Raw genomic sequence first — 56230 nt, 5'->3', positions numbered from 1 at the left:
ACGACGCGGAGTGGAAGCGCCAACTGCGCTCGATCGACGCCGACTCGTCCGAGCCGGACACCAACGTCGCGACGCCGGTCTTCGACGGTGCCCGCGAGGAGGAGATCGCCGGTCTGCTCTCGTCGACCCTGCCCAACCGGGACGGCAAGCAGCTGATCGGGGCGAGCGGAAAGGCACAGCTGTTCGACGGCCGCTCCGGCGAACCGCTGCCGTCCCCGATCGCGGTCGGCTACATCTACATCCTGAAGCTGAACCACCTGGTCGACGACAAGATCCACGCTCGGTCGACCGGCCCGTACTCGATGATCACGCAGCAGCCGCTGGGTGGTAAGGCGCAGTTCGGTGGCCAGCGGTTCGGCGAGATGGAGTGCTGGGCGATGCAGGCGTACGGCGCCGCCTACGCCCTGCAGGAGTTGCTGACGATCAAGTCCGATGACGTGCTGGGCCGAGTCAAGGTCTACGAGGCGATCGTCAAGGGCGAGAACATTCCCGAGCCGGGCATCCCGGAGTCGTTCAAGGTGCTGCTCAAGGAGCTGCAGTCGCTGTGCCTCAATGTTGAGGTGCTCTCCAGCGACGGCGTGGCCCTGGAGATGCGCGAAACCGACGACGAGGTCTTCCGCGCGGCGGAGGAACTTGGCATCGACCTGTCCCGGCGTGAGCCGAGCTCGGTCGAAGAGGTGTGAGGCGAAAGGTCTGGGGCAGGGCTCGCCCTGCCCCAGACCTTCCCCGGGAGAGCTAGCAACGAATAAGACACGACACGAGGGATACATAACGTGCTCGACGTCAACTTCTTCGACGAGTTGCGCATTGGCCTGGCTACCGCGGACGACATCCGCCAGTGGTCGCACGGCGAGGTTAAGAAGCCCGAGACGATCAACTACCGCACCCTGAAGCCGGAAAAGGACGGGCTCTTCTGCGAGAAGATCTTCGGTCCGCAGCGGGACTGGGAGTGCTACTGCGGTAAGTACAAGCGGGTCCGGTTCAAGGGCATCATCTGTGAGCGCTGTGGGGTCGAGGTCACTCGGTCCAAGGTGCGGCGTGAGCGGATGGGCCACATCGAGCTGGCCGCCTCCGTGACGCACATCTGGTACTTCAAGGGCGTCCCCAGCCGGCTGGGCTACCTGCTCGACCTGGCTCCCAAGGACCTCGAGAAGATCATCTACTTCGCATCGTACGTGGTCACCAGCGTGGACGCCGAGGCGCGTCACCGCGACCTGTCCACGATCGAGAACGAGATCCTGGCCGAGAAGCGTCAGGCGGAGAACAGTCGCGACTCGGAGATCGAGAAGCGGGCCGCCAAGCTGGAGGCCGACCTGGCCGAACTCGAGTCCGAGGGTGCCAAGGCCGACGTGCGCCGCAAGGTCAAAGAGGGCGGCGAGCGCGAGATGCGCCAGATCCGCGACCGTGCGCAGCGTGAGATCGACCGGCTCGACGAGGTGCTCGACACCTTCCGCAAGCTGGACTCGAAGCAGCTGGTCACCGACGAGCTGCTCTACCGCGAGCTGCGGGACCGCTTCGGTGAGTACTTCACCGGTGGCATGGGTGCCGAGGCGATCAAGGCGCTGGTCCAGAACATGGACCTCGACGCCGAGGCGGAGAACCTCCGCGAGATCATCCGTTCCGGCAAGGGCCAGCGGAAGATCCGGGCGCTCAAGCGGCTCAAGGTCGTTGCGGCGTTCCTGAACACCCGTAACTCCCCGCTCGGCATGGTGCTGGACTGCGTCCCGGTCATCCCGCCGGACCTGCGCCCCATGGTGCAGCTCGACGGTGGCCGGTTCGCGACCTCGGACCTGAACGACCTCTACCGCCGGGTGATCAACCGGAACAACCGCCTCAAGCGCCTGATCGACCTCGGCGCGCCCGAGATCATCGTGAACAACGAGAAGCGGATGCTGCAGGAGGCCGTCGACGCGCTGTTCGACAACGGCCGCCGTGGCCGGCCGGTCACCGGCCCGGGTAACCGCCCGCTGAAGTCGCTCTCCGACATGCTCAAGGGCAAGCAGGGTCGGTTCCGTCAGAACCTGCTCGGCAAGCGCGTCGACTACTCGGGCCGTTCGGTCATCGTGGTCGGCCCGCAGCTCAAGCTGCACCAGTGTGGTCTGCCCAAGCAGATGGCGCTGGAGCTGTTCAAGCCGTTCGTGATGAAGCGCCTGGTGGATCTCAACCACGCGCAGAACATCAAGTCCGCGAAGCGGATGGTCGAGCGGCAGCGGCCGGTCGTCTGGGACGTGCTGGAAGAGGTCATCGGCGAGCACCCGGTCCTGCTCAACCGGGCGCCGACGCTGCACCGTCTCGGCATCCAGGCCTTCGAGCCGCAGCTGGTCGAGGGCAAGGCGATCCAGATCCACCCGCTGGTCTGCACCGCGTTCAACGCGGACTTCGACGGTGACCAGATGGCGGTGCACGTACCGCTCTCCGCCGAGGCCCAGGCCGAGGCGCGGATCCTGATGCTGTCGTCGAACAACATCCTCAAGCCGGCCGACGGTAAGCCGGTCACCATGCCGACGCAGGACATGGTGATCGGGCTCTACTACCTCACCCACCTCACCCCTGGTGAGATCGGTGAGGGCCGGGCGTTCAGCTCGGACGCCGAGGCGCGGATGGCCTTCGACAACGGTGAGCTGCACCTGCAGACCCCGATCAAGATCCGCCTGCACGGCGTGATCGGCGTCGACAACGGAGCCGGCCAGCCGAAGTGGACCGAGCCGGAGGGCTGGGTTGCGGGCGAGCCGCTCACCGTCGAGACCACGCTGGGTCGGGTGCTGTTCAACGAGACCCTGCCGCAGGGCTACCGCTTCGTGAACTACGAGATCCGCAAGGGTCAGCTCTCCGCGATCGTCAACGACCTCGCCGAGCGGTTCCCGAAGGTGGCGCTGGCCGCGACCCTCGACGGCCTCAAGGAGGCCGGGTTCCACTGGGCCACCTGGTCCGGCGTGACGATCGGTATGCAGGACGTCATCGCGCCGCCGCGCAAGCCGGAGATCCTGGAGCGGTACGAGAAGGAAGCCGACCGGATCGACAAGCAGTACCAGCGGGGTCTGATGACCGCCGAGGAACGTCGCGGCGAGCTCATCGAGATCTGGACCAAGGCGACCAACGAGGTCGCCAAGGAGATGGAGACCGCGCTACCGCAGGAGAACCCGCTCTGGGTCATGATCAACTCGGGTGCCCGCGGTAACCTGCTCCAGCTCCGCCAGATCGCCGCGATCCGTGGCCTGGTGGCGAACCCCAAGGGTGAGATCATCCCGCGGCCGATCAAGGCCAGCTACCGGGAGGGCCTCTCCGTACTGGAGTACTTCATCTCCACCCACGGTGCCCGTAAGGGTCTGGCCGACACCGCGCTGCGTACCGCCGACTCGGGTTACCTGACCCGTCGTCTGGTGGACGTCTCGCAGGACGTGATCATCCGCGAGGAGGACTGCGGCACGGACCGGGCCATCCCGATGCAGGTCGGCCAGTTCATCGAGGGCGGCAAGCTGGTGGTGCACACGCACGCCGAGACCGGTGTGCATGCTCGTACCCTGGCGGACGACATCAAGGGCACCGACGGCAACGTGGTCGCCGAGCGGGGAATGGACCTCAACTCGATCCTGGTCGACAAGATTGTCGAGGCCGGTGTCGAGACGGTCCGGGTGCGCAGCGTGCTCACCTGCGAGTCCAAGCTCGGTGTCTGTGCCGCCTGTTACGGCCGTTCGCTGCCGACCGGTAAGTCGGTCGACATCGGCGAGGCGGTCGGCATCATCGCGGCCCAGTCGATCGGTGAGCCGGGTACGCAGCTGACCATGCGTACCTTCCACACCGGTGGTGTCGCGGGTGAGGACATCACCCAGGGTCTGCCCCGTGTGCAGGAGATCTTCGAGGCTCGGGTTCCGAAGGGTAAGGCGCCCATCGCCGACACCCCGGGACGCATCCGGATCGAGGACGGCGAGCGCTCGCGGAAGATCATCGTGATCCCGGACGACGGCAGTGAGGAGATCGTGTACGACAAGATCTCCAAGCGCGTCAAGCTGCGGGCTCACGACGGCGACCACGTGGCGGTCGGCGAGAAGCTCACCGAGGGCACCATCGACCCGCACGAGCTCCTGCGGATCATGGGTCCGCGGGCGGTCCAGGTCCACCTGACCAGTGAGGTCCAGGAGGTCTACCGCTCGCAGGGTGTGCTCATCCACGACAAGCACATCGAGATCATCATCCGCCAGATGCTCAAGCGGGTGACGGTCATCGACTCCGGTGCGACCGAGTTCCTGCCGGGTGTGCTGGTCGACCGGGCGCTGTTCGAGTCGGAGAACCGCCGGCTCGTCTCCGAGGGTGGCGAGCCCGCCGCCGGTCGGCCGGTGCTGATGGGTATCACCAAGGCCTCGCTGGCCACGGACTCGTGGTTGTCGGCGGCCTCCTTCCAGGAGACCACCCGGGTGCTCACCGACGCGGCGATCAACGCCCGCAGTGACTCGCTCATCGGTCTCAAGGAGAACGTCATCATCGGTAAGCTCATCCCGGCGGGTACTGGCATCAGCAAGTACCGCAACGTCCGGGTGGAGCCGACCGAGGAGGCGAAGGCCAAGGTCTACTCGATGACCGGATACCCCGAGACCGACTACGGTTTCGGTCCGGCCAGCGGGCAGGCGGTTCCGCTGGACGACTTCGACTTCGGGTCGTACCGCTAACCAGAACGGATCCGGGCGCCCCGCGTGTCGTAACGACGACGCGCGGGGCGCCCGCCGTGTTTGTAGGGTGGCGAGGTGGAGATGACGCCGTCGACCGTGCCCGGACCGGTGCTGCGGCATCCGCTCGACCCGGACCCGGTGCGCTCGACCAAGGCCCGTACGGTCTACGCCCTGGGGCTCGTGGCGGCGTTGACCGGGATCCTGCTCGGCGGCATCGTGCCGGCCACGGTTGCGCTGCTGCTGCTCCGCCAGGCCCGTCAGGAGGCGTACGCCTCCGCCGGTTATCTCACCGGCGGGGACCTGCTGCGTCGGGGCGAGCGGCTCGCCTGGGTCGGCATCGTGCTGGCGGCGGCGACGACCGTGGTGCTGCTTGTGATCGGTCTGCTGAACCTGGCGGGTACACCGGGGCAGGACTTTGCCCCCACCATCGACTAGCGGGCGGACTGCCTAGAGTATGGGGACTCGTAGGGACCGGGGCCGATCCGGTCGGTGGTGAGGCGAGCAGGGCTCTCGGAGGGGGACGTCGGTGACGGATGAGGCGCGGCCACCCCTCGGGGCGGGCGGTCAGCCCGCCGCGTACCCCATGATGTCGAGCGGTCCCGGGCCGACGGGCGTCGGCGGACCGGTGCCGTTGCCGCCCCGCGACACGTGGCGCCCGCCCCGCCGGGTCGACGCCGTCCCCGGTACGCCGTTCGGGCTCGCCTACCTGGAGGTGCCGCCGATCATCTCGGGCCTGGCGGTCGGTGCCCTGAGCGCGGGCATCGGCTCGATCATGGTCTCGCTGGTGGTGCTCTGCTTCGGCCTGATCGGCGCGAGCGGCGGTTGGGGAGCGTGGGCCGCGGGCGCGTTCGGGGTACTCGGGGCCCTTCTCGGCGCTGCCGCGATCGTGCTGGGGGTGATTGGCCGGCGGCAGACGCGACGTAACGCGCCGCCACCGGCGGTCCGGTTCGCCGGTGCGGGACTCGCGTCGGCCGGCGTCTGGTGCGGGGTCGCCGGGCTGGCGGTGACCGTGCTGGCATTCGGGCTGGCCGTGATCCTGCAGCTGGGCTGAGCGCTCCGGGACGGGTGACCGGGGGCCGGCCGGGCGTTTCCCAGGGGGGCCGGTACACTTGACGACAGCGGTGCCTGTTATAGGTGCACGGGTCTGACGGAGTGAGCAAGGCCACGGCGTGGCTTTTGCACCGAACCCCGTTTTGACCTGGGTGCTTCTGGTAGGTACCCTTCCCCTCGTGCCCGGGCTCGCCCGGGCAACTCGTGCGTGCTCCCGAGCCGGTGTTCCGGTTGACGAGCGGCACCACGACACAGTCGAAAAGATCGGCGGGCGACGTCCGCTGGTCGGGAAATCCGCTGCGGGCGAGAGCGCGTGGCGGGACCGTGGAAGGGCGACACGCCCGACCGCGGGTGCCGGAGCCATCCACGGACGGGTTCGGTTGGAATGTAGGAGAGTCACCCACCCGGGCGACTACGACCAAGGCGCGACCGCCAGGCAGGCGGTCGGAGGGAGCGGAAAACCCGGTGCCCACCATTCAGCAGTTGGTCCGAAAGGGCCGCCAGGCTAAGACGACGAAGACCAAGACGCCCGCGCTGAAGGGCAGCCCGCAGCGGCGCGGCGTGTGCACGCGTGTTTACACCACCACCCCGAAGAAGCCCAACTCGGCGCTGCGCAAGGTCGCTCGTGTGAAGCTGAGCAGCCAGATCGAGGTGACCGCGTACATCCCGGGCGTGGGGCACAACCTGCAGGAGCACTCGATCGTGCTCGTTCGCGGTGGCCGGGTGAAGGACCTCCCCGGCGTGCGCTACAAGATTGTCCGCGGCTCGCTGGACACCCAGGGCGTTCGTAACCGCAAGCAGGCGCGCAGCCGTTACGGCGCGAAGAAGGAGAAGAGCTGACATGCCGCGTAAGGGACCCGCTCCGCGCCGGCCGTTGGTCGCCGACCCGGTGTACAACTCGCCGCTGGTCACCCAGCTGGTGAACAAGATCCTGCTCCGTGGCAAGCGTCAGCTCGCCGAGCGCATCGTCTACGGCGCCCTTGAGGGCTGCCGGGAGAAGTCGGGCACCGACCCGGTAGTCACCCTCAAGCGGGCGATGGACAACGTGAAGCCGACGCTGGAGGTGCGCAGCCGCCGGGTCGGTGGCGCCACCTACCAGGTGCCGGTCGAGGTTCGCCCGGCTCGGGCGACCACCCTCGGACTGCGCTGGTTGGTCACGTACTCCAAGGCGCGTCGTGAGAAGACCATGATCGAGCGCCTGATGAACGAGCTGCTCGACGCGAGCAACGGCCTCGGTGCCGCCGTCAAGCGGCGCGAGGACACGCACAAGATGGCCGAGTCGAACAAGGCCTTCGCGCACTACCGCTGGTAACACACCTCGTGCCGCCGCCGCAGGGCGGCGGCACGACCAGGTTGTCGAGACGACGATAAGTAGGGATTGAAGTGGCCGCCGCAGACGCGCTCGCCAAGGTACGCAACATCGGCATCATGGCGCACATCGATGCTGGTAAGACCACGACCACCGAGCGGATCCTGTTCTACACCGGCATCACGTACAAGATCGGTGAGGTCCACGAGGGCGCCGCCGTCATGGACTGGATGGAGCAGGAGCAGGAGCGGGGGATCACCATCACCTCCGCCGCCACCAAGTGTGAGTGGAAGGGCCACACGATCCAGATCATCGACACGCCCGGCCACGTCGACTTCACGGTCGAGGTCGAGCGGTCGCTGCGGGTGCTGGACGGTGCGGTCGCGGTGTACGACGGGGTCGCCGGCGTGGAGCCGCAGACCGAGAACGTCTGGCGCCAGGCGGACAAGTACAACGTCCCCCGGATGTGCTTCGTCAACAAGCTCGACCGGACCGGCGCCGACTTCTTCCGCTGCGTGCAGATGATGATCGACCGGCTCAACGCCACCCCGCTGGTCCTGCAGATCCCGATCGGGCTCGAAGGCGACCACATCGGTGTTGTCGACCTGATCGGTATGCGCGCGCTGACCTGGCGTGGCGAGACCCAGAAGGGTGAGGACTACGCGGTCGAGGAGATCCCGGCCGACCTCGTCGACTCCGCCTCCGAGTGGCGCGACAAGCTGCTGGAGACCCTCGCTGACGTCGACGACTCGGTGATGGAGAAGTACCTCGAGGGTGAGGAGATCTCCGTCGAGGAGATCAAGGCCGCCATCCGGCGGGCCACCATCGCGGGCAAGGCGAACCCGGTGCTCTGCGGTTCGGCGTTCAAGAACAAGGGCGTCCAGCCGATGCTCGACGCCGTGGTCGACTTCCTGCCGTCGCCGCTGGACATCCCGGCGGTCGAGGGCACCGCGACCGACGGCGAGACCGTGCTGCTGCGTAAGCCCTCCAACAGCGAGCCGTTCTCCGGTCTGGCCTTCAAGATCCAGACTGACAAGCACCTCGGCAAGCTGACCTACGTCCGGGTCTACTCCGGCACGCTCGAATCCGGTTCCCAGGTGATCAACTCCACCAAGGACCGCAAGGAGCGGATCGGCAAGATCTACCAGATGCACGCCAACAAGCGGGAAGAGCGTCCCTCCGCTCAGGCTGGCGACATCATCGCGGTCCAGGGTCTGAAGCAGACCACCACCGGTGACACGCTCTCCGACCCGGCGAACCCGGTCATCCTGGAATCGATGACGTTCCCGGAGCCGGTCATCAACGTGGCGATCGAGCCGAAGACCAAGTCCGACCAGGAGAAGCTCGGCACCGCGATCCAGCGGCTCGCCGAGGAGGACCCGACCTTCCGGGTCAAGCTCGACGAGGAGACCGGCCAGACGGTCATCTCCGGTATGGGCGAGCTCCACCTGGACATCCTGGTCGACCGGATGCGCCGCGAGTTCAACGTCGAGGCCAACATCGGTAAGCCGCAGGTGGCGTACCGCGAGACCATCCGCCGCAAGGTGGAGAAGGTCGAGTACACGCACAAGAAGCAGACCGGTGGTTCGGGTCAGTACGCCCGGGTCATCGTCAGCCTTGAGCCGCTGCCGCTCGGCAACGATTCGCCGACGTACGAGTTCGTCAACGCGGTGACCGGTGGTCGCATCCCGCGTGAGTTCATCCCGTCGGTGGACGCCGGCGCCCAGGACGCCATGCAGTACGGCACCCTGGCCGGCTACCCGCTGGTGGGCCTGAAGCTGACGCTGGTCGACGGCCAGTACCACGAGGTCGACTCGTCCGAAATGGCATTCAAGATCGCCGGTTCGATGGCGCTCAAGGAAGCGGCCCGCAAGGCCGACCCCGCGCTGCTCGAGCCGATGATGGCCGTTGAGGTCACCACCCCTGAGGACAACATGGGTGACGTCATCGGCGACCTTAACTCCCGCCGCGGCATCATCCAGGCCATGGAGGAGCGGAGCGGCGCTCGCGTCGTCCGCGCCCTGGTGCCGTTGTCGGAGATGTTCGGCTATGTCGGCGACCTGCGGTCGAAGACCCAGGGCCGGGCTAGCTACAGCATGCAGTTCGACTCCTACGCCGAGGTTCCGCAGAGCGTCGCGAAGGAGATCATCGCGAAGGCGACGGGTGAGTAGCGCACAACGCGTCACTTGCTCGTAGCCGGGCCGGTGATACCGCTAGGGCCACAGGCGGGTAATCTCGCCGCGGCCTGCACGGGCCGGGCTGCAAGAGACCGGGCCTGAAGGTTTCACCGCCGCAAGACCCAAGTGCTTCCCGGCCGAAATGGGCCGGTAAGGCTGTCGACAGAGTCCTGAACGCCGAATGGCGTGCCGGGCGTACGAACCAAGAAGTCCACAGGAGGACACCAGTGGCGAAGGCGAAGTTCGAGCGGACTAAGCCGCACGTCAACATCGGCACCATTGGTCACATCGACCACGGTAAGACGACGCTGACGGCGGCCATCACCAAGGTCCTGCACGACAAGATGCCCGACCTCAACCCGTACACGCCGTTCGACGAGATCGACAAGGCGCCGGAGGAGAAGGCCCGCGGCATCACGATCTCGATCGCGCACGTCGAGTACCAGACCGAGGCGCGGCACTACGCGCACGTTGACTGCCCCGGTCACGCCGACTACATCAAGAACATGATCACCGGTGCCGCGCAGATGGACGGCGCGATCCTGGTGGTCGCGGCGACCGACGGCCCGATGCCGCAGACCCGCGAGCACGTGCTGCTGGCTCGCCAGGTTGGCGTGCCGTACATCGTCGTGGCGCTCAACAAGAGCGACATGGTCGATGACGAGGAGCTCCTGGAGCTCGTCGAGCTTGAGGTTCGTGAGCTGCTCTCGGGTCAGGAGTACCCGGGCGACGACCTGCCGGTCGTCCGCGTCTCGGCGCTGAAGGCGCTCGAGGGCGACCCGGAGTGGACCGACCGGCTCATGGAGCTGATGGCCGCGGTCGACACCTCGATCCCGCAGCCGGCCCGTGAGACCGACAAGCCGTTCCTGATGCCGGTTGAGGACGTGTTCACGATCACCGGTCGTGGCACCGTCGTCACCGGTCGGGTCGAGCGTGGCGTTCTCCTGCCGAACGAGGACGTCGAGGTCGTCGGCATCAAGGAGAAGGGCTTCAAGACCAAGGTCACCGCGATCGAAATGTTCCGGAAGACCCTGGACGACGCCCGCGCAGGTGAGAACGTCGGCCTGCTGCTCCGTGGTACCAAGCGCGACGAGGTTGAGCGCGGCATGGTCGTGGTGAAGCCGGGGACCACCACCCCGCACACCGAGTTCGAGGCGACCGTCTACATCCTCTCCAAGGAGGAGGGTGGACGGCACACCCCGTTCTTCCAGAACTACCGTCCGCAGTTCTACTTCCGTACCACGGACGTTACCGGCGTCGTCACGCTGCCCGAGGGCACCGAGATGGTCATGCCGGGCGACAACACGACGATGTCCGTCAAGCTGATCCAGCCCATCGCGATGGAGGACAACCTCAAGTTCGCGATCCGGGAGGGTGGCCGGACGGTCGGCGCCGGGTTCGTCACCAAGATCGTAAAGTAAAAAGGTAACCCCGATTAGCGTTGCCGTGCGGTAGTACGGCATACTAGTCAGGTTGCGTACCGACCGTTTGTCGGCGTGCGCCCGGGACTCCGGGTTAATGCTGACGATAAGTCGCGCGCAGGGTGGTTGACCGCCACACGTGGTCAACCACCCTCGCACGGCGTCTGGGTCATGTTTTTCATGACCGGCGCCTCGACCGACCCGCGAAGGTCAGATTGCCCCGGGGAATGCTGGGCGGAGTCTGATCCCGGAGCGCGACACGCCCGACCGCGGGGGTCGGCGAAGTGGGGCTCTACCAGGTGGTGAGCACCCGCAAGACAGCGGCATCGAGAGAAGGAACAGAAGCCACCATGGCGGGACAGAAGATCCGCATCCGGCTCAAGGCCTATGACCACGAGGTCGTCGACTCCTCGGCGCGGAAGATCGTGGAGACGGTGACGCGCACCGGGGCGCAGGTCGCGGGCCCGGTGCCGCTGCCCACGGAGATCAACCGTTTCTGCGTGATCCGTTCGCCGCACAAGTACAAGGACTCGCGCGAGCACTTCGAGATGCGCACGCACAAGCGTCTGATCGACATCATCGACCCGACCCCGAAGACGGTCGACTCGCTCATGCGCCTCGACCTGCCGGCTGGCGTCGACATCGAGATCAAGCTGTAGGGACCGGACTAATGGACAGGCAAGTTAAGGGCATCCTGGGCGCCAAGCTCGGCATGACCCAGGTCTGGGACAACAACCGCGTTGTCCCGGTGACCGTGGTGCAGGCCGGCCCGTGCGTCGTGAGCCAGGTCCGTACCACCGACAAGGACGGGTACTCCGCGGTCCAGTTGGCGTACGGCGTAGTTGACCCGCGCAAGGTCAAGAAGCCGCGTGCCGGGCACTTCGCGAAGTCCGGTGTGGCCCCCCGGCGCCACATCGTCGAGCTGCGCACCTCCGACGCGTCGGAGTACGAGCTCGGCCAGGAGGTCACCGTCGACGCGTTCGCCAAGGGCGCGATGATCGACGTGACCGGCCGGACCAAGGGCAAGGGCTTCGCCGGTGTCATGAAGCGCCACGGCTTCCACGGCCTGGGCGCGGGACACGGTGTCGAGCGCAAGCACCGCTCGCCCGGTTCCATCGGCGCCTGCGCGACCCCCGGTCGCGTGTTCAAGGGTGTACGGATGGCCGGTCGCATGGGTGCGCGTCGGTTCACCTCGCAGAACCTGGTCGTCCAGGCGGTCGACGCCGAGCAGAATCTGCTGCTCGTCCGTGGCGCCATCCCGGGCCCCAAGGGTGCGCTGGTGCTGGTTCGCTCCGCGGCCAAGGTGCAGGCGAAGAAGGGCGGTGTGGCGAAGTGACCTCCGTTGACGTGCGCACCGTCGAGGGTGGCACGAGCGGCTCGGTTGAGCTGCCCGACAGCATCTTCGACGTGCAGGCGAACCTTTCGCTGATGCACCAGGTCGTGGTGGCCCAGCTGGCCGCCGCGCGCCAGGGCACGCACAAGGCGAAGACCCGCGGCGAGGTCGCCGGTGGCGGCAAGAAGCCGTACAAGCAGAAGGGCACCGGTCGCGCCCGTCAGGGCTCGATCCGCGCGCCGCAGTTCGCCGGCGGTGGCGTCGTCCACGGCCCGGTGCCGCGTGACTACAGCCAGCGGACCCCGAAGAAGATGAAGGCCGCCGCACTGCGTGGCGCTCTGTCGGACCGGGCCCGCGCTGGTCAGGTGCACGTGGTGGAGTCGTTCGTCGGTGGCGAGAAGCCGTCGACCAAGGCGGCACTGGCCACGCTGAGCAAGCTGACCGAGGCCAAGCGGGTGCTGGTCGTGCTGAGCCGCACCGACGAGCTGAACTGGATCTCGCTGCGCAACGAGCCGCGGGTGCACCTGATCGAGTCCGGCCAGCTCAACACGTACGACGTGCTGGTGGCCGACGACGTGATCTTCACCCGGGATGCGCTGGACGAGTTCCTGGGCGTTCCGGGGGCACAGACCGCGGACGAGTCCGGAAGTGAGGGCGACGAGAAGTGAGCACGATCGCCGACCCGCGGGACATCATCGTCGCGCCGGTCGTCTCCGAGAAGAGCTACAGCGAGCTGAACCGTAACTGGTACACCTTCCTGGTGCACCCGGACGCGAACAAGACCGCGATCAAGATTGCTATCCAGCAGATCTTCGACGTGCGCGTCCTGACGGTCAACACGCTCAACCGCGAGGGCAAGCGCAAGCGGACCCGTAACGGGTTCGGCCAGCGCAAGGCCACGAAGCGCGCGATGGTGAAGCTGGCTGACGGCGACCGCATCGAGGCCTTCGGCGGCCCGGTCAGCTGAGGGGTGTAGACAATGGCAATCCGTAAATACAAGCCGACGACGCCTGGCCGACGTGGCTCCAGCGTCGCCGACTTCGCCGAGATCACCAGGTCGACTCCCGAGAAGTCGCTGCTGGCTCCGCTGCCGAAGAAGGGTGGGCGTAACGCCCACGGCCGGATCACCACCCGGCACCACGGCGGTGGGCACAAGCGGCAGTACCGGCTGATCGACTTCAAGCGGGTGGACAAGGACGGTGTGCCGGCCAAGGTCGCGCACATCGAATACGACCCCAACCGCACCGCGCGTATCGCGCTGCTGCACTACGCCGACGGCGAGAAGCGTTACATCATCGCGCCGAAGGACCTGAAGCAGGGCGACGCGGTGGAGTCGGGCCCGACCGCCGACATCAAGCCGGGCAACAACCTGCCGCTGCGCAACATCCCGGTGGGTACCACCATCCACGGCGTGGAGCTGCGCCCGGGCGGCGGGGCCAAGCTGGCCCGTTCGGCCGGCGTCGGCATCCAGCTGCTGGGCCGTGAGGGTGCCTACGCCACGCTGCGTATGCCTTCCGGTGAAATCCGGCGGGTGGACGTGCGGTGCCGGGCGACGGTGGGCGAGATCGGCAACGCCGACCAGTCAAACATCAACTGGGGCAAGGCCGGCCGTATGCGGTGGAAGGGCAAGCGCCCGACCGTCCGTGGTGTCGCGATGAACCCGGTGGACCACCCGCACGGTGGTGGTGAGGGTAAGACCTCCGGTGGCCGCCACCCGGTCAACCCGCAGGGTAAGCCCGAGGGCCGCACCCGTCGTAAGGGCCAGCCGAGCGACCGGCTGATCGTCCGCCGCCGCTACGCGACCCGCAAGCGCGGCTAAGGGAGTTAGGTAGACATGCCTCGCAGCTTGAAGAAGGGCCCGTTCGTCGACGACCACCTGCTCAAGAAGGTGGAGACGCAGAACGAGAAGGGCTCGAAGAACGTCATCAAGACGTGGTCCCGGCGTTCGATGATCATCCCGGACATGCTCGGGCACACGATCGCCGTGCACGACGGGCGCAAGCACGTTCCGGTGTTCGTCACCGAGGCGATGGTCGGGCACAAGCTCGGCGAGTTTGCGCTGACCCGTACGTTCAAGGGTCACGAGAAGGACGACCGGAAGAGTCGCCGGCGCTGAGCCGGGCCACGGATAAAGGATCAAGGGGTTTCAGCGATGCCAGTTAAGGGCGACGCTCCGGTGCTTCCGGGCGCGCGGGCGGTTGCGCGGCACGTGGGCATCTCGGCGACGAAGGCTCGCCGGGTGGTCAACCTCGTCCGCGGCCTGCCCGCGAAGGAGGCGCTCACGGTGCTCCAGTTCGCGCCGCAGGCTGCGAGCGAGCAGGTCTACAAGGTGCTCGCGAGTGCGATCGCCAACGCCGAGAACAACGAGCGGCTGGACCCCGACGCGCTGCTCGTGAGCGAGGCGTATGTCGACGAGGGCCCGACGATGAAGCGGTTCCGGCCGCGGGCGCAGGGCCGGGCGTACCGGATCCGCAAGCGGACGAGCCACATCACCATCGTGGTCGAGGCGGTCGCACCGGCCGCTCCGGCGCGGCGGAACGCGGCGAAGAAGGCCGCACCGGCCAAGGCCACGCCGGCCACCGAGGCCGAGGCTGCCGACACGCAGAGCAAGACGGAAGGTGCCGAGTAATGGGTCAGAAGGTTCACCCGATTGGGTTCCGGCTTGGCATCTCGACCGATTGGAAGTCCCGCTGGTTCGCGGACAAGCTCTACAAGGACTACATCGGCGAGGATGTCAAGATCCGCCGGATGATGTCCAAGGGCTTGGAGCGGGCTGGTATCTCCAAGGTCGACATCGAGCGCACCCGGGACCGGGTCCGGGTCGACATCCACACCGCACGGCCGGGCATTGTGATCGGCCGTAAGGGTGCGGAGGCCGACCGGATCCGCGGAGAGCTGGAGAAGCTCACCGGCAAGCAGGTGCAGCTGAACATCCTCGAGGTGAAGAACCCCGAGTCGGACGCGCAGCTTGTCGCACAGGGTGTGGCCGAGCAGCTGTCCAGCCGGGTCAGCTTCCGTCGGGCGATGCGCAAGGCGATGCAGTCGGCGATGAAGAACCCGATCGTTCGGGGAATCCGGGTGCAGGTCTCCGGCCGTCTCGGCGGCGCGGAGATGAGCCGTACGGAGTTCTACCGCGAGGGTCGGGTGCCGCTGCACACGCTGCGGGCCAACATCGAGTACGGCTTCTTCGAGGCGCGGACCACCTTCGGCCGGATCGGCGTGAAGGTGTGGATCTACAAGGGCGACGCCGTACCCGGTCGGGAAGCTCCGGCCGAGGCCGGCCCGGCCCGTCCGCGTCGCGACCGTGGTGACCGGCCCGAGCGGCCGCGTCGTGGGCGGTCCGGCTCGTCCGGTACCACCGCCGGCGGCACCGAGGCTGGGCGCGCAGCGGCGGCGGAGTTCGCCGGCACCCCGGCCGAGGCCACGAACGACCAGGCCGCGGCGGCTAGCGCCGCCCCGGCCACTCCGGCTCCGGCCGGATCGGACAGCTCAGCGCAGGAGGGCTGACAGATGCTGATGCCGCGCAAGCCCCCGAAGGGCTTCCGCAAGCCGCACCACCCCGACCGCCATGGCGCGTCGAAGGGCGGCAACCGGGTGGTGTTCGGCGAGTTCGGAATCCAGGCGCTGGAGCCCGCGTACGTGACCAACCGGCAGATCGAGTCGGCGCGTATCGCGATGACCCGGCACATCAAGCGTGGTGGCAAGGTCTGGATCACGGTCTTCCCGGACCAGGCCCTGACCAAGAAGCCCGCTGAAACCCGGATGGGTTCCGGTAAGGGCTCGCCCGAGTGGTGGGTCGCCAACGTTAAGCCGGGACGGGTGCTCTTCGAGATGTCCTTCCCCAACGAGCAGACCGCGCGAGAGGCAATGCGTCGCGCGATCCACAAGCTCCCGATGAAGTGCCGAATTGTGACACGCGAAGTGGGTGAAAGCTGATGGCCGCGGGCGTTAAGGCCGGCGAGCTGCGTGAGCTCTCCGAGGAGGAGCTGGTCACGAAGCTGCGCGAGGCCAAGGCGGAGCTGTTCAACCTCCGCGTGCAGGCCGCGACCGGCCAGCTGGACAACAATCGCCGGCTGCAGGTCATCCGTCGGGAGATCGCCCGGATCTACACGATCATGCGTGAGCGCGAGCTGGGTCTCTCTGCCGCGCCGACTGAGGTGACTGCATCATGAGCGAGTCGACCGCCCCGGAGGGGACCACCACCGCCCCGCGGGCCCAGCGCAAGGTGCGCGAGGGCCTCGTGGTCAGCGACAAGATGGACAAGACTGTCGTGGTCGAGGTTGAGGACCGGGTCAAGCACGCGCTGTACGGCAAGGTTCTGCGCCGTACGCGCAAGCTGAAGGTGCACGACGAGCAGAACGCGTGCGGCATCGGCGACCGCGTGCTGCTGATGGAGACCCGTCCGCTCTCCGCCACCAAGCGGTGGCGGGTCGTGGAGATCCTCGAAAAGGCCAAGTAGAGCCGGCCGGGCCGCGGAAGCGGACCGGACAGCAAGCTCAGGGTTCCGCCAGGCTCAGACGGCATGAGTTTCCAGCTGGTAGGTACAGGCCGGAGACATACAGCCGTCTGAGAACCGGCAGACATAGGAGATAGACGTGATTCAGCAGGAGTCGCGACTGCGCGTCGCCGACAACACGGGTGCCCGGGAGATCCTGTGCATCCGGGTTCTCGGTGGCTCCGGTCGGCGCTACGCGAGTATCGGCGACGTCATCGTGGCCACGGTCAAGGACGCCATTCCGGGTGCCGGTGTGAAGAAGGGCGACGTCGTCAAGGCGGTCGTCGTCCGCACCGCCAAGGAGAGGCGGCGTCCGGACGGCTCGTACATCCGCTTCGACGAGAACGCGGCCGTCATCATCAAGGACGGTGGCGACCCGCGTGGTACCCGCATCTTCGGCCCGGTGGGTCGGGAGCTGCGGGACAAGCGGTTCATGAAGATCATTTCCCTCGCGCCGGAGGTGTTGTGACCGTGAAAATCAAGAAGGGTGACACGGTCGTCGTCATCGCCGGCAAGGACAAGGGTGCCAAGGGTAAGGTCATCGCGGCCTACCCGCGGCAGGACAAGGTCCTGGTCGAGGGCGTGAACCGGGTCAAGAAGCACACCCGCATCAGCACCACTCAGCGTGGCGCCAAGACCGGTGGCATCGTCACTCAGGAGGCCGCGATCCACGTGTCGAACGTGCAGATCCTGGACTCCGACGGCAACCCGACCCGGGTCGGTTACCGGATCGACGACAGTGGCCAGAAGGTCCGCATCGCGCGTAGCACCGGTAAGGACCTGTGATGAGCACGGCTACCGAAGCCAAGACCATGCCGCGCCTCAAGGAGCGGTACCGCAACGAGATCGCGGCCGCGCTGCGCGAGCAGTTCGGCTACCAGAACCCGATGCAGGTGCCGGGTCTGGTCAAGATCGTCGTCAACATGGGTGTCGGCGAGGCTGCTCGCGACGCCAAGCTGATCGACGGTGCGGTTCGTGACCTGGCCACCATCACCGGCCAGAAGCCGCAGGTGCGGCGGGCGACCAAGTCGATCGCGCAGTTCAAGCTCCGTGAGGGGATGCCGATCGGCGCGAAGGTGACCCTCCGGGGTGACCGGATGTGGGAGTTCCTGGACCGGCTGCTCTCCATCGCGCTGCCGCGTATTCGTGACTTCCGCGGTCTCGACGGGCGCAAGCTCGACGGCCACGGCAACTACACCTTCGGTCTGACCGAGCAGTCGGTGTTCCACGAGATCGACCAGGACAAGATCGATCGGCAGCGGGGCATGGACATCACGGTGGTCACCACGGCCACGAAGGACGACGAGGGTCGGGCGCTGTTGAAGCACCTGGGCTTCCCGTTCCGTGAAGACCCGAGCAAGGAGAACTGAGATGGCGAAGAAGGCGCTGATCCTCAAAGCGGCCGCGAAGCCGAAGTTCTCGGTTCGCGCCTACACCCGCTGCCAGCGGTGTGGTCGCCCGAAGGCGGTCTACCGCAAGTTCGGGCTCTGCCGCGTGTGCATCCGGGAAATGGCCCACCGTGGTGAGCTGCCCGGCGTGTCCAAGGCTTCCTGGTAAAGGCCCAGCAGCGTCCTGACCGTTGGTCGGGGCGAGGATCGCAACGCCGTAGGCCCCGGGCCGTGTGCCCCGGGAACCGCGGTGAGAAAGGCTGACGAAAACCAATGACTATGACTGACCCGATCGCAGACATGCTCACGCGTCTGCGTAACGCCAACCAGGCGTACCACGACCGGGTGACGATGCCCTACTCGAAGATCAAGGCGAACATCGCCGAGGTCCTCAAGACCGAGGGTTACATCGCCACCTGGTCGGTCGAGGAGCCCGAAGAGGGTGTCGTCGGCAAGCGGCTGGTCGTCGAGCTGAAGTACGGCCAGAGCCGCGAGCGGAGCCTGGCGGGCATCAAGCGCGTCTCCAAGCCCGGTCTCCGGGTGTACGCCAAGTCGGACGAGCTCCCCCGGGTGCTCGGTGGGCTGGGCGTGGCGATCATTTCGACGTCCCAGGGCCTGCTCACCGACCGGCAGGCCCGCAAGCGGAGCGTTGGCGGGGAAGTCCTCGCCTTCGTCTGGTAACGGGAGACAGGTAGAAATGTCGCGTATTGGACGTAAGTTGATCCCGGTGCCCGCCGGAGTCGACGTCACGATCACCGGGCCGACCGTCAAGGTCAAGGGCCCGAAGGGCGAGCTCTCGCACACCCTCGCTGAGCCGATCAAGGCGGAGCGGGCCGAGGACGGTCAGCTGGAGGTGACCCGTCCGAACGACGAGCGTCGCGCCAAGGAGCTGCACGGTCTGAGCCGCACGCTGGTGGCCAACATGATCGTCGGGGTGACCGAGGGCTACCGTAAGACGCTGGAGATCGCCGGCACGGGTTACCGGGTCACCGCCAAGGGCAGCGACCTGGAGTTCGCGCTCGGGTTCTCCCACCCGGTCCTGGTCCCGGCTCCGGCGGGGATCACCTTCACGGTCGAGCGGCCCACGCTGTTCCACGTGGCCGGCATCGACAAGCAGTTGGTTGGTGAGGTCGCCGCCAAGATCCGGAAGATCCGGCCGCCGGAGCCCTACAAGGGCAAGGGCGTGAAGTACCAGGGCGAGGTCATCCGCCGTAAGGCTGGAAAGGCAGGTAAGAAGTGAGCGCCACGCTGCTCAAGCGCCGTCGCGGCGTTGCCGCCAAGCGCGCCGTCGGGCGGGCGCGGCGACACTTCCGGGTCCGCAAGAACGTCAGCGGCACCTCCGACCGTCCGCGGCTGGTTGTCACCCGCTCGCTCCGGCACATCACGGCCCAGGTGGTCGACGACACCAAGGGTCACACCCTGGCGTCGGCTTCCAGCCTGGACACGTCGCTCCGCGGCGGCGAGGGCGACAAGAGCGCCCTGGCCGGCAAGGTCGGCGCACTGCTGGCCGAGCGGGCGAAGGCCGCCGGCATCTCCAAGGTCGTCTTCGACCGCGGTGGCAACCGGTACGCGGGGCGGATCGCCGCGCTCGCCGACGCCGCCCGCGAAGCCGGGCTCGAGTTCTGACGGGCGTCTGATGCGCGTCGGACGAGGATCGCAAGTTAGTAACCCCGTCACGAGAGATAAGGAAGGCTGCTGATGCCAGGTCAACAGCGCCGTGGCGGCGGGTCCGGTGGCAACGAGGGTGGTCGCCGCGACAACCGCCGTGAGGGCGGCCGCGGAAACGCGCCCGTCGAGAAGACGCCGCACATCGAGCGGGTCGTCGCGATCAACCGTGTCGCCAAGGTCGTGAAGGGTGGTCGTCGCTTCAGCTTCACCGCCCTGGTGATCGTGGGCGACGGCGACGGCACCGTCGGTGTGGGCTACGGAAAGGCCAAGGAGGTGCCCGCGGCGATCGCCAAGGGCGTCGAGGAGGCCAAGAAGCACTTCTTCAAGGTGCCGCGGATCGCCGCGTCGATTCCGCACCCGGTCCAGGGTGAGGACGCCGCTGGCGTGGTGCTGCTCAAGCCGGCCAGCGCCGGTACCGGTGTGATCGCCGGTGGACCGGTGCGTGCCGTGCTGGAGTGCGCCGGTATCCACGACGTGCTCTCCAAGAGCCTCGGATCGTCGAACCCGATCAACATCGTGCACGCCACCGTCGCGGCCCTGAAGGGGCTGGAGTCGCCGGAGGCGGTTGCCAAGCGTCGTGGCCTGCCGGTGGAGGACGTCGCGCCGGCCGCCATGCTGGCGGCGCGGGCGGGGGTGACCCGCTGATGGCACGGCTCAAGGTCACCCAGCTCCGATCCGACATCGGGACCAAGCACAACCAGCGGGAGTCCCTGCGGTCGCTCGGTCTCAAGCGGATCAATGACGTGGTGGTCAAGGAGGACCGCCCCGAGATTCGGGGCATGATCTTCACCGTGAGCCACCTCGTGAAGGTCGAGGAGGTCGAGTAATGACGATCAAGGTCCATCACCTGCGCCCGGCGCCCGGTGCCAAGACCGCCAAGACCCGCGTGGGTCGTGGTGAAGGCTCCAAGGGCAAGACCGCCGGTCGGGGCACCAAGGGCTCCAAGGCCCGCAAGAACATCTCGGCGGCGTTCGAGGGTGGGCAGATGCCCATCCACATGCGCCTGCCGAAGCTGAAGGGCTTCAAGAACCCCTTCCGCGTGGAGTTCCAGGTTGTGAATCTGGACCGGCTCGCGGAGTTGTTCCCCAAGGGCGGCCAGATCGGTCCGGCCGAGCTCGTCGAGGCGGGTGCGGTCCGCAAGGGCCAGCCGGTCAAGGTGCTCGGTGCCGGAGATCTCGGCGGCGTGACGCTCCAGGTGTCGGCACACGCGTTCAGTGCGTCGGCCAAGGAGAAGATCGCGGCTGCTGGCGGCTCGACCACCGAGCTGTAGGACGAACGCGGCCTTGGCGCCCGTCAGTTGTCTGCAACTGACGGGCGCCAAGGTCTACTAAGGGGCCGTGCCCCTCGTTAACATCGGACCCGGTGTATGTTCATGGGCGCACCTGCCCGGATCGGCGCCGGGCTGTTAGAGTCCGATCCCAGCACTGGTATCGGGCTACCGCTCGACGACCACCCTAAGCCGCGCCGGACCACCGGCGGCCCGCCTCGCGCAGGAGGATGAAGTTGCTCTCCGCCTTTTTCAGTGCGTTTCGTACGCCTGACCTGCGCAAGAAGCTGCTGTTCACAGTAGCTATCATCGGCGTCTACCGACTCGGTGCGACGCTCCCCAGCCCGGGTGTCTCCTTCGGCAACGTGCAGAAGTGTCTGGACACGATCCAGACCGACGGCGTGCTGTCGCTGTTGAACCTCTTCTCCGGCGGCGCGCTACTGTCGCTGTCGGTCTTCGCGCTGGGCATCATGCCCTACATCACCGCCTCGATCATCCTTCAGCTGCTCACCGTGGTTATTCCGCGGTTGGAGCAGCTCCGCAAGGAGGGTCAGTCCGGGCAGGCGAAGATCACCCAGTACACGCGCTACCTGACGCTCGGCCTGGGCGTGCTGCAGGCGTCCGCGTTCGTCGCGCTGGCCCGCTCCGGGCAGCTCTTCAACAACCAGTGCGACAACTTCCCCATCGTCCCGGAGAACACCGGGCTGCCGATGTGGCTCACCCTGACGGTGCTGGTCATCACGATGACCGCGGGCACGGGTGTGGTCATGTGGCTCGGTGAGCTGATCACCGACCGGGGCGTCGGCAACGGCATGTCGGTCCTGATCTTCACCTCGATCGCCGCGCGGCTGCCCGGCGAGGGTTGGTCGATCAAGACCTCCAAGGGCTGGGGGATGTTCTTCCTGGTCATCCTGCTGGTCCTGGTGGTCATCTCGCTGGTGGTCTTCATCGAGCAGGCGCAGCGCCGGATTCCGGTGCAGTACGCGAAGCGGATGATCGGCCGGCGGATGTACGGCGGTACCTCGACCTACATCCCGCTCAAGGTGAACCAGGCCGGTGTCATCCCGGTCATCTTCGCCTCGTCGCTGCTCTACCTGCCCCAGTTGGCGCTGCAGTTCTTCGACCAGAACAACCCGGGCGACGTACAGGCGTGGATCCAGAACAACCTGGTGAGCCCGAGCAGCCCGACGCACATCATCGCGTACTTCCTGCTGATCATCTTCTTCACGTACTTCTACGTCTCGATCACGTTCAACCCGACCGAGGTCGCGGACAACATGAAGAAGTACGGCGGGTTCGTGCCGGGTATCCGCCCGGGCAAGCCGACCGCTGACTACCTCGACTTCATCCTCAGCCGGATCACTCTTCCCGGCGCCTTCTACCTGGGCCTGATCTCGATCCTGCCGAACTTCTTCTTCATCTGGCTGGACAACCAGCAGTACCAGAACTTCCCGTTCGGTGGTACCGCGGTGCTGATCATGGTTGGTGTGGGTCTGGAGACGGTGAAGCAGATCGAGAGCCAACTCATGCAGCGGAACTACGAAGGGTTCCTGCGCTAGATGCGACTCGTTCTGGTTGGTCCCCCTGGGGCGGGCAAGGGGACCCAGGCCGAGTTCATCGCCGCCCAGCTGGCCGTGCCCAAGATCTCGACCGGGGACATCTTCCGCGCCAACGTCACCCAGGGCACGCCGCTGGGGGTCGAGGCCAAGCGGTACATGGACGCCGGCAAGTTGGTGCCCGACGAGGTCACCATCAACATGGTCCGGGGTCGGCTCGCCGAGCCGGACGCCGCCGAGGGATTCCTGCTCGACGGCTTCCCGCGTACGACGCCGCAGGCGGCCGCGCTGGACAAGCTCCTGGCCGACCTGGGCACCGCGCTCGACCTGGTGATGGAACTGGTCGTGGACGACGACGAGGTGATCCGCCGGCTCTCCGGCCGGCGGACCTGTCGGGGCTGCGGCAAGATCTGGCACATCGAGTTCGACGCGCCGACCAAGCAGGGGATCTGCGACCGGTGCGGGTCCGAGCTGTTCCAGCGCGACGACGACAAGGCCGAGACGATCGCCGAGCGGCTGCGCGAGTACGCGGATAAGACCGCGCCGCTGGTCGACTACTACGGTGCCCAGGGCAAGCTGGTGGGAATCGACGCCACCGGACCGGTGGAGGACGTCACGGTCCGGGCTATCGATGCGCTGCGCTCGTACGGCGGATAGGCTCTGATTTCCAGCATCGGCGTGGGTGCGTGTGGGGTGGATGTGGCGCCCCACCGCACCCCCGCTCTGGGAGGTCAGGCTTGATCCCGTCCCGGGGCACACGGAGGGGCCGAGCCCCGGGCGTGACCGTGGAGCGGCCGACAGCCAGAGAGCTGAACGTGTCACGGGCAGGCGAATAGTGGCGGGTGCCGGGGTAAGCCCGGTGACCGCGAGGGAAAGGTAGACCCGGCATGCGCCGTCACCAGCTGGACATCCAGCTGAAGACCCCGGAGCAGATCGACAAGATGCGGTCGGCCGGACTGGTCGTCGCGGCGGCGTTGGCCCGCATGCGCGAGGCGGTCGCTCCCGGGATCTCCACTGCGGAACTCGACGCCATCGCCGAATCGGTGATCCGGGATGCCGGGGCGATCCCGTCGTTCAAGGGCTACCACGGATTCCCGGCCTCGATTTGTTCCTCCGTCAACGAGCAGGTTGTGCACGCCATCCCCGCCGCCGACCAGGTGCTGCGGGAGGGAGACCTGATCTCCATCGACTGCGGCGCGGTCCTGGACGGATGGCACGGAGACGCGGCCATCACGGTCGGGGTCGGTGAGGTTCAGCCCGAGCTGCTCCGGATGGCCGAGGTCGCCGAGGACGCGATGTGGGCCGGTATCGCCGCCGCGGCGCGTGGTGCGGCGAACGGACGCGGCCGGCTGACCGACATCTCGGCCGCGGTCGAGATCGCGGTTCGCAAGGGCGGGCGGTACGGCATTGTCGACGGCTACGGCGGGCACGGCATCGGGACCGAGATGCACCAGGATCCGCATGTGCTCAACCACGGGCGGCCGGGGCGTGGGCCCCGCCTGGTGCCCGGGATGGCACTGGCGATCGAGCCGATGATCACGTTGGGGTCGCCGCGCACGGCCGAGCTGGACGACGGTTGGACCGTGGTGACCCGGGACAACTCCGTCGCGGCCCATGTCGAGCACTCGATGGCGCTGCTCCCGGACGGCGTGTGGGTGCTCACCGCCGTGGACGGGGGCCGGGCACGGCTCGGTGATCTGGTCACGTCACGCCAGCCGGCCACCTCGTCTTCGAGCTGAACGTCCTCGGGCTCGCCAGCGTGGAGGTGGCAGCCTCGTACCCCTGTGGGGGCGAGTCGCGGGCGGCGTACGCCGCGGAGACGTACGAGGAGCTGGACGCCGCGTCGGCGGTGCGCCGGAACCGGCGGCACCCGAGCGGGTGGGAGTCCTCCCGGCGGGTGGCCGGATGACCTCCGACCCACTGGTCCCTGGCCGGACGTCGTCATCTCGGTGAGGCCGGCCGTTGGCTGCCTGACAACCGGACGCCGTACGTCTCGGTGTCGCCTCTGACAGGCTGCGGGCTGGGCAGGAGCGGCCGGATCGGCGACGCCGGACGGTCGGCCGGGCGCCGGGGCAGGGGGCGTCGAGTGGTCGGGGAGGCTGGCACCTCGGCGGAAAGGCCGACTAGTATCGGCTGGTTCGTCCGATCCGCCACACCGGGGCTACCTCGGTTTGGCGTCGATCCGTGGGCGGGCGTACACTGGCTGATCGGCGCACAGCGTCCACTCCGGCATGCCCACCCTGCGCTTCGGTGGGAGTCGGAGCCGCGGCTGGTCCGGTTGGCTGATCTTGATTGAGGCAGGCATCCGGGTAAGGCGTTGTGAGCCGTCCGGAGTTACCGACGTCAGGACAGCGGAGGACATGCCGAAAAAAGACGGAGCCATCGAGATTGAGGGCCGGGTCATTGAGCCGCTCCCGAACGCCATGTTCCGGGTCGAGCTTGCGAACGGCCACAAGGTGCTGGCTCACATCAGCGGCAAGATGCGGCAGCACTACATCCGCATCCTGCCCGAGGACCGGGTTGTCGTCGAGCTTTCGCCGTACGACCTGACCCGCGGGCGCATCGTCTACCGCTACAAGTGAATCCAGGTTCGGATTCAGTCATCTGACGACGGCCGGAATGTCCGTGTCCGTCCTCGAAGTCCAGCGCCGTGCGTACGTCGCTGGGCCTTATGGGAAGTAAGGCAAACCCGTGAAGGTCAAGCCGAGCGTCAAGCGGATCTGCAACAAGTGCCGGGTCATCCGCCGGCACGGCCGGGTCATGATCATCTGCAGCGACCCGCGCCACAAGCAGCGCCAGGGCTGATCCGGTCGGCCGGCCACTAGACAGGCCGGTGTCGGGCAGCCTCGTCGCCGATCCGCAAGCGCAAGAGGATCCAGTAACACAGCAATAGCTCGTCCCAGCCGCGAGCGCGCCGTCGTGTGATGCGTCGGTTCTCGTGGCTCACCCCCGGTCGGAGGCCGGGGCCCGCCGGGGCAGGCGGGATGGGCCGGGCCAGAGACCTCCGCGAGAAAACACGAGGAGTACGCCCGCGCATGGCACGTCTAGCCGGCGTCGACCTCCCCCGCGAAAAGCGGATGGAGATCGCGCTCACTTACATTTTCGGGGTCGGTCGGACCCGGGCCGTCGAAACGCTCGCTGCGACCGGGATCTCTCCGGACAAGCGCGCCAAGGACCTCACGGACGAGGAGCTGGTCCAGCTCCGCGACCACATCGACGCGAACTACAAGGTTGAGGGTGACCTGCGCCGCGAGGTCGCCGCTGATATCCGCCGCAAGGTCGAGATCGGTTGCTACGAGGGCATCCGGCACCGCCGGGGCCTGCCCGTACGTGGTCAGCGGACCCGTACCAACGCCCGGACCCGCAAGGGCCCGAAGCGGACCGTGGCAGGCAAGAAGAAGGCCGGCCGGAAGTAACAACCGCTCCGGCCACGTCCTCAGGACACGGCCGGGTATCCCACACTAGGAGCGCACAGACTTATGCCACCGAAGGCTCGCGCCGGAGCCGCTGTAAAGAAGGTTCGGCGCAAGGAACGCAAGAACGTCGCCCATGGGCAGGCGCACATCAAGAGCACCTTCAACAACACCATCGTGTCGATCACGGACCCGACTGGTGCGGTCATCTCCTGGGCCTCCGCCGGCCAGGTCGGCTTCAAGGGCTCCCGCAAGTCGACTCCGTTCGCCGCGCAGCTGGCCGCCGAGGCGGCCGCCCGCCGGGCGATGGAACACGGCATGCGCAAGGTCGACGTGTTCGTCAAGGGCCCCGGCTCCGGCCGGGAGACCGCTATCCGTTCGCTGCAGGCCGTCGGGCTGGAGGTCGGGCAGATCTCCGACGTCACCCCGCAGCCGCACAACGGGTGCCGTCCGCCGAAGCGTCGTCGGGTCTGAGAGGTAGAGAGAGATGGCTCGTTACACCGGTGCAGACTGCCGCCGTTGCCGGCGGGAGAAGATGAAGCTGTTCCTCAAGGGCAGCAAGTGCGATGGCCCGAAGTGCCCGTTCGAGTCCCGGCCGTTCCCGCCCGGACAGCACGGCCGGGGTCGGACCAAGGAGACCGAGTACCTGCTCCAGCTTCGTGAGAAGCAGAAGGCCCGTCGTGTCTACGGCGTGCTGGAGAAGCAGTTCCGCGGTTACTACGAGGAGGCCGTGGCCAAGCAGGCGAAGACCGGTGAGGTCCTCCTGCAGATCCTCGAGTCGCGGCTGGACAACGTGGTCTACCGGGCTGGCTACGCCCAGTCCCGGGACATGGCCCGCCAGTTGGTCAAGCACGGTCACTTCATCGTGAACGGCAAGAAGGTCGACATCCCGTCGTACCGCATCAAGGAACACGACATCATCGAGGTTCGGGGCAAGTCCAAGGAGATGACCCCGTTCGTCGTCGCGCAGGCCCAGTCGGGTTCGCGCACGGTGCCGGCCTGGCTGGAGGCGATCCCCAGCCAGATGAAGATCCTGGTGCACTCGCTCCCGGCCCGGCAGGTCATCGACACGCAGGTCCAGGAACAGCTGATCGTCGAGCTCTACTCCAAGTAGGGCTGAAACCGCTCGGCCCGGTCCGGGGTCGGCCGTACGGCACGCCACTGGTGTTGCCGTACGGCCGACCCGGGTCGGATCCCGGGTGGTCGCCAGTTCGCTGGCATGGCGGTAAAGACGGGCGTCAAATGGTGGGCGCCCCGAAACAAGGAGAACTGAAGTGCTCATCACCCAGCGGCCGACCCTCTCGGAGGAGTCGATCAGCGAGACCCGGTCCCGGTTCACGATCGAACCGCTTGAGCCGGGCTTCGGTTACACCCTGGGCAACTCCCTGCGCCGTACGCTGCTGTCGTCCATCCCGGGCGCGGCCGTGACGTCGATCAAGATTGACGGCGTGCTGCACGAGTTCACCACGATCCCCGGTGTCAAGGAGGACGTGGTCGAGCTGGTCATGAACGTCAAGGAGCTCTGCGTCAGCTCCGACCACGACGAGCCGGTCAGCATGTACCTGCGCAAGCAGGGTCCCGGCGATGTCACCGCCGCGGACATCCAGCCGCCGGCCGGAGTGTCGGTGCACACCGGTGACCTCAAGCTCGCCACCCTGAACGGCAAGGGCCGGCTCGACATGGAGCTGACCGTCGAGCGGGGCCGGGGTTACGTCACCGCCGCGCAGAACAAGCAGGCCGGCGCCGAGATCGGCCGGATCCCGGTCGACTCGATCTACTCGCCGGTGCTGAAGGTGACCTACCGGGTCGAGGCCACCCGGGTCGAGCAGCGGACGGACTTCGACCGCCTGATCATCGACGTCGAGACCAAGGCGTCGATCGGCCCGCGTACCGCTCTGGCGTCCGCCGGTTCCACCCTGGTCGAGCTCTTCGGCCTGGCCCGGGAGCTGGACGAGACGGCGGAGGGCATCGACATCGGCCCGTCGCCGCAGGACGCGCAGCTCGCTGCCGACCTGGCACTGCCGATCGAGGAGCTCGACCTCACCGTCCGCTCCTACAACTGCCTCAAGCGCGAGGGCATCAACTCCGTTGGTGAGCTCATCGGGCGTACCGAGGCAGACCTCCTCGACATCCGGAATTTCGGTCAGAAGTCGATCGACGAGGTCAAGATGAAGCTCGCCGGGATGGGCCTGGGGCTGAAGGACTCTGCCCCGAACTTCGACCCGGCGCACGTCGTGGACACCTTTGGCGAGGGCGACTACGACACCGACGACTACCGCGAGACCGAGCAGCTTTGATTTTCGGCTAGCTGGAGATCAGCTGCCCACTACTGAGGAGCACCAAGCATGCCCACGCCCACCAAGGGTCCCCGCCTCGGCGGCAGCCCCGCGCACGAGCGGCTGATGCTGGCCAACCTGGCCACCGCGCTGTTCCAGCACGGCAAGATCAAGACGACCGAGACCAAGGCCAAGCGGCTGCGGCCCCTGGCGGAGCAGTTGATCACCAAGGCGAAGCGCGGCGACCTGGCCAGCCGTCGTAAGGTGCTCGGCACGGTGCGGGACAAGGACGTCGTCTACACCCTGTTCGACCAGATCGCCCCCCGGTACGCGAACCGTCCCGGTGGCTACACCCGGATCGTGAAGACCGGGCCGCGTAAGGGCGACAACGCCCCCATGGCGATCATCGAGCTGGTCGAGGAACTGGTCGTCACCGCCCCGACGGCCGGCACCCCGCAGAAGTCGGCCGCCCGCAAGGCGGCTCAGCAGGACAAGGTCGAGGCGCTCGCCCCCGAGGACGAGACCACCGAGACCGGCCCGGCTGACCAGGACGCCGAGGCACCGGAGTCGGTGTCGGGCGACACGGCGGCTGCCCGCGAGGACAGCGACGAGGCCAACGAAGCCAAGTCCTGACCACAGGCAACGTCGGGCCCGGCACCCCTTCGGGGGTGCCGGGCCCGCGCATTTCCGCCGGTGGCGGGTACAGGCCCGCCCACGGCTTCCGGCCCGCCGACGGCTTCCCCCCCCAGGGCCAGCACCAGCGCCGCCGATGGCGGCTTCACAGGAGGTACGCCAGTGGTCGGTCACACCCGGGTACGGCTGGACGTCGCCTACGACGGCACCGACTTCTCCGGCTGGGCGGCCCAGCCCGGACGCCGTACCGTCGCGGGTGTCCTCACCGAGGTGCTGTCGAAGGTGCTCGGCGCGGATGCGGTGACCGGGCTGACCGTCGCCGGGCGGACCGACGCCGGTGTACACGCCACCGGTCAGGTGTGCCACGTCGACCTCGCGGACGCCGCCTGGAAGCCGCTCGCCGACTCGCTCCTGCGCCGACTCGCCGGACTCCTGCCGGGTGACGTACGGGTTCGTACGGTCACCGAGGTTCCGGCGGAGTTCGACGCCCGGTTCTCGGCGACCTTCCGCCGCTACGAGTACCGCGTGACCGATGCCCCGTACGGGGTGGAGCCGCTGCGCCGGCACGAGATCCTGGCCTGGCCCCGCTCGTTGGAACTCGCCGCCCTGGCGCACGCGGCGGCCGGACTCGTCGGCGAGCACGATTTCGCCGCGTACTGCCGGCGCAAGGAACACGCGACGACGCTGCGCGAGGTCACCCGGCTGGACTGGCGCCGGGACCCGGACGGGATCCTGGTGGCCACGGTCCAGGCGGACGCGTTCTGCCAGTCGATGGTGCGCAGCCTGGTCGGGGCGATGCTGGTGGCCGGCGACGGGCGTCGGCCGGTCGAGTGGCCGGCGAGCCTGCTGACCCGGCGGGAACGGTCGAGCGAGGTCACCGTGGCGCCGGCCCACGGGTTGACCCTGGTCGAGGTCGGTTATCCCGAAGACCCCGCCGGATACGCCGACCGCGCGGAGCGTACCCGTCGGTTGCGACTGCCGGCGGAAGCCTGACGGCGGTCCGGTGTCCGCCCGCGCCGACTCAGGAGACCGGCTTCGCTTCCACCGGTGACTCCACCGGTGTGGTCGCCCGCCGTTCCAGGACACCGCCGCGCAGGTGCAGTTCGATCATGTCGAAGAGGATCTGTCGGGCGTACGGGTCGTTGTCGCCGATCGCCGTCCGGTCGGACTTCGCGATCACGCAGAAGATCAGGAAGTGACCGCGTACGTGCCAGCCGACCTGTGCGGAGGCGAGGGCGATCGCCTCGGTGCCCGAGCCTGCGGCGAGGCCCTGGAACCGACCCTTGCCACCGTCCACGATCGGCTTGATCCGTTGGTGCGCCCACTCGGCGCCGGTCGCGTCGGCGAGGTTGAACACGCCCGCGGTGACCAGGTACGCGCCGGTCGGTGACCGCAGCGTGCCGCGTACCACCTGGTTACAGCCGAGTTCGGTGAAGAGAGCGCTGATCTCACCGGAAGCGGCGGAACCGCAGTCGTCCGTCGCCTGTGTCTTGAGCACCTGGTACGGCGGCTCTTCGGCATTGATCAGGATCTGGTCGGAGGGGAAGACCTCCGCTTCGGTCAGGGGCGCCGGGTCGACCGTACGGGTGCCGATGTCCCGCACCTGTGTCGTGGGTGCCGGTGGGACGGTCCCTCGGCTGGCCCGGCCCTGCCGCTCGTCGGCCACCATGAAGTAGGAGCTGAGCCCACAGACGGCAAGCAGGACTAGTGCGCCGAGGCCACCGATCACGAACAGCCAGGTACGCCGCTGGTCGCGCACCGCGGCTACCGGAGGGGGGCCGATTCGGCCGCCGGCGAGGACCAGGGCGGTGCCGGTCCGGGCGAGGACCAGGGCCGTGCCGGGTCGGGTTCCGTCCGGGCCGGTGGCTGCGGGCGGGGTGCGGTCCTGGCCCGTTCCCCGACCGGGGGTGCGGTCCTGCCCCGTTCCCCGACCAGGGGTGCGGTCCTGCCCCGGGCCAGCCCGGTCGGGGCGGGAGAGGGACGAGTCATGCGCGGCGCCGTGTCGCCGGTCGAACCCGGCTGCGTCGTGTCCGGCTGCGTCGTGTCCGGCTGCGTCGCGTCGGGTTGCGTCGAACCCGGCTGCGTCGCGTCCGGCGTTGATCTGGCCGGCGTTGATCTGGCCGGCTCGGATCTGCGCGACGCTGACCTGGGCCACGCCGGCTCGGGGGCGTACGACCGGACCGCCGGTCGGAGGTCGCTGGGAGACCGGGCCGCCCGTCGACGACCCTTGGGCGGCCGACCGGCCGCTCGGTGATCCCTGGGCGGTCGGTTGGCCACTTGGCGATCTCTGCTCGGCCTGGCGAGGCGCCGGAGGCGGAGGTGGTGGCAGTGCCCGCCCCGGCTGCGCGGGGGGCGGCGACTGCCCGGATCTCGGCAGTGCCGGCGCGGGGAAGCGGGAAGACGGGCGGGGCGGCGCGCTGCTGCCGGCGGCCAGCCGATCCGGTCCGGTCCTGGGCGGTGGCACCGCCCGGCCCAGTGCCGGCCGTAGCGGTGCCTGCTGTGCCGGGGGCCGAGGTGCGGGCTGGTCGGCAGGCCAGCCCGGGTGCACACGCTGGCCCGGATGGGTGCGCTCGGTCGAATCCACCTGCCGCGCCGGGGCGCCGTGCTGAGCCAGGTCCGCGCGTCGGGTCGGCTCGACCCGCTGGCTGGGCAGGGGCGGTGGACCTGCCGTACCGGGCCGGCGCGGGGTCGGCGGCAACAACCAGGCCGGGCCGGAACGCTCGCCCGGTGGCGGCACCCGCCGTTGCTCGACGCCGGGGCGGCCGACCGAGGCGGCGGAACGCTCCTCCGCCTGGCGCTGGCTCGGTGGCGAGGTGGGCCGGTTCCCGCCCTGACCCTGGGCGGGCGGCGGCACCGGCGGGATCGGGGCGCCACGTGCGGGCGACCGGGGTGCGACCGGAGCCTCAGCCCAACCGTTCCCTGCGGCCTGCGGATACCGACCCGGCGGTGCCGTGGCGGGTGGTGCCGTGGCGGGCGGGATCTCCTCCTGCTCGTCGTACCCGGCATGGGGGTGGCCGCCGGCCCATCCCTGGGACGTCAGTCGATCCCCGCCGGGTCGCACCCGGCTCGCGGTGCGGTCTCCGGGCGGGGACCACCCGCCGGAACCGGAACGCTCCCCGTTCGCCATGTCGCTCAGGGTAGTGGAAAGGGCTCATTTGGCGCCTCTACCCATGAATCACGCCAGGTGAAAGACCAGACATTCGGGCAGGAAACCCTGCGTACGGTGAACACCGACCACGGATGCGACGTGAATCCGGCGGTACGCGAGAATGCGTTGCGTGACCGGCGACCATTACTTCACCGCCCAGCCCGGTACCGCCCCCGACCGCCGTGAGATCGAGTTCTCGGCCGCTGGGCGGGACTACTCGCTGATCTCCTCCGGCGGGGTCTTCTCCGCGACCAGGCTCGACCCCGGGACGGCCGTACTGCTGCGCAAGGCCGACCTGCCCGGACCCGGCACCGCCGGCCCCCTGCTCGACCTGGGTTGCGGCTACGGCCCGATCACCTGCGTGCTGGCCGACGCGGCACCGGCGGCGACGATCTGGGCGGTCGACGTCAACTCTCGTGCCCGCGACCTCGCCGCCGAGAACGCGGCCCGGATCGGTGCGGGGGACCGGGTCCGAGTGGTCGACCCGGACGAGGTGCCCGACGACGTCACCTTCACCGAGATCTGGTCCAACCCGCCGATCCGGATCGGCAAGGCCGAACTGCACACGATGCTCGCCCGCTGGCTACCGAGGCTGGCGTCGGGCGGCGTCGGCTGGCTCGTGGTGGCCCGGCACCTCGGCGGCGACTCGTTGCACCGGTGGCTGGAGGAGGAACAGGGCTGGCAGGTGGAGCGACCGGCCAGCCAGAAGGGTTATCGGGTGCTCCGGGTCACCCGGTGACGGTCGCCACCCGCCTGCCGAAAGTCGCTATCGCCGTACTGGTCGCAGAAGGCAGGATGCCGGCGTGGGTTACATAGACGTCGCCGGAGTCGGCTACACCCTGCCGGACGGCCGGGAACTCTTCGCCGACGTGTCGTTCCGGGTCGGTGAGGGCGCCAAGGTGGCCCTCGTCGGGCCGAACGGAGCGGGGAAGACCACCCTGTTGCGCATGGTCGCAGGTGACCTGGCCAGCAAGACCGGCGGTATCGCCCGTTCCGGTGGACTCGGCGTGATGCGCCAGTTCATCGGCATGATCGGCGACGAATCGACCCTGTACGACCTCGCCCTCTCCATCTCGGCGCCCGCGTTGCGGTCGGCCGGTGCCCGACTGGCCACCGCCGAGGCGGCGCTGCACGCCGCCGAGGTGCGCGGCAAGTACAGCACCGCCGCCGGCAAGGCCCAACTGGCGTATGCGGACGCGCTCGCCGCCTGGGGCGAGGCCGGCGGGTACGACGCCGAGGTCCTCTTCGACACCGTCTCCACCATCGTGCTCGACCTGCCCTGGGAACAGAGCCGGATCCGACCGGTGCGCACCCTCTCCGGAGGCCAGCAGAAGCGGTTCGCGCTGGAGATCCTGCTCCGCGGCAGTGACGAGGTGCTGCTTCTCGACGAGCCGGACAACTTCCTCGACGTACCGGGTAAGCGGTGGCTGGAGGGGCGGCTGCGGGATTCGACGAAGTCGGTGCTCTACGTCTCGCACGACCGGGAGCTGCTCTCCCAGACCTCCGACCGGGTCGTCGCCGTCGAGGGCGGCAGCGCCTGGGTGCACCCGGGCGGCTTCGGTAGCTGGCACGAGGCCCGGGTGGCCCGGCACGCCCGCCTGGACGAGCAGCGTCGTCGTTGGGACGAGGAACACCAGAAGCTGCGTGAGCTGGTGCTGATGTACAAGCAGAAGTCGGCGTACAACGACGGCTTGGCCTCGCGTTACCAGGCCGCGCAGACCCGCCTGCGCAAGTTCGAGGAGGCCGGGCCGCCTCCGGTGCCGCCGAAGGACCAGGACATCCGGATGAAGCTCGCCGGTGGCCGGACCGGCAAGCGCGCGGTCGTCTGTGAGCAGCTCGAACTGGATGGGCTGACCTACCCGTTCGACCTGGAACTCTGGTACGGCGACCGGGTGGCCGTGCTCGGTGCCAACGGAACCGGTAAGTCGCACTTCCTGCGGCTGCTCGCCCGCGGCGGCACCGACCCCGATCCTGCCAACGGCCCGGTCGACGGTGGGCACCTGCTCAAGCCGGTGCTGCATGCCGGGGTGGCCCGACTCGGTGCCCGGGTCCGGCCCGGCCACTTCTCCCAGACCCACGACCGTCCGGAACTGACGGAGAAGACCCTGGTCGAGATCCTCTGGCGGGGGGACGATCACCGCACCGGGATGGACCGGCACGCGGCCATGGCGTCGCTCAGTCGCTATGAGCTGAGCGCCCAGGGGGACCAGCGGTTCGGCACCCTTTCCGGCGGTCAGCAGGCCCGGTTCCTGGTGCTGCTGCTGGAACTCTCCGGTGCGACCCTGCTGCTGCTCGACGAACCCACCGACAACCTCGACCTCGCCTCGGCCGAGGCGTTGGAGGAGGGGCTGAGGGCGTACGAGGGGACGGTGATTGCCGTCACCCACGACCGCTGGTTCACCCGATCGTTCGACCGTTTTGTGCTTTTCCGGGGCGACGGCGACGTGGTGGAGACCACCGAACCGGTCTGGGACGTCGGCTGAGGCGTCGGGAGACGCCCCTCCGATCGCGGGAGAGGCTCTCCCACCTTGGGATCGGCCTGCTCGTCGGTGGTCGCGAAGCATAGGGTTGATCACGTGACTGAGATGACCTATCGCCGGTTGGGCGACTCCGGGCTCGTGGTGTCCGTCGTCGGCATCGGCTGCAACAACTTCGGCCGGAAGCTGGACGCGCAGGGCACCCGGGCGGTGGTCGACGCGGCACTGGAAGCCGGAATCAACTTCTTCGACACCGCCGACATCTACGGCGAACAGAAGGGCGCGTCCGAGGAGCAACTCGGCGCGGCACTCAAGGGCCGGCGTGACGACGTCGTACTGGCGACCAAGTTCGGCATGGACATGCTCGGGGCCAACGGGCCCGACTACGGGGCCCGGGGTGCCCGCCGCTACATCGCCCGCGCCGTCGAGGCGTCGCTGCGCCGGCTCGGCACCGACCACATCGACCTCTACCAGATGCACGAGGTCGACCCCGGCACGCCGATCGAGGAGACGCTGAGCGCGCTCGACGACCTGGTCCGGGCCGGTAAGGTCCGTTACCTCGGCAACTCGAACTTCTCCGGCTGGCAGATCGCCGACGCCGCGTGGGTCTCCCGTACCCGGGGCTACGCACCGTTCATCAGTGCCCAGAACCACTACAGCCTGGTGGAGCGGCACGTCGAGACCGAGATCGTCCCGGCTGCCCAGCACTTCGGCCTCGGGCTGCTGCCGTTCTTCCCGCTCGCCGACGGTCTGCTCACCGGAAAGTACAAGCGTGGGGAGCAGGCCCCGGCCGGCAGTCGGCTCTCCGGCGATGCCGCACGGTACGCGGTGCGGCTCGCCTCCGCGCCGTGGGACACCATCGAGGCGATCGAGAAGTACGCCGCCGAACGGGGTCTCACCCCGTTGCAGGTGGCGATCGGCGGTCTGGCCGCGCAGCCGGCGGTCACCTCGGTGATCGCGGGTGCGACCACTCCGGAGCAGGCGCGGGCGAACGCCGCCGCCGGTGGCTGGCAGCCCTCCGCCGACGATCTGGCCGCCCTGCGCGCCATTCTCTGATCGATCCCCGCGACCGATCTACTGGTCGATCCCCGCGACGTCGACGGGGTTCCGGGGCATGGACTGCCCCGGAACCCCCCCGGTCAGTGCGGCTGGCGGCCCAGCGTGGCCAGGAACGCCGACCAGGCGGGGGCGGCGAAGACGAGCACCGGCCCGCCCGGGTCCTTCGAGTCCCGTACCCCGACCAGAGCGGCCGGGCCGGTCAGGTCGGCGACCTCCACGCAGTTCGCGTTGGAGCCACTGCGGCTGGACGTGCGCCAGGTGGCCTCCGGGTGCGGTGTACCAGTCATCGCGGCCTCACTTCCGCTCGTGTTCGCTGGCAACCCGGGCGATGAAGCTGACCGACGCGAGCGGGCTCAACGCCGCTTCCGCGAGCCGGACCGCCTCCCGCCGGAAGAACTCGACCTGGTGCCGTTCCTCCAGGAACAGGCCGGAGATCTTGTGGTCGAGATAGACCACGGACCGGTTGTGCGGAAAGTCCAGCAGGGCGAAGGCGCCGTCCAGCCCGGTGTGCGCACCGGCGGCGAGTGGCACCACCCGGAGGGTGATGTTCGGCCGGGCGCTCACGGCGACCAGATGCCGTAGCTGCTCGGCCATCACCTGATTGCCGCCGACCGGGCGGCGCAGGGCGGCCTCGTCGATCAGGGCATGCAACGCCGGTGGGGTCTCCCGGGTGAGAATCGCCTGCCGGGCCTGCCGGGCGGCGATCCGGGGCGGTGTGTCCACTTTGCGGACGCCGCAGGACTCCATCACCGCCCGGGTGTAGTCCGGGATCTGGAGCAGGCCGGGGACCAGCAGCGGCTCGCAGCCGATGATGGTGGTCGCCTCGGCTTCGAGGTGGATCAGCGTGCGGGATTCGGCGGAGAGGCCCACCGCCGCTTCCCACCAGCGGGGTTCGGTGACCCGCTCGACCTGCCTGAGCAGCGCCGCCCGTTCCTCCCCGCTGACCCGGTAGATGACCAGCAGGGCGGTCGCGTCCTCGACCCGTACGTGCTGTCGGCCGTGTTCCAGTCGGGACAGCCGGGACGGTGGCCAGTCGAGTTCGGCTGCGACCTCACGCAGGCTCAGCCGTCGGCGTACGCGTAGTTCACGGAGCTGCATGCCGAGGTCGCGGCCGACCACGGCGGGTTGGGAACGACGTGGCAGCATCGGTCAACTTCTACGGCTGCGGGCGAGCAGGACGGCCGAGCCGGCGGCGGCGATCAGCAGCGCGCCGCCGATCAGCCACCACACGCCTTGGCTGATTCCCGTCTCCTCGGGCAACGCGACCGGATTGCCGGGTGCCGGCTTCGGCGGTTGCTGTTCGGCCTTGGCCTCGACGGCGACGGTCACCTCGGCCGGGTTCGGTGCGGGTGCGCTGACCGTGACCTGCCAGCGGCCGGGGGAGAGGACCGGTCCGGTGGTGTAGAAACCCTGCCCCTCGCCGGAGGGGTTGAGCTGGATCGGCCCGACGGTGTCACCGCTGGCGCTGGTCGCCTTGAGGACCAACCGGACCAGCGTCTCCAGTTGGTGGCCGTCGGCGTAGCTGGCCCGGATCGTCACCCCGGTCGCGCCGTCGCCGGCGACCTGGAGGTTGAGCTTGCCGTCGTGCGCGGCGGCCGGTGCCGCGGCGAGCAAGAGCATCGGTACGAGGGCCAGCGCGGCGAGCAGGACTCGCAGGGATCGCATCAGAGTTTCCTTTCGACGCGTCAACACCCGGTGCGGTGCCGCCGGCTCCAGTGTGCGTGTCGGAGCGGTCCGGCGGCAGTGGCTGTGCTGTCGCGCATCGGTGCGGTGGGAAGAGGAGCGGTGGTACGCCGGGGCGGGGGGGGGGGGGGGGGGGGCCCCCCCGCGGGGGGGGGGGGGGGGGGGGGGGGGGGGGGGGTTGGGGGGGGGGGGGGGGGGGGTGGGGGGGGGGGGGGGGGGGGGGGGGGGGGGGGGGGGGGGGGGGGGGGGGGGGGGGGGGGGGGGGGGGGGCGGGGGGGGGCCCCCCCCCCCCCCCGGCGGGGGGGGGGGGGGGGGGGGGGGGGGGGGGGGGGGGGGGTTGGGGGGGGGGGGGGGGGGGGGGGGGGGGCGCGGGCCCCCCCCCCCGCCCCGGGGTGTTGGTGCGGTGGTACGGGTGGAACCGAGGGTTAGAGCTTGCCGCCCGGGGTGATCCGGGTCGGGTCCTGCGCGAGACGTCCCGCCCCTTGGACGGGCTTGTCGGCGTTGGCCTTCACACCGGCCTTGGTGGCGGTGCCACCGAGCCGAACAATCATGGCGTCCGCGTCCCGGGTCAGGACGCCGCGTACGTCGGCGTCGGTGACCAGGGCCGTGTCGGCCACCAGTGCCTTGAACGCGGTCAACTGCTGAACCGCCCGCTTGTCGTTACCCGCCGCCTCGGACTCGCGGACCGCCGTCAGCTTGTTGGTGAGCTGCTTGTGGGCCTTGACGGAGAGGCGGTTGGTGGCCTTGAACCGGTCGATGAGGTTCTGCATGTCCCGGAACGAGGTGGTGACGAAGAACCGTACCGATGAGGTCGTCTGGTTGCCGGCCCTGTCGGTGGCGGTCACGGTCAGTTCGTGCAGACCCAGCGGAAGGTCGTAGAGGGCCTGCAGGGTGTTGTTCTGGTACGGCTGGCCGTCCAGGGTGCCGATGGTCGCTTCCAGACCGGAGGTCGGGTCGACCGCCTGCCAGGAGACCCGTACGTCGGCACTGTCGCCGTAGAGCTGGCCATCCGCGAGACCGGAGACCAGGACGGTGGGCTTGGTGCCGTCGATCTTCAGTACGGCCGACTTCAGCGTCTCGGCGTTGCCGGCCGCGTCGGTGGCCCGGTACAGCAGTTCGTGCTGCCCGTCGCCGCTGACACTGACCGCCGTGGTGTACGGCGTCCAGGGGCCGCCGTCGAGCGACCACTCCACCTTGCTGACGCCCGCACCCGCGTCCTGGGCGGCCAACGTCACCGGGATGGTCCCGGCGTGCCAACCGCTGTCGCTCGGGGGTGCGAAGGTCGCCGAGGTGACGGGCGCGGTGGCGTCGATCCTCACGTCGACGCTCTTCGCCTCCTCGGCGTTGCCGGCCTCGTCGGTGGAACGGAACCGCACCTGGTGGGCGCCGTCACCGGAGACCAGGATCGGCTCGGTGTAGGCGGTCCAGGTGGTGCCCGCGTCGAGCTGGTACTCGGTGCTGGCCACTCCGCTGCCACCGGCGTTGTCGGTGGCGGTCAGGGTCACCGTGGTGGCGCCGTTGTACCAGCCGCCGGTCGGCGTACCGGCCACCGCCGAGGTGGTCACCGGTGCGGTCGAGTCCTCGACCGTGGTGCCCACCCGGAAGTAGTCGAACGTCGCCGGCTTCGACGCCTGCTGGTTGGCGCCGAGGGTGAAGAGGCCGAACTTGGGCGTGGCGCCCACGGCCGCGTTGGTCAGGCTCCCCAACGTGGTCCAGTCGGTCCCGTCCGCCGAGTACGACGCGGTGTACGTCGTGCCCACCTTGGCCAGCCGCAGGTGCCAGATCCCCTGGGTCAGGTTCGCGGCGTTCGGCTGCGGATCCTGCACCGCGGCGGCGATCTCGCTGCGGAACTCGATCCGCCGTACCAGCGCCTGTCCGGGCTGGTTGTCGACGATGTAGTCCAGCTTCAGGTAGTTGTCGTCGTCGCCGTAGACGAGGAGACCGCCCTGCTGGTACTGCTCGTTGAACTGGCTGCCGTCGACCCTGGTCTCGATCGTCCAGTCACCGGCCGGCGCGTTCTGGAGGATGAAGTTCGACGGCGGGGTGCCGCCGGCTCCGTAGATGTCGCCGTTCGGTACGTCGATCTGCAGGCCGCCACCGGTCACCCGGTATCCGGCCGGGTTCTCCCGGACGACCGCGTTCCACTTGCACTTGTCGAGGCTGGTGCCGGCGAACTCGTCGGACGGCACGACCGGGCCGGCCGGCTCGTCCGGGGAGAGCTGGAACCAGTCGAACAGCGCGTCCACCACCGGGGCGGTGGTGTTGCCGTTCAGCGCGAAGAGCCCCACCTTCGGGTTCTCGATCCCGGCCAGTGCGGCCGACCGGCCGACCGGGGTGAAGGTCTGGCCGTCGGCCGAGAAGGCCGCGGTCAGGTTGGTGCCGTCGCTGATCAGGCGTACGTAGAACGTGTCACCGAGACCGGCGGGTGCCGGGATGGCGTCGGCGGCCTCGTTACGCGGCGTACCGGCGGTCTCCCGGATGAACTCGATCTTGCGGTTGTCGCCCCAGAGCAGGTCCACCTTGGCGTAGTTCGCATCGTCGCCGTAGAGGATCAGCCCGGCCTGGTGGTAGTTGGCGGTCGCGCTCAGCGTCACCTTCGTGGTCGCCTGCCAGGCACCGTTCGGGGCCGGCTGGAGCACCAGGTTGGTGGCGTTGTTCGTGCCGGCGTACAGGTCGCCGACCGCGGTCGGCAGCACCAGGTTGCCGTTGGCGACCGAGTAGAGCTGGTTCTCCCGGATCACGGTCGACCAGCGGTCCCGGTTCAGCGAGTTCCCGCCGAAGTCGTCCGAGCGCGCCCCGAAGCAGGACGTGTTCGGCGCGGTGACCTGGACCGGGACGGAGACGCTGGTGGAGGCACCACGGGCGTCGGTCACGGTCAGGGTGGCGGTGAAGTTGCCCGGCACGCTGTAGGTGTGGGCGGCGTTGGCGGTGTTCGCCGTACCGCCGTCACCGAAGTCCCACGCGTACGTGAGCGGGGCGTCGTTCTCCGGGTCGGTCGCCGTACTCGTGAAGGTGACCGCCACCGGCGCGATGCCGGCGGTCGGGTTCGCCGAAGCGGTGACGACCGGCGGGGCGTTGTCGGTGACACCCCGGCCGAGGAAGTCGACCCAGTTCACGTTGATGATCGCGCCGGTCCCGTTGGAACCGACCGGGTTGCGGGCCACGAAGTAGAGCGGACCGCTGGTGGTGCTCGGGGTGGTCAGGTTGGCGGTGACGTCGACGTAGGTCTGCCAACCACCCGTGCTCGGTACGTCGGCCGTCGCGACCGTGGGGCCGTCCGGAGCGCCGACGCGGACCTCGATCCGCCCGCCGCCGCCGGCCGACGCCGCCCGGAACCGGACCGAGTCGATGCCGGTCAGGTTCGCCGGGTCGAAGGCCCACCAGTCGTCGGCCTCGATCCAGCCGATGTTCTCGAACCCGCCGGCGGTGTCCTCGGTCGCCTGCCGCGCCACGCCCGGGTCACCGGTGCTGGCGCTGCCGGCGAGCCGGCCGGTGGACGAGAAGTACTCGGCCTGCTTGCGCTTCGGCTGGAGCTGCTCCAGCGCCCGCCCGGTCAGGGCGTGCGAGCCGCCGGCGCCGCCGCCGTCGGTGTAGACCGCCTCGAAGACACCGAAGACGTTCGCCTCGGCGCCGTGCCCGGAGGCGAGCAGCGTCTGGACCGAACCCTCACAGCCGGTGTACGACTGCAACGGGTGCGCGTGCTGGTCGTGGCCGAGGTAGTACTGCAGCACCACCCGGTCACAGTCGATCGTGCCGTCCTCCGGGTCGGTCACGTTGACCCTGTACTTGACCAGGTCGCCCCACTCGAAGAAGCCGCCGTCCGGCGGGAACTCGATCGAGACCGTCGGCGCGGTGTTGCCGACCGTGACCGGTACGTTCGCGACCGCGGTCCGCCCCTTGGGGTTGGTGACCGTGAGCTGCGCGTTGTAGTTGCCCGCCGCCGCGTACGTGTGCGACGGGTTCGCCTCGGTCGAGGTGGTGCTGTCGCCGAAGTTCCAGGCGTACGTCAGCGCGCCACCGTCCGGGTCACGCGACCCGGCGCTGGAGAACTGCACCGCCAGCGGTGCCGGACCCGAGGTGGGTTCGGCGTTCGCGACCGCGATCGGGGACCGCTCACCGGCGATGTAGTCGATCCGGTAGATGCCCGAGTTGTCGTTGTTGCCGCCGAAGCCGGTACCCCATTCGATCAGGTACAGCGCCCCGTCCGGACCGAACTCGAAGTCCATCGGCCGCAGCATGGTCATGCCGGTCAGCAGCTGGTTGATGTCGACCAGCGACTTGCCGTCGGCACTGACCTGCATGGTGTACATCTTGTTCTGGTTCCACTCGCCGAGCAGCGCCTTGCCGTCGTAGTAGGCCGGCCACTTCCGCTCCGAGTTCAGGTTCTCGTCGTACCGGTAGACCGGGCCGCCCATCGGCGCACCGCCGCCGCCGATCTCCGGGAACAGCGGGTTGCCGCTGTAGTCGAAGTCGACCGTGGCCGAGATGGCCGGCGGCAGGTTGGTCAGACCGGTGTTGTTCGGCGAGTTGTTCACCGGTGCGGCACAGTCGAACTTCGGCCCACTCGGCCCCGACGGGAACGGGTAGTCGTTGTACGCGTAGTTCGCACCGTGACAGTACGGCCAGCCGTAGTTGCCGGGCGTGACGATGTTCCACTCGACCGTGCCCTCGGGGCCACGGTTCGGGTTCGCCGCGCCGGCGTCCGGTCCGTAGTCACCCACGTACAGGGTGTCGGTCTCCGGGTCGACGCCGATCCGGAACGGGTTCCGGAAGCCCATCGCGTAGATCTCGGGCTTGGTCAGTGCGGTGCCCGGGGGGAAGAGGTTGCCCGCCGGCACGGTGTAGGTGCCGTCGTTCTCCGGGTGGATCCGGAGCACCTTTCCGCGCAGGTCGTTGGTGTTGCCCGAGGAACGCTGCGCGTCGAAGTCCTGCCGACCCGGCCGCTCGTCGATCGGGGTGAAGGAGTCCGACTCGAACGGGTTGGTGTTGTCACCGAGCGCCAGGTACAGGTTCCCCTGGCTGTCGAAGGTGATGCTGCCGCCCGCGTGGCAGCAGGTGTTGCGCTGCGTCGGGACCTGGAGCACGACCTTCTCGGTGGCCGGGTCGATGGTGTCGCCCTCGACCGTGAACCGGGAGAGGTAGTTACGGGCCGCCCCACCGGCGGGGGCGTAGTAGACGTACACCCACTTGTTGGTGGCGAAGCCCGGGTCGAGCTGGATGCCGAGCAGGCCGTCCTCGTTGCCGGTGAAGACCGGCAGGGTGACCGCGGTGACGGTGGTGCCGGTGTTCGGCTTGATGATCTGGATCCGGCCGTCGCGCTCGACGTAGAAGACCCGCCCGTCGGGGGCGATGTCCAGCTCCATCGGGTTGTTGGTGTTGCTGTCCAGCGACACCTTCTCGAAGCTGCTGGTCTTCGAGGCGCTGCAGTCGGCGTCCACGACACCCGCGGCGGTCTCGATGCCGCCGAGCAGGTGGGTGAGGAACTGCGGTTCCGCGTACGACTCGTTGGTGTGGCCGCCGCCGGTGTACCAGGAACGGCCACCGTCGTACTCCTGGCACCAGGCGGTCGGGTGGTCGGCGCCCATCGCGCCGGTGCCCGGGGTGTAGCTCCGCTCGTCCAGGCTGGCCAGCACGTGCACGTTGGCACGCGGGTTGGTCCGGAAGTTGTACCACTCGTCGAAGCGGGACCACTTGTCCGGCAGTCCGGCGGTGGAGGGGTGGGCCGGGTCCTCGACCTTGACCGTGGCCTGCTGGTTCGCCGGGTGCGCGTTGAAGTACGCGCCGACGAGCCCGCCGTACCACGGCCAGTTGTACTCGGTGTCGGAGGCGGCGTGGATGCCGACGTACCCGCCACCGGCCTTGACGTAGCGCTCGAACGACGCCTGCTGAGTGTCGTCGAGCACATCACCGGTGGTGGAGAGCCAGATCACGGCCTTGTAGTTGGCGAGATTGGCGTCGTTGAACGCGGTCGCGTCCTCGGTAGCGTCGACGGTGAATCCGTTCGCCGCGCCGAGTTGCTGGATGGCCGCGATGCCGGAGGGAATGGAGCCGTGCCGGAACCCGGCGGTCTTGGAGAAGACCAGTACCGAGTACGGATCGGCCGCGGCGGCTGCCGGTGCGGCCTGAGCCGCGGTTGGCGCTGCTACGAGTGCGGTCGCCGTCGAGGTGACGGCGACCGCGAGACTCAGCAGCGCGTGGCTGAGGACGCCGCGCATCGCGCGGCGCGGGCGAGGTCTTGACACGAAGGATCTCCTTCGTCCGATGAGGACAACGGGGGATCCCCGGCCGGCTCGCCGAAGACCGGTTCGGGGGTGTGGGTTTCGCCGGGTTGGCCCGCCGTGGCCGCACCGCCAAAATTTGTCTTGTCGCTGAACAAATTAATGCTGGTCAGCGCGGGGCGGGCAATACGGCAACAAGCCAAATCGGGTAACGGTTGGGTAACCGAGGTGGATCTTCCGGATAGGACAGACAAAACCGCAGCCCTTTTGTTCGTTGGCTGAGGGTCACGCGGGGGTGGCGGCGAGTGTGACCGCTCGCCCCCACGGGGCCCCTGTGACGCGCGACCCTCTTGGCGGATCCGGTCCGCCGTCGTAGTGTGGTCGGCAAGTAACCCACGGGAGTCCGGTGAACCGGGCTGAGAGGGGGGCTGGAAGCCCCCGACCGTCGAACCTGATCCGGGTAATGCCGGCGCAGGGAGGAGCGTTGCCGTGCCCTCACTGGGACGACTGCATCTCATCACCGACACCCGTACCGGGCGTGATCCCATCGCCACGGTACGTGCCGCACTGGCCGTCGCCGGGCCCGAACTCGTGGTCCAGGTACGCGTCGAGGACGACGCCACCGACCGCGAGGCGTACGAGCTCGCCCGGCGGATCGTCGAACTCTGCACCCCGGCCGGCGCGACCTGCCTGGTCAACGACCGGCTGCACGTGGCGCTCGCGGTGCACGCCGCCGGAGGGCACGTCGGGGCACTGGACCTGCCGGTCACAGCCGCCCGGCGGGTGCTCGGGCCGGACGCGCTGCTCGGTGCCACCGCCCGGGTTCCCGCCACCGCCCTCGACGCGGTCGCCGACGGCGCCAGCTACCTCGGTGTCGGACCCTGTTACGCCACCACCACCAAGGACGGGCTGCCGGAACCGATCGGACCGGCAGGTGTCGGACGGGTCGCCACGGCGGTGGGCGTACCGGTCATCGCGATCGGCGGGGTGACCGCCGAGCGGGTGCCGGCGCTGCTCGCCGCCGGGGCGTACGGGGTGGCCGTGGTCGGTGCCGTCTCCGGTGCCGCCGACCCTTCCCGGGCCACCACCGAACTGCTCACCGCGCTCGGTCGCACCGGAGCCCCGACATGTTAGGAAGGGCCCCCTATACAACGGAATCCGATAACAAGGGGCCCTTCCTTACCGCCCGGCGGGCGGATGTGGCGGTGGTGGGGGGTGGGCCGATCGGGTTGGCCGTGGCGTGGCGGGCGGCGTCGCGGGGGATGCGGGTGCTGCTGCACGACCCCGACCCCGGCAGCGGTGCCGCCGGGGTGGCGGCCGGCATGCTCGCCCCGGTCGCCGAGGCATCCTTCGGCGAGGAGGAGCTGACCCGGCTGCTGCTCGATTCCGCCGCCCGCTGGCCCGACTTCGCCACCGAGGTCGCCGCCGCCGCAGGACTCGCCGACAGCGCCGAACTGGGTTACCGCACCGAGGGCACGCTGGTGGTCGGCCGGACCGCCGACGACCTCGCCGAGGCGCGTCGGCTCTGGTCGTACCAGCAGGGGCTCGGGTTGCCGATCACCGCGCTGAACGCCACTGAACTACACGACCGGGAACCGTTGCTCGCACCTCGCGTACGCGGCGGCGCACACGCCCCCGACGACCACCAGGTCGATCCTCGGCGGCTGGTCACCGCCCTGCGTACGGCGGCCGAGACCGCCGGGGTGGTGTTCGTGCCGTCGACCGTTCGCGGGCTCGACGAACTCGACGCCGGCACGGTCGTCGTCGCCGCCGGCTGTGGTGCGGCCGAGCTGACCGGGCTGCCGATCCGGCCGGTGAAGGGGCAGATCCTCCGGCTTCGCGCCCCCGGCGGGGAGGCGCCCGGCTTCCGGCACGTGATCCGGGGATACGCCGACGGCCGCTCGGTCTACCTGGTGCCCCGGCACGACGGCGAGGTGGTCGTCGGCGCGACCGTCGAGGAGCGCGGCGACACCACGGTCACCGCCGGTGGCGTACGCGACCTGCTCCACGCGGCGACCGAACTCGTGCCGGAACTCGCCGAGTACGAGCTGGTCGAGGCGGTCGCCGGGCAGCGGCCCGGTACGCCCGACAACGCCCCGCTCATCGGCCCACTGGCCGGCCACCCCCACGTGGTCGTCGCGACCGGGCACTACCGGCACGGCATCCTGCTGACCCCGGTGACCGCGGACCTCGTCGTCGACCTGCTCGAAAGCGGCGTACCCGATCCGGTACTGGCCCCGTTCGCCCCGGACCGCTTCGGCGGACATCGGTCGGCACCGGCGAAACCCGGGCTGGCCGGACCCGGCTCGGGTCGACCCGAGCTGACGGAACCGGGGTTCGCAGATCCTGAGCTGGCACTTCCTGGGCCGGCACGTGCTGGGCGGGCGACGTCCGGACCGGTGAGAGAGGAGATCCGGTGAGCGGAGAGGGTGAGGTTTCGGTGGAGCTGACCGTGAACGGTACGGACCACAGGCTGCCCGGTGGTGTGACCGTCGCCGAACTGGTCGCCACGGTGACCGGGCAGAGCCGAGGGGTGGCGGTCGCGGTCAACGGCGAGGTGGTGCCTCGTACCGGCTGGCCGACGGCGGTGCTGCACAGCGGGGACCGGGTCGAGGTACTGACCGCGGCCCAGGGCGGCTGAGCCCGATGTCGCAAGAGGAACCCGGGCGGGGAAGCGTACCGGTGACGGGCCCGACCCAACCGGGGTCGGTCGCCGCACCGGTGACGACCCCGTTCGAGCTGGGTGGGGAGACGTTCGGGTCGCGGCTGATCCTCGGCACCGGCGGTGCGGCCAACCTGCACGTACTGGAGCAGGCGATTCGGGCCAGCGGCACCGAACTGGTCACCGTCGCGCTGCGTCGGGTCGACAGCGCCGCCACCATGCACGGCGGGCTGCTGGACGTCCTCGACCGGTGCGGCGTACGACTGCTGCCGAACACCGCCGGCTGTTACACCGCCGCCGAGGCGGTCAAGGTCGCCCGGCTCGCCCGCGAGGCGTTCGACACCTCGTGGGTGAAACTGGAGGTGATCGGCGATGACCGGACACTGCTGCCCGACGCGGTCGAACTCCTGCACGCCGCCGACCAGCTCGTCGCCGACGGCTTCACCGTGCTGCCGTACACCAGCGACGATCCGGTGCTCGCCCGGCGGCTCGCCGAGGCGGGCTGTGCCGCGGTGATGCCCGCCGGTGCGCCGATCGGCTCCGGCCTCGGGATCGGCAACCCCCACCACATCCGGCTGATCCGGCAGAGCGTGGAGGTGCCGGTCATCCTCGACGCCGGCATCGGCACCGCCTCCGACGCGGCACTCGCCATGGAACTCGGCTGCGACGGGGTGCTGCTCGCCAGCGCCGTGACCCGGGCCGCCGAGCCGGTACGGATGGCGACCGCGATGCGGTACGCCGTCGAGGCTGGCTGGCTCGCCGCACGCTCCGGGCGTATTCCACGACGTTTCCACGCGCTGGCGTCGAGCCCCGACGAGGGGCGGCCGGAGCTGTGACCGCTCCGGTGCGTCGACCGGGTCCGGACACCAGTCAGTGGGCGCCGGCCCGGCGAGCGGGAGTGCCGAGCGGGCTGGTGGTCGTCACCGACCGGCGCCTGGCACGTGCCCCGCTGCCCCAGGTGGTGCGGGCGGCGGTGGCCGGCGGTGCGCGCTGGGTCCTGCTCCGGGAGAAGGACCTGCCCCGCGACGAGCGGTTGGCGCTCGCCGACGAACTGCGGCAGATCCTCGCCCCGGCCGGCGGGACGCTGCTGGTCGCCGGAGCCGACCCGCTCGGCGGGGACGCGGTGCACCTGGCGTCGGCCGGACCGTACCCACCGCCTGAACTGCCCCTGGTCGGCCGTTCCTGCCACGACGCGGCGGAACTGCTCCGCCTCACCACGGAGGACTACGTGACCCTCTCCCCGGTCTTTCCCAGCCCGTCGAAACCCGGTTACGGCCCGCCGCTGCGGCCGGTCGGCCTGGCGCGGCTGGCCCGGCGTACGTCGGTCCCGGTACTCGCGCTCGGCGGAGTCACCGACGCCGAACAGGTCGCCGCCTGCATGGTGGCGGGCGCGGCCGGGGTGGCGGTGATGGGCGCGGTGATGGGCGCCGACGATCCCGCCGAACTGGTCGCCCGACTCGTCCTCGCCACCGGGGACGGTGACCGGTGACCCCGCCGGTGGTGCTCACCGTCGCCGGCTCCGACTCCGGGGCCGGGGCCGGCATCCAGGCCGACCTGAAGGTCTTCGCGGCGCTCGGTGTCTACGGGACATCCGTGATCACCGCGCTCACCGCACAGAACACCCGTGAGGTACGCGCGGTCCTGCCGACCCCGGCCGACCTGGTCACCGCGCAGCTCGACGCGGTCCTGACCGACCTGCCCGTACAGGCGACAAAGACCGGGATGCTCGGCACCGAGGCGGTCGCGGACACGGTGGCGGCACATGCCCGAGCCGGGCTGTTGCCGAACCTGGTGGTTGATCCGGTTCTCGTCTCGACCAGCGGCCACCGGCTCGGCGTGGTCGCCGCGGTGGAGCGGCTGCTGCCGTACGCGCTGGTGGTGACCCCGAACCGGGAGGAGGCCGCGGCGCTCGTCGGACGCCCGGTGACCACGGTCGACGAGATGATCGCCGCCGCCGAGCGGATCGCCGCCCGAGGTCCCCGCCATGTGGTGGTGACCGGTGGCGGTGACGACGACACCGGTGCGGGCGGCGAGGCGGTGGACGTCCACTGGACCGGCGGCGAGTCCCGGCTGCTCCCCGGGGCATGGGTGGCCACCCGCAACACCCACGGCACCGGCTGCTCCTTCTCGGCCGCGATCGCGGCCCGGATCGCGCTCGGTGACGAGGTGCCGGCCGCGGTCGTCTTCGCCAAGGAGTACGTCGCCCGCGCGCTCGCCGGTGGGCGCGACTGGAAGTTGGGCACCGGCCATGGACCGCTGGACCACTTCGGTTGGTCCCGCTACTAGCAGGAGGTTTGCTATGCAGGCTCGTCGCAAGGTGTACGTGGAGGGATCGCGGCCGGACATCCGGGTCCCGTTCGCCGAGGTGGAGCTGGCCGGGGAGAACCCGCCGGTACGGCTGTACGACACCTCCGGCCCCGGCAGTGATCCGGAGGTCGGCCTGCCGGCGCTGCGCGGACCGTGGATCGCGGAGCGAGGTGACGTGGCGCCGGTACGCGGTGCCGGCACCCCGCTCGCCGGTGTGGACGGGCGCCGGCCGACCCAGTTGGCGTACGCCCGGGCCGGGATCGTCACGCCGGAGATGGAGTTCGTCGCGGTCCGGGAGAACCTCCCCGCCGAGCTGGTACGTGACGAGATCGCCCGGGGACGCGCGGTGCTTCCGCTCAACGTCAACCACCCCGAGGTGGAGCCGGCGATCATCGGCAGCCGCTTCCTGGTGAAGGTGAACGCCAACATCGGCACCTCGGCGGTCACCTCGTCGGTGGCGGAGGAGGTGGAGAAGCTCACCTGGGCGACGCGCTGGGGTGCGGACACGGTGATGGACCTCTCCACCGGCAAGCGGATCCACGAGACGCGGGAGGCGATCGTCCGCAACTCGCCGGTCCCGATCGGCACCGTGCCGATCTACCAGGCCCTGGAGAAGGTCGGCGGGGACCCGGTCAAGCTCTCCTGGGAGGTGTTCCGGGAGACCGTCATCGAGCAGGCCGAGCAGGGTGTCGACTACATGACGGTGCACGCCGGGGTGTTGATGCGGTACGTGCCGCTGGCGGTCGAGCGGGTCACCGGCATCGTCTCCCGGGGCGGCTCGATCATGGCGGCCTGGTGTCTGGCGCACCACGAGGAAAATTTCCTTTACACGAATTTCCGCGAACTGTGCGAGATTCTGTCCCGTTACGACGTGACGTTCTCCCTCGGCGACGGGCTGCGTCCCGGTTCGATCGCCGACGCCAACGACGAGGCGCAGTTCGCCGAGCTGCGTACCCTCGGCGAGCTGACGAAGATCGCCTGGGAGTACGACGTCCAGGTGATGATCGAGGGCCCGGGGCACGTGCCGATGCACAAGATCAAGGAGAACGTCGACCTCCAGCAGGAACTCTGCCAGGAAGCCCCGTTCTACACCCTCGGTCCACTGACGACGGACATCGCGCCCGCGTACGACCACATCACCTCCGCGATCGGCGCGGCGATGATCGGCATGTTCGGCACCGCCATGCTCTGCTACGTCACCCCGAAGGAGCACCTGGGGCTGCCGGACCGGGACGACGTCAAGGCCGGCGTGATCGCGTACAAGATCGCGGCGCACGCCGCCGACCTGGCCAAGGGGCACCCCGGTGCCCAGGTCTGGGACGACGCGCTCTCCAAGGCCCGGTTCGAGTTCCGCTGGGAGGACCAGTTCAACCTCTCGCTCGACCCGGAGACCGCGCGGGCGTACCACGACGCGACGCTCCCCGCCGAGCCGGCGAAGACCGCGCACTTCTGCTCGATGTGCGGCCCGAAGTTCTGCTCCATGAAGATCACCCAGGAGCTCAAGGAGTACGCCGCGCGCGGTATGCAGGACAAGTCGACCGAGTTCGTCGAGTCCGGCGGCAAGGTCTACCTGCCGCTGGCCTGACCTACCGCCCTCCGGGGCGCCGGGGACATCCGTCCCCGACAACCAGTTGATGACATTGGCGCGTCGTCCGTGACCGGGCGACGCGCCAATGTCGTGATCGGTCGACGGTACGGGGTGGGGTCAGTCGGCGTGGTGCCGGCCGGAGGAGCGGAGGGTACGACGCGCGCCACCGTCCCGGGACGGGACGTCCTCCGCCGGGCTCGGTGCGCCCAGGCCGCTGACCCAGTCCACGTACTCCTCGTCGGTCTCCGACACGGGGTGCTCCGTACGACCGCGTCCACGCGGCTCACGTTGCGCCGCTGGTTCGGCTGGGGCGTTGACCGGTCCGCCCGGTCCGGACTCGCTGCCGTCGTTGGTCTGCCGGTTGCGTCGGAACAGGCCGCGTCGTGGCCGAGCCGCCTTCCCCTCGACCTTCTCCTCGGCCGGCTCCTCGGTTGGTTGATGCGCCGGGAGTTCGGTCTCCGCCACGTCCGGTCGGTCAGCCTCCGCCTCGGTCCACTCCGTCTCCCGGGACAGGGTCGGCCGTTGCCGCTCCCGGTGCACCGGCACGGACTCCGGGTGCACGGACCCGGGTTCGCCGGAGGGATCGGCAGCGAACGCCGACCCGGGGTTGCCGACCGGCGCGGTGTGGGAGACGGGTTCGGAGGGAGTGAACCGTACCGGGGCGAAGATCGGCACCTGCGGTGTGGGCCGTTCCGTGTTCGGGACCGGCTCCGCCGGTACGGCGCGTGAACCGGTGTTGACCGGCTCGACCGGCGTGACCTGCTTGGGGGCGCTGGTCGGTTCCGGCGGTGTCCGCCTCGCGGTGCTGACCGGTTCGGGGGTGGTGAAGGGCTTGGCGGTGCTGACCGGTTCCGGGGTGGCGAAGGGCTTGGCGGTGCTGACCGGTTCGGGGGTGGCGAAGGGTTTCGCGGTGCTGACCGGTTCGGGGGTGGCGAAGGGTTTCGCGGTGCTCACCGGTTCCGGGGTGGCGAAGGAAGCGGCAGGGGAGACCGGCCTCGGAGTCTCGGTCCGATCCGTCTCCCACTCGGCGCGGACCTCGGAGCCGGACGGGGTCGAACGGTCCGGCACCTCGGAGGCGGCGGGTCCGCCGGAACCGCTCCGCTTCCCGGTCGCGAAGGCGTCCCAACCGCTGTCGGTACGTTCCTCGAACGGTTCGTGCGGGTCGGCAGTAGCCGGCCAGTAGTCCGAGGTCGCCAGGGTGGCGAGAGTCGGGTCGGCCCACTCGGGCTCCGGCCGGCGGGGCTGCGGTGCTGGTGGCGTTGTCGGCATCGGTGGCGTTGTCGGCATTTCGCCCTGGGTCGCCTCGGTCCGCGAGCGCGGCGGGCTGGACGCGGCCGTGCGTTCGGGTGTGCCCAGGTCGCTCGCCGTCACCGTCCAGCCCGACTCCGTGGGCGGGGTGCGCTCGTCGGCCGGGCCTCCGTCGGCGTCCCGGCCTTCGTGGGTGTCGAGAGAGGAGGGACGGGTGGGGAGGTGGTCGGTCTCGCTCGGTCGGCGCTGACCCGGAATGCTGGACGGGTCGACCGTCCGGGACTCCGGCTCGCGGATGCTCGTGGACTCGACCCAGGTCCCGGTCGCGGCGGTGGCCCAGGACTCGGTGGCGCGGTCGGCCCGTTCCGCCGTCGCCGGGTAGGGCGGTGCGCCGGTGGATCGGTCGGTCCAGGTATCGGCTGGAAGGTCCGGCTCAACCGCGCCCGGCTCGGCGGCGCGTACCCGTTGCAGGATCTCGGTCGGTTCCAGCGGACCCGACGCGGCCGTCTCCGTGGTCAGTGGCCAGCGCATCAGCGCGGCGAGCACCGACCCGAGGGCGCCCGCTCCGACCGCGACCAGCGCGCCCCAGTAGGGCGCCGCCTGGTACTTGTCGCTGGAGCCACCGGGACCGGCGGTGAGATAGGCCAGGGCGAGCAGCGCCGGGCCGACCGCGCCGGTGCTCGCGACGACCGCCGTCGGGTGCCCCCGGAAGCGGGCCAACGCGCCGCTGACCGCGCCGGCGACCAGGGCCAGCGCCGGCATCGTCACCACCGCGAGCCGTTGGGTGGTGCCGGCCCCGAGCCAGGCCGGGTCGGGCACCCCGAGACGTACGGCGGGTAGCGGGTCGGTCGGGCCCAGTGACGGCATCACCGAGATCAGTGCCAACAGCCAGATCCCGCCGGTCAGCGTGGCGATGTTCCAGCTGATCGGGGACTGGCTGAGGGCGGCCAGTGCCGCCACGAGCCCGACCAGCGCACCCAGCCCGGCGACCAGACCGGTGGCGAACACCGGGTCGACCGAGGCCACCTCCGCGGCGCGGGCCGGTTGCATGGAGAGCGGGGCGACCGAACCAGCGCCGAGTGCGGCGGCGGCGGCCAGTGCCAATCGGGTGGCGAGGGTGGGACGGTAGGCGTACCTCCGGGCCAACCGGTCCGCGACCACCGCCCCGACGACCGCGGCCACCATGGTGAACCAACCCACCCAGGTGAGTTGCGCGGTCCAGTGGCTGGCCGTGGTCGCGTCGAAGGTACGGGCGAACCGCAGAATGCCGAAGCCGTACGCGAAGCCGAGTTGGCCCGCTCCGGCGAGTACGCCGACGCCGAGTGCGACGAGCAGCACCCTGCCCCAGGTCCGAAAGGCCATGCGGGGCAGGTTACGGCGCGTCGGGTCCGATCGCCACCCTGACGACAGCGCGTCGGCTACTACTTCGGCAGCCTGTCAGCGGGAGGCGCCGATCTGGGGCAGCACCTCGCTGGCGATGAGTTCCAGGTGGTCGAGGTCGTGCAGATCGGTCAGCCGCAGGTGCACGCGGCCGGTGCCGATCTCCGCGAACTCACCGATCCGCTCGACCAGTTGGGCCGGCGAACCGACTACCGGGTCCTCCGGCGGCAGGGCGCTCTTCTCGTGCAGTGGCGCTGCGCGGCGCTGGGCCTCGGCCTCGTTCCGGCCGATCGCCACCACGATGCCGGCGGAGAGCACCAGCGGGTCCAGCCCGTTCGCGGCCCGGTCCACCCGCTCGCACGCCGCGTGGACCCGCTCGTACGCCTCGGCGGTCTCCTTGACCGACTTGAACGGCATGTTGAACTCGTGCGCGTAGCGGGCGGCCAGCGCCGGCGTCCGCTTGAGGCCCTTGCCGCCGATGATGACCGGCGGCCCCGGCACCTGCACCGGCTTGGGCAGGGCGGGCGCGTCGACGAGCTGGTAGTGCTCGCCCTGGTGGGTGAAGCGCTCGCCGACCGGGGTACGCCAGAGGCCGGTCACCACGGCGAGCTGTTCCGCCAGGCGACCGAACCGCTCGCCGACGGGCGGGAACGGGATGCCGTACGCGAGGTGTTCCCGCTCGTACCAGCCGGCTCCGATGCCGAGGTCGACCCGGCCGCCGCTCATCTGGTCCACCTGGGCGACGATCACGGCCAGTGGGCCGGGCAGCCGGAAGGTGGACGAGGTGACCAGGGTGCCGAGCCTGATCCGGGAGGTCTCCCGGGCCAGGCCGGCCAGGGTGACCCAGGCGTCGGTCGGGCCGGGCAGACCGAGGTCCTCGCCCATCGCCTGGTAGTGGTCCGCGCGGAGCCAGCCATCGAACCCGCTGTCCTCGGCGAGTCGGGCCATTCGCAGTTGGTCGTCGTAGGTGGCGCCGCGATGCGGCTCGGTGAAGATGGATACTCGCACGTCAGTGACCTTTCGCTCCGGCCGTTGCCGGGGAGTCGCGCTCCATCAGAAGTTCGTGCAGATCCGCGCTGCAACGGGCAACCTCTTCGAGGTGGGCGTTCCGGCCCAGACTCCGTGGCCGCGGAATGTTGATGTCGACCACCTTGCGGAGGCGACCCGGGCGGGGGCTCAGCACGATCACCCGGTCGGCGAGTAGCACCGCCTCGTCGATCGAGTGGGTGACGAAGACGATCGTGGCGGCGTTCTCCATGTGCACCCGCTGCAGTTCCACCGACAGTTCCTCACGGGTGAGGGCGTCGAGGGCGGAGAACGGTTCGTCCATGAGCATTACCCGCGGATTGCCGATGAGTGAACGGCACAGTGAAACTCGCTGCTGCATCCCACCGGAGAGTTCGTGTGGCAGTCGCTTCTCGAAGCCACCGAGCCCGACCATCTCGAGCAACTCCATCGCGCGGGCCCGGTGACTCGCGCGGCGCCAACCGAAGATCTCCACCGGCAGCAGTACGTTGTCGAGCACTGTGCGCCACGGCAACAGTGCGGGGCGTTGAAAGAGCATCGCGATATCGCGTCGGGTCTTGGTGACCCGCTCACCGGCGACTGTGATCTCGCCCTCGGTCGGCGGAAGCAGTCCGGCGATAAGTCGGAGCAAAGTGGACTTTCCGCATCCGGACCGACCGACAATCGCCACGAATTCGCCCTGGGCCACGTCCAGATCGATGCCCCGGAGCGCCTCCACAGTGCCCGATCGGCCCGTGAAGGTGCGGGACACACCCGCTAGTCGGATCATCCGGAGGCTCCCCATCCAGCGTCGGCAGGTCAAACAGCCGTGCCAGGTTATCCGGATTGTCGACGTACGGACAGACCGGGGGGCGAATCCAGTTTGTTTCCGTTCCGCAACATGACATGCCTGGCGGGGCAAAGGTGGGGTTCTCGTACGCTGTGCCCGCGAAGTTTCCTTACCCACGGCACGGCGCCCACCCCCCGGCCCCGAGCCGCCCCGCCCCAAACGGCCCCTCCGTCGGTCGAAAGCCGCCGGTCGAAAGGAAATGGTGTTCATGAAAAGGCTGACTCGTACGATCGCCGTCGCCGCCCTGGCCAGCACTTTGGCCATCGCGAGCGGCTGCAGCGGCGCGGACGACTCCAAGAGCGCCGGTGGTTCCGGTGACGCCAAGACGCTGGAGAAGGTCACGTACCTGACCTCCTTCGCCAACTTCGGCCGTGACGCGTACGCGTACGTTGCCAAGGACAAGGGGTACTTCAAGGAGGCCGGCTTCGACGTTGACATCAAGCCCGGCAGCGGCACCCTGAACAACCTCAAGGCGATCGCCACCGGCACCGCGATGTTCACCCCGCTCGACCTCACCGGCATCCTGCAGGCGCGGGGTACCGGCAGCGCCGAGGCCAAGGAGGTGACGGTCGTCGCCGGCATCCAGCAGCGGACCATGGCGGCCATCATCACCCTGGACGACAAGGGCATCACCACCCCGAAGGACCTTGAGGGCAAGGAGCTCGCCGACAGCCCCAGCTCGGTGGTGCGCAACCTGTTCCCGACCTACGCCAAGCTCGCCGGCGTGGACGTGAGCAAGGTCACCTGGCGTGACGGCGACCCGGCGGGCCTGATCGGCCTGCTGGCCGGCGGCGCCACCCAGGGCATCGGCCAGTTCGTCGTGGGCAAGCCCACGGTCGAGGCGGCGGCGAAGGGCAAGAAGGCCGTCGTGCTGCCCTACAGCGACGTGATGACCGACCTGTACGGCAACGTGCTGGTCACCTCGAACAAGATCGCTAAGGAAGACCCGGAGAAGGTCAAGCGGTTCACCGCTGCGCTGATCAAGGGGCTGGTCGCGAGCATCGACAACCCCACCGAGGCCGGTCAGATCCTGAACAAGAACGTCCCGGCCGCGGCTGCCGCGCCGGCTGCCGCCGAGTGCGAGCTGATGGCGTCGTTCGTCCGCTCCGCCGGTTCTGGTGCGGCGGTCGGCACGATCGACATTGCCCGGGTGTCCCGGAGCATCGCGATCCTCCAGGGTGCCGGCGCCATCCCGCCGGGTCTGACCCCGGAGGACCTCATCGACGTCAACCTGACGCCGAAGGCCTGAGCGTTCCAGAGTTACGGGGGTACATCCACCGGTGCCACCGGTGGATGTACCCCCGCTCTGTCCCGGCCCCTGGCCGGACCGAATGAGGAGTGTGAAATCAAAGATGGCCGAGTTGACCGAGGTTCGACCCAGGGTGCGCACGGCCGTGCCCCGGGAACGTCGGGCCGGTAACTCAGTTGCCCGTCTGGTGGTCTGGCCGGTGGTCGGAATGGTGGTCACCGTCGTCGCGTGGTGGCTGGCGACGGACGTCTCCGCGCTGGTTCACCCCGCCGTGCTGCCGCCTCCGGGCGAGGTGCTCACGGCGTTCACCGCCAAGCCGAGTCTGCTGCTCGGCGGCATGGTGGAGACCGCCCTGGAGGTTCTGATCGGGTTCGTGCTCTCCGCGGTGGCCGGGATCCTGATCGGACTCGCGCTCTCCGCCTCACGGACCCTGGAGCGGATGTTCTCGCCGTTGCTGGTCGGGATCAACGCGATCCCGAAGGTGACGATCGCGCCGCTGCTGGTGTTCGCCTTCGGCTGGGGTCAGCAGCCGATCCTGATCATGGTGTTCCTGCTCTGCTTCTTCCCGATCGTGCTCGCCACCACGGCCGGGTTGAACGCCGCTCCGGCCGAGCTGGTCGAACTGGCCCGATCCCTGTCCGCCTCACGCTGGCAGGCCTTCCGCAAGATCCGGATGCCGGCCGCGCTGCCGCAGATCTTCGTCGGC

General features: G+C 69.2%; 62 protein-coding genes and 1 riboswitch (2 of these 63 cut by a window edge). Of the genes, 54 read left to right on the top strand and 8 right to left on the bottom strand.

The genetic code is table 11. From position 1 onward, the window contains the following. From ACIBF5_RS06040 to truA, 41 genes are all read left to right on the top strand, one after another. A protein-coding gene (locus tag ACIBF5_RS06040) for a DNA-directed RNA polymerase subunit beta (protein ID WP_396808561.1) crosses the window boundary here: on the top strand, positions 1-683 show its 3' portion. The gene continues 2749 nt to the left of window position 1, outside the view; 683 of the gene's 3432 nt are visible here — the last part of the coding sequence; the start codon falls outside the window, past its left edge; its stop codon occupies positions 681-683. A gap of 90 nt (positions 684-773) precedes the next feature. Then, on the top strand, positions 774-4664 hold the full coding sequence (locus ACIBF5_RS06035) for a DNA-directed RNA polymerase subunit beta' (protein WP_396808559.1): 3891 nt from the start codon (positions 774-776) through the stop codon (positions 4662-4664). 81 nt (positions 4665-4745) lie between these two features. After that, entirely contained in the window at positions 4746-5099 is a 354-nt protein-coding gene (locus ACIBF5_RS06030) for a hypothetical protein (protein ID WP_396808849.1), read from the top strand. A 91-nt stretch (positions 5100-5190) separates the two neighbouring features. Continuing rightward, the gene (locus ACIBF5_RS06025) at positions 5191-5715 is read left to right on the top strand and encodes a hypothetical protein (RefSeq protein ID WP_396808557.1); all 525 of its coding nucleotides are present in this window, start codon (positions 5191-5193) and stop codon (positions 5713-5715) included. Between the two features lie 464 nt (positions 5716-6179). After that, positions 6180-6554, top strand: coding sequence for a 30S ribosomal protein S12 (gene rpsL / locus ACIBF5_RS06020; RefSeq protein WP_007465318.1), 375 nt, complete (start codon positions 6180-6182; stop codon positions 6552-6554). Between the two features lies 1 nt (position 6555). Further along, positions 6556-7026 (top strand): 30S ribosomal protein S7, encoded by a 471-nt coding sequence (gene rpsG, locus ACIBF5_RS06015; RefSeq protein ID WP_121158400.1) that lies wholly within the window; start codon positions 6556-6558, stop codon positions 7024-7026. Positions 7027-7097: 71 nt separating this feature from the next. Next, the gene (gene fusA / locus ACIBF5_RS06010) at positions 7098-9194 is read left to right on the top strand and encodes an elongation factor G (protein WP_396808555.1); all 2097 of its coding nucleotides are present in this window, start codon (positions 7098-7100) and stop codon (positions 9192-9194) included. Between the two features lie 233 nt (positions 9195-9427). Next, positions 9428-10621, top strand: a complete 1194-nt coding sequence (gene tuf / locus ACIBF5_RS06005) for an elongation factor Tu (protein WP_396808553.1) — start codon at positions 9428-9430, stop codon at positions 10619-10621. A gap of 350 nt (positions 10622-10971) precedes the next feature. Next, positions 10972-11280, top strand: coding sequence for a 30S ribosomal protein S10 (gene rpsJ / locus ACIBF5_RS06000; RefSeq protein ID WP_007073037.1), 309 nt, complete (start codon positions 10972-10974; stop codon positions 11278-11280). An 11-nt stretch (positions 11281-11291) separates the two neighbouring features. Then, a complete protein-coding gene (rplC, locus tag ACIBF5_RS05995) occupies positions 11292-11957 on the top strand; it encodes a 50S ribosomal protein L3 (RefSeq protein WP_396808551.1) in 666 nt (221 codons plus the stop codon). Continuing rightward, positions 11954-12622: a 50S ribosomal protein L4 gene (gene rplD, locus ACIBF5_RS05990; protein ID WP_396808549.1), complete on the top strand. Its 669-nt coding sequence runs from the start codon at positions 11954-11956 to the stop codon at positions 12620-12622. Before rplC ends, rplD begins: the two co-directional genes overlap by 4 nt. Next, complete coding sequence (rplW, locus tag ACIBF5_RS05985) at positions 12619-12921, top strand: 50S ribosomal protein L23 (protein WP_121158405.1); 303 nt, start codon at positions 12619-12621, stop codon at positions 12919-12921. Before rplD ends, rplW begins: the two co-directional genes overlap by 4 nt. A 12-nt stretch (positions 12922-12933) precedes the next feature. Further along, the gene (rplB, locus tag ACIBF5_RS05980) at positions 12934-13773 is read left to right on the top strand and encodes a 50S ribosomal protein L2 (protein ID WP_121158406.1); all 840 of its coding nucleotides are present in this window, start codon (positions 12934-12936) and stop codon (positions 13771-13773) included. A gap of 15 nt (positions 13774-13788) precedes the next feature. Then, positions 13789-14070, top strand: coding sequence for a 30S ribosomal protein S19 (gene rpsS / locus ACIBF5_RS05975; RefSeq protein ID WP_121158407.1), 282 nt, complete (start codon positions 13789-13791; stop codon positions 14068-14070). 36 nt (positions 14071-14106) lie between these two features. Continuing rightward, on the top strand, positions 14107-14583 hold the full coding sequence (rplV, locus tag ACIBF5_RS05970) for a 50S ribosomal protein L22 (RefSeq protein ID WP_396808547.1): 477 nt from the start codon (positions 14107-14109) through the stop codon (positions 14581-14583). Beyond that, complete coding sequence (rpsC, locus tag ACIBF5_RS05965) at positions 14583-15461, top strand: 30S ribosomal protein S3 (RefSeq protein WP_396808545.1); 879 nt, start codon at positions 14583-14585, stop codon at positions 15459-15461. The genes rplV and rpsC overlap by 1 nt, the downstream gene beginning before the upstream one ends. 3 nt (positions 15462-15464) lie before the next feature. Continuing rightward, the gene (gene rplP, locus ACIBF5_RS05960; protein WP_121158410.1) at positions 15465-15890 is read left to right on the top strand and encodes a 50S ribosomal protein L16; all 426 of its coding nucleotides are present in this window, start codon (positions 15465-15467) and stop codon (positions 15888-15890) included. Further along, entirely contained in the window at positions 15890-16126 is a 237-nt protein-coding gene (gene rpmC, locus ACIBF5_RS05955; protein WP_121158411.1) for a 50S ribosomal protein L29, read from the top strand. Before rplP ends, rpmC begins: the two co-directional genes overlap by 1 nt. After that, positions 16123-16413 carry a 30S ribosomal protein S17 gene (gene rpsQ / locus ACIBF5_RS05950; RefSeq protein ID WP_121158412.1) on the top strand — a complete coding sequence of 97 codons (291 nt, stop codon included), beginning with the start codon at positions 16123-16125 and terminating at the stop codon, positions 16411-16413. Before rpmC ends, rpsQ begins: the two co-directional genes overlap by 4 nt. A gap of 136 nt (positions 16414-16549) precedes the next feature. Then, positions 16550-16918 carry a 50S ribosomal protein L14 gene (rplN, locus tag ACIBF5_RS05945; RefSeq protein ID WP_007465279.1) on the top strand — a complete coding sequence of 123 codons (369 nt, stop codon included), beginning with the start codon at positions 16550-16552 and terminating at the stop codon, positions 16916-16918. After that, entirely contained in the window at positions 16915-17235 is a 321-nt protein-coding gene (rplX, locus tag ACIBF5_RS05940; RefSeq protein ID WP_211349329.1) for a 50S ribosomal protein L24, read from the top strand. Before rplN ends, rplX begins: the two co-directional genes overlap by 4 nt. Further along, entirely contained in the window at positions 17235-17819 is a 585-nt protein-coding gene (rplE, locus tag ACIBF5_RS05935; RefSeq protein ID WP_396808542.1) for a 50S ribosomal protein L5, read from the top strand. Before rplX ends, rplE begins: the two co-directional genes overlap by 1 nt. Position 17820: 1 nt before the next feature. After that, the gene (locus ACIBF5_RS05930; RefSeq protein ID WP_007073023.1) at positions 17821-18006 is read left to right on the top strand and encodes a type Z 30S ribosomal protein S14; all 186 of its coding nucleotides are present in this window, start codon (positions 17821-17823) and stop codon (positions 18004-18006) included. A 104-nt stretch (positions 18007-18110) separates the two neighbouring features. Continuing rightward, entirely contained in the window at positions 18111-18518 is a 408-nt protein-coding gene (gene rpsH, locus ACIBF5_RS05925) for a 30S ribosomal protein S8 (RefSeq protein WP_121158414.1), read from the top strand. Positions 18519-18534: 16 nt separating this feature from the next. Beyond that, entirely contained in the window at positions 18535-19077 is a 543-nt protein-coding gene (gene rplF / locus ACIBF5_RS05920; protein ID WP_121158415.1) for a 50S ribosomal protein L6, read from the top strand. An 8-nt stretch (positions 19078-19085) separates the two neighbouring features. Further along, positions 19086-19463 (top strand): 50S ribosomal protein L18, encoded by a 378-nt coding sequence (rplR, locus tag ACIBF5_RS05915; protein WP_342775895.1) that lies wholly within the window; start codon positions 19086-19088, stop codon positions 19461-19463. A gap of 72 nt (positions 19464-19535) precedes the next feature. Next, positions 19536-20150 (top strand): 30S ribosomal protein S5, encoded by a 615-nt coding sequence (gene rpsE, locus ACIBF5_RS05910; protein WP_121158417.1) that lies wholly within the window; start codon positions 19536-19538, stop codon positions 20148-20150. Continuing rightward, a complete protein-coding gene (rpmD, locus tag ACIBF5_RS05905; protein ID WP_121158418.1) occupies positions 20150-20332 on the top strand; it encodes a 50S ribosomal protein L30 in 183 nt (60 codons plus the stop codon). The genes rpsE and rpmD overlap by 1 nt, the downstream gene beginning before the upstream one ends. After that, entirely contained in the window at positions 20332-20775 is a 444-nt protein-coding gene (gene rplO, locus ACIBF5_RS05900) for a 50S ribosomal protein L15 (RefSeq protein ID WP_396808539.1), read from the top strand. The genes rpmD and rplO overlap by 1 nt, the downstream gene beginning before the upstream one ends. A 233-nt stretch (positions 20776-21008) precedes the next feature. Further along, positions 21009-22331 (top strand): preprotein translocase subunit SecY, encoded by a 1323-nt coding sequence (gene secY / locus ACIBF5_RS05895; RefSeq protein ID WP_121162475.1) that lies wholly within the window; start codon positions 21009-21011, stop codon positions 22329-22331. Continuing rightward, positions 22332-22985, top strand: a complete 654-nt coding sequence (locus ACIBF5_RS05890; RefSeq protein WP_396808537.1) for an adenylate kinase — start codon at positions 22332-22334, stop codon at positions 22983-22985. It begins immediately after the preceding gene. A 230-nt stretch (positions 22986-23215) separates the two neighbouring features. Next, complete coding sequence (gene map, locus ACIBF5_RS05885; RefSeq protein WP_396808535.1) at positions 23216-24067, top strand: type I methionyl aminopeptidase; 852 nt, start codon at positions 23216-23218, stop codon at positions 24065-24067. A gap of 20 nt (positions 24068-24087) precedes the next feature. After that, the gene (locus ACIBF5_RS05880) at positions 24088-24237 is read left to right on the top strand and encodes a hypothetical protein (protein ID WP_396808533.1); all 150 of its coding nucleotides are present in this window, start codon (positions 24088-24090) and stop codon (positions 24235-24237) included. Between the two features lie 451 nt (positions 24238-24688). Continuing rightward, on the top strand, positions 24689-24910 hold the full coding sequence (infA, locus tag ACIBF5_RS05875; protein WP_007073013.1) for a translation initiation factor IF-1: 222 nt from the start codon (positions 24689-24691) through the stop codon (positions 24908-24910). 109 nt (positions 24911-25019) lie between these two features. Further along, positions 25020-25133: a 50S ribosomal protein L36 gene (rpmJ, locus tag ACIBF5_RS05870; protein WP_088982067.1), complete on the top strand. Its 114-nt coding sequence runs from the start codon at positions 25020-25022 to the stop codon at positions 25131-25133. A gap of 230 nt (positions 25134-25363) precedes the next feature. After that, entirely contained in the window at positions 25364-25744 is a 381-nt protein-coding gene (rpsM, locus tag ACIBF5_RS05865) for a 30S ribosomal protein S13 (RefSeq protein WP_396808531.1), read from the top strand. Positions 25745-25807: 63 nt separating this feature from the next. Beyond that, entirely contained in the window at positions 25808-26215 is a 408-nt protein-coding gene (gene rpsK, locus ACIBF5_RS05860; RefSeq protein WP_007073011.1) for a 30S ribosomal protein S11, read from the top strand. A 13-nt stretch (positions 26216-26228) separates the two neighbouring features. Further along, positions 26229-26855: a 30S ribosomal protein S4 gene (gene rpsD / locus ACIBF5_RS05855; protein WP_121158424.1), complete on the top strand. Its 627-nt coding sequence runs from the start codon at positions 26229-26231 to the stop codon at positions 26853-26855. Positions 26856-27015: 160 nt separating this feature from the next. Then, positions 27016-28038: a DNA-directed RNA polymerase subunit alpha gene (locus ACIBF5_RS05850; protein WP_396808528.1), complete on the top strand. Its 1023-nt coding sequence runs from the start codon at positions 27016-27018 to the stop codon at positions 28036-28038. Positions 28039-28086: 48 nt separating this feature from the next. Next, positions 28087-28650 (top strand): 50S ribosomal protein L17, encoded by a 564-nt coding sequence (gene rplQ / locus ACIBF5_RS05845; RefSeq protein ID WP_396808527.1) that lies wholly within the window; start codon positions 28087-28089, stop codon positions 28648-28650. 162 nt (positions 28651-28812) lie between these two features. After that, positions 28813-29643, top strand: a complete 831-nt coding sequence (gene truA / locus ACIBF5_RS05840; RefSeq protein ID WP_396808525.1) for a tRNA pseudouridine(38-40) synthase TruA — start codon at positions 28813-28815, stop codon at positions 29641-29643. A gap of 28 nt (positions 29644-29671) precedes the next feature. Here the strand turns inward: truA and ACIBF5_RS05835 are convergent, their stop codons facing one another. Then, positions 29672-30409, bottom strand: a complete 738-nt coding sequence (locus tag ACIBF5_RS05835; protein WP_396808524.1) for a hypothetical protein — start codon at positions 30407-30409, stop codon at positions 29672-29674. A gap of 228 nt (positions 30410-30637) precedes the next feature. Here ACIBF5_RS05835 and ACIBF5_RS05830 point away from each other — a divergent pair, with 228 nt between their 5' ends. The 4 genes from ACIBF5_RS05830 (at position 30638) to ACIBF5_RS05815 (ending at position 35331) form a co-directional block, all read left to right on the top strand. Beyond that, positions 30638-30904 carry a pentapeptide repeat-containing protein gene (locus ACIBF5_RS05830; protein ID WP_396808522.1) on the top strand — a complete coding sequence of 89 codons (267 nt, stop codon included), beginning with the start codon at positions 30638-30640 and terminating at the stop codon, positions 30902-30904. Positions 30905-31928: 1024 nt separating this feature from the next. Continuing rightward, positions 31929-32537 carry a class I SAM-dependent methyltransferase gene (locus ACIBF5_RS05825; RefSeq protein ID WP_396808520.1) on the top strand — a complete coding sequence of 203 codons (609 nt, stop codon included), beginning with the start codon at positions 31929-31931 and terminating at the stop codon, positions 32535-32537. 64 nt (positions 32538-32601) lie between these two features. Then, complete coding sequence (locus ACIBF5_RS05820) at positions 32602-34281, top strand: ABC-F family ATP-binding cassette domain-containing protein (protein ID WP_396808518.1); 1680 nt, start codon at positions 32602-32604, stop codon at positions 34279-34281. 102 nt (positions 34282-34383) lie between these two features. After that, positions 34384-35331, top strand: coding sequence for an aldo/keto reductase (locus ACIBF5_RS05815; RefSeq protein ID WP_396808846.1), 948 nt, complete (start codon positions 34384-34386; stop codon positions 35329-35331). Positions 35332-35414: 83 nt separating this feature from the next. On the opposite strand, the gene ACIBF5_RS05810 is transcribed toward ACIBF5_RS05815, so the two are convergent. The 4 genes from ACIBF5_RS05810 to ACIBF5_RS05795 form a co-directional block, all read right to left on the bottom strand. After that, on the bottom strand, positions 35415-35621 hold the full coding sequence (locus ACIBF5_RS05810) for a DUF397 domain-containing protein (protein WP_396808516.1): 207 nt from the start codon (positions 35619-35621) through the stop codon (positions 35415-35417). Positions 35622-35628: 7 nt separating this feature from the next. Further along, entirely contained in the window at positions 35629-36480 is an 852-nt protein-coding gene (locus tag ACIBF5_RS05805; protein WP_396808514.1) for a DUF5753 domain-containing protein, read from the bottom strand. 3 nt (positions 36481-36483) lie between these two features. Then, positions 36484-36999 carry a hypothetical protein gene (locus ACIBF5_RS05800; RefSeq protein ID WP_396808513.1) on the bottom strand — a complete coding sequence of 172 codons (516 nt, stop codon included), beginning with the start codon at positions 36997-36999 and terminating at the stop codon, positions 36484-36486. 443 nt (positions 37000-37442) lie between these two features. Next, on the bottom strand, positions 37443-43232 hold the full coding sequence (locus ACIBF5_RS05795; protein WP_396808844.1) for a ThuA domain-containing protein: 5790 nt from the start codon (positions 43230-43232) through the stop codon (positions 37443-37445). Positions 43233-43620: 388 nt separating this feature from the next. Beyond that, positions 43621-43730, top strand: a riboswitch (TPP riboswitch). On the opposite strand from ACIBF5_RS05795, the gene thiE reads away from it, so the two are divergent. The 7 genes from thiE to thiC all read left to right on the top strand — a co-directional run bounded on the left by thiE (position 43725) and on the right by thiC (position 49789). Further along, on the top strand, positions 43725-44369 hold the full coding sequence (thiE, locus tag ACIBF5_RS05790; RefSeq protein ID WP_396808511.1) for a thiamine phosphate synthase: 645 nt from the start codon (positions 43725-43727) through the stop codon (positions 44367-44369). It overlaps the preceding riboswitch by 6 nt. After that, positions 44363-45655 carry a glycine oxidase ThiO gene (gene thiO, locus ACIBF5_RS05785; RefSeq protein ID WP_396808509.1) on the top strand — a complete coding sequence of 431 codons (1293 nt, stop codon included), beginning with the start codon at positions 44363-44365 and terminating at the stop codon, positions 45653-45655. The genes thiE and thiO overlap by 7 nt, the downstream gene beginning before the upstream one ends. Before the next feature lie 20 nt (positions 45656-45675). Beyond that, positions 45676-45876, top strand: coding sequence for a sulfur carrier protein ThiS (thiS, locus tag ACIBF5_RS05780; protein ID WP_396808842.1), 201 nt, complete (start codon positions 45676-45678; stop codon positions 45874-45876). An 80-nt stretch (positions 45877-45956) separates the two neighbouring features. Then, on the top strand, positions 45957-46733 hold the full coding sequence (locus tag ACIBF5_RS05775; RefSeq protein WP_396808840.1) for a thiazole synthase: 777 nt from the start codon (positions 45957-45959) through the stop codon (positions 46731-46733). Between the two features lie 62 nt (positions 46734-46795). Then, positions 46796-47386, top strand: coding sequence for a thiamine phosphate synthase (locus ACIBF5_RS05770; RefSeq protein ID WP_396808838.1), 591 nt, complete (start codon positions 46796-46798; stop codon positions 47384-47386). Further along, complete coding sequence (gene thiD / locus ACIBF5_RS05765) at positions 47383-48183, top strand: bifunctional hydroxymethylpyrimidine kinase/phosphomethylpyrimidine kinase (protein WP_396808507.1); 801 nt, start codon at positions 47383-47385, stop codon at positions 48181-48183. The genes ACIBF5_RS05770 and thiD overlap by 4 nt, the downstream gene beginning before the upstream one ends. A gap of 13 nt (positions 48184-48196) precedes the next feature. After that, positions 48197-49789, top strand: coding sequence for a phosphomethylpyrimidine synthase ThiC (gene thiC / locus ACIBF5_RS05760; protein WP_396808505.1), 1593 nt, complete (start codon positions 48197-48199; stop codon positions 49787-49789). Between the two features lie 120 nt (positions 49790-49909). Here thiC and ACIBF5_RS05755 read toward each other — a convergent pair whose 3' ends face one another. The 3 genes from ACIBF5_RS05755 to ACIBF5_RS05745 form a co-directional block, all read right to left on the bottom strand. Beyond that, on the bottom strand, positions 49910-52402 hold the full coding sequence (locus ACIBF5_RS05755) for a hypothetical protein (protein ID WP_396808504.1): 2493 nt from the start codon (positions 52400-52402) through the stop codon (positions 49910-49912). 75 nt (positions 52403-52477) lie between these two features. Further along, positions 52478-53428, bottom strand: coding sequence for an LLM class F420-dependent oxidoreductase (locus ACIBF5_RS05750; protein WP_396808502.1), 951 nt, complete (start codon positions 53426-53428; stop codon positions 52478-52480). Position 53429: 1 nt separating this feature from the next. After that, positions 53430-54215 carry an ABC transporter ATP-binding protein gene (locus ACIBF5_RS05745; protein ID WP_396808500.1) on the bottom strand — a complete coding sequence of 262 codons (786 nt, stop codon included), beginning with the start codon at positions 54213-54215 and terminating at the stop codon, positions 53430-53432. 268 nt (positions 54216-54483) lie between these two features. Here ACIBF5_RS05745 and ACIBF5_RS05740 point away from each other — a divergent pair, with 268 nt between their 5' ends. Both ACIBF5_RS05740 and ACIBF5_RS05735 read left to right on the top strand, forming a co-directional pair. After that, a complete protein-coding gene (locus tag ACIBF5_RS05740) occupies positions 54484-55524 on the top strand; it encodes an ABC transporter substrate-binding protein (RefSeq protein WP_396808498.1) in 1041 nt (346 codons plus the stop codon). Positions 55525-55636: 112 nt separating this feature from the next. Then, on the top strand, positions 55637-56230 hold the 5' portion of the coding sequence (locus tag ACIBF5_RS05735; protein ID WP_396808836.1) for an ABC transporter permease. Its footprint extends 234 nt past the window's final position; only the first 594 of its 828 coding nucleotides appear in the window; its start codon is at positions 55637-55639; its stop codon lies beyond the right edge, outside the window.

It is taken from the genome of Micromonospora sp. NPDC050417 (genome assembly GCF_044458865.1).
GTDB lineage: Bacteria > Actinomycetota > Actinomycetes > Mycobacteriales > Micromonosporaceae > Micromonospora_G.
Note: the sequence above shows the minus strand (reverse complement) of the source record. Positions and strands in the feature narration are given on the sequence as shown.

Coding starts and splice junctions, on each gene's coding strand:
- rpsE (WP_121158417.1), top strand. CDS start 19,536: ATGCCAGGTCAACAGCGCCGTGGCGGCGGGTCCGGTGGCAACGAGGGT.
- rpsH (WP_121158414.1), top strand. CDS start 18,111: ATGACTATGACTGACCCGATCGCAGACATGCTCACGCGTCTGCGTAAC.
- rpsG (WP_121158400.1), top strand. CDS start 6,556: ATGCCGCGTAAGGGACCCGCTCCGCGCCGGCCGTTGGTCGCCGACCCG.
- ACIBF5_RS05890 (WP_396808537.1), top strand. CDS start 22,332: ATGCGACTCGTTCTGGTTGGTCCCCCTGGGGCGGGCAAGGGGACCCAG.
- rplB (WP_121158406.1), top strand. CDS start 12,934: ATGGCAATCCGTAAATACAAGCCGACGACGCCTGGCCGACGTGGCTCC.
- rplF (WP_121158415.1), top strand. CDS start 18,535: ATGTCGCGTATTGGACGTAAGTTGATCCCGGTGCCCGCCGGAGTCGAC.
- rplP (WP_121158410.1), top strand. CDS start 15,465: ATGCTGATGCCGCGCAAGCCCCCGAAGGGCTTCCGCAAGCCGCACCAC.
- ACIBF5_RS05740 (WP_396808498.1), top strand. CDS start 54,484: ATGAAAAGGCTGACTCGTACGATCGCCGTCGCCGCCCTGGCCAGCACT.
- rplQ (WP_396808527.1), top strand. CDS start 28,087: ATGCCCACGCCCACCAAGGGTCCCCGCCTCGGCGGCAGCCCCGCGCAC.
- rplC (WP_396808551.1), top strand. CDS start 11,292: ATGGACAGGCAAGTTAAGGGCATCCTGGGCGCCAAGCTCGGCATGACC.
- ACIBF5_RS05815 (WP_396808846.1), top strand. CDS start 34,384: ATGACCTATCGCCGGTTGGGCGACTCCGGGCTCGTGGTGTCCGTCGTC.
- rpsM (WP_396808531.1), top strand. CDS start 25,364: ATGGCACGTCTAGCCGGCGTCGACCTCCCCCGCGAAAAGCGGATGGAG.
- rplO (WP_396808539.1), top strand. CDS start 20,332: ATGACGATCAAGGTCCATCACCTGCGCCCGGCGCCCGGTGCCAAGACC.
- ACIBF5_RS05930 (WP_007073023.1), top strand. CDS start 17,821: ATGGCGAAGAAGGCGCTGATCCTCAAAGCGGCCGCGAAGCCGAAGTTC.
- rpsC (WP_396808545.1), top strand. CDS start 14,583: ATGGGTCAGAAGGTTCACCCGATTGGGTTCCGGCTTGGCATCTCGACC.
- rpsD (WP_121158424.1), top strand. CDS start 26,229: ATGGCTCGTTACACCGGTGCAGACTGCCGCCGTTGCCGGCGGGAGAAG.
- map (WP_396808535.1), top strand. CDS start 23,216: ATGCGCCGTCACCAGCTGGACATCCAGCTGAAGACCCCGGAGCAGATC.
- ACIBF5_RS05795 (WP_396808844.1), bottom strand. CDS start 43,232: ATGCGCGGCGTCCTCAGCCACGCGCTGCTGAGTCTCGCGGTCGCCGTC.
- ACIBF5_RS05800 (WP_396808513.1), bottom strand. CDS start 36,999: ATGCGATCCCTGCGAGTCCTGCTCGCCGCGCTGGCCCTCGTACCGATG.
- rpmC (WP_121158411.1), top strand. CDS start 15,890: ATGGCCGCGGGCGTTAAGGCCGGCGAGCTGCGTGAGCTCTCCGAGGAG.
- rplE (WP_396808542.1), top strand. CDS start 17,235: ATGAGCACGGCTACCGAAGCCAAGACCATGCCGCGCCTCAAGGAGCGG.
- ACIBF5_RS05810 (WP_396808516.1), bottom strand. CDS start 35,621: ATGACTGGTACACCGCACCCGGAGGCCACCTGGCGCACGTCCAGCCGC.
- ACIBF5_RS06030 (WP_396808849.1), top strand. CDS start 4,746: ATGACGCCGTCGACCGTGCCCGGACCGGTGCTGCGGCATCCGCTCGAC.
- rpsQ (WP_121158412.1), top strand. CDS start 16,123: ATGAGCGAGTCGACCGCCCCGGAGGGGACCACCACCGCCCCGCGGGCC.
- ACIBF5_RS05830 (WP_396808522.1), top strand. CDS start 30,638: ATGCGCGGCGCCGTGTCGCCGGTCGAACCCGGCTGCGTCGTGTCCGGC.
- thiO (WP_396808509.1), top strand. CDS start 44,363: ATGTTAGGAAGGGCCCCCTATACAACGGAATCCGATAACAAGGGGCCC.
- rpsS (WP_121158407.1), top strand. CDS start 13,789: ATGCCTCGCAGCTTGAAGAAGGGCCCGTTCGTCGACGACCACCTGCTC.
- rpmD (WP_121158418.1), top strand. CDS start 20,150: ATGGCACGGCTCAAGGTCACCCAGCTCCGATCCGACATCGGGACCAAG.
- ACIBF5_RS05745 (WP_396808500.1), bottom strand. CDS start 54,215: ATGATCCGACTAGCGGGTGTGTCCCGCACCTTCACGGGCCGATCGGGC.
- ACIBF5_RS05755 (WP_396808504.1), bottom strand. CDS start 52,402: ATGGCCTTTCGGACCTGGGGCAGGGTGCTGCTCGTCGCACTCGGCGTC.
- rpsJ (WP_007073037.1), top strand. CDS start 10,972: ATGGCGGGACAGAAGATCCGCATCCGGCTCAAGGCCTATGACCACGAG.
- rpsK (WP_007073011.1), top strand. CDS start 25,808: ATGCCACCGAAGGCTCGCGCCGGAGCCGCTGTAAAGAAGGTTCGGCGC.
- ACIBF5_RS05805 (WP_396808514.1), bottom strand. CDS start 36,480: ATGCTGCCACGTCGTTCCCAACCCGCCGTGGTCGGCCGCGACCTCGGC.
- infA (WP_007073013.1), top strand. CDS start 24,689: ATGCCGAAAAAAGACGGAGCCATCGAGATTGAGGGCCGGGTCATTGAG.
- rplV (WP_396808547.1), top strand. CDS start 14,107: ATGCCAGTTAAGGGCGACGCTCCGGTGCTTCCGGGCGCGCGGGCGGTT.
- thiC (WP_396808505.1), top strand. CDS start 48,197: ATGCAGGCTCGTCGCAAGGTGTACGTGGAGGGATCGCGGCCGGACATC.